Origin of the sequence: Halanaerobium congolense (assembly GCF_004366375.1) — a bacterium.
GTDB lineage: Bacteria > Bacillota > Halanaerobiia > Halanaerobiales > Halanaerobiaceae > Halanaerobium > Halanaerobium congolense.
In genome coordinates this window covers 1-57671 of the sequence record NZ_SOEF01000020.1, presented here as the reverse complement: position 1 = coordinate 57671, position 57671 = coordinate 1, and the positions used below count along the sequence as shown (strand labels likewise).

61 protein-coding genes are annotated in these 57671 nt (G+C 33.0%); 3 read left to right on the top strand and 58 right to left on the bottom strand.

The window, feature by feature from the left end:
* Positions 1 to 625: 625 nt before the first annotated feature.
* The 14 genes from C7954_RS08475 to ispE form a co-directional block, all read right to left on the bottom strand.
* Positions 626 to 1753, bottom strand: a complete 1128-nt coding sequence (locus C7954_RS08475; RefSeq protein WP_073160353.1) for a D-alanyl-D-alanine carboxypeptidase family protein — start codon at positions 1751 to 1753, stop codon at positions 626 to 628.
* A 26-nt stretch (positions 1754 to 1779) separates the two neighbouring features.
* A complete protein-coding gene (gene mazG / locus C7954_RS08470; RefSeq protein ID WP_073160355.1) occupies positions 1780 to 2625 on the bottom strand; it encodes a nucleoside triphosphate pyrophosphohydrolase in 846 nt (281 codons plus the stop codon).
* Positions 2626 to 2658: 33 nt separating this feature from the next.
* Positions 2659 to 4296, bottom strand: coding sequence for a putative polysaccharide biosynthesis protein (locus C7954_RS08465; protein WP_134059540.1), 1638 nt, complete (start codon positions 4294 to 4296; stop codon positions 2659 to 2661).
* A 69-nt stretch (positions 4297 to 4365) separates the two neighbouring features.
* Positions 4366 to 7848 (bottom strand): transcription-repair coupling factor, encoded by a 3483-nt coding sequence (mfd, locus tag C7954_RS08460; protein ID WP_134059536.1) that lies wholly within the window; start codon positions 7846 to 7848, stop codon positions 4366 to 4368.
* Between the two features lie 131 nt (positions 7849 to 7979).
* Entirely contained in the window at positions 7980 to 8537 is a 558-nt protein-coding gene (gene pth, locus C7954_RS08455) for an aminoacyl-tRNA hydrolase (protein ID WP_073160362.1), read from the bottom strand.
* Between the two features lie 66 nt (positions 8538 to 8603).
* Positions 8604 to 9296: a 50S ribosomal protein L25/general stress protein Ctc gene (locus C7954_RS08450; protein ID WP_073160364.1), complete on the bottom strand. Its 693-nt coding sequence runs from the start codon at positions 9294 to 9296 to the stop codon at positions 8604 to 8606.
* Positions 9297 to 9432: 136 nt separating this feature from the next.
* On the bottom strand, positions 9433 to 10374 hold the full coding sequence (locus tag C7954_RS08445) for a ribose-phosphate diphosphokinase (RefSeq protein ID WP_073160366.1): 942 nt from the start codon (positions 10372 to 10374) through the stop codon (positions 9433 to 9435).
* A 33-nt stretch (positions 10375 to 10407) separates the two neighbouring features.
* Positions 10408 to 11778: a bifunctional UDP-N-acetylglucosamine diphosphorylase/glucosamine-1-phosphate N-acetyltransferase GlmU gene (glmU, locus tag C7954_RS08440; protein ID WP_073160368.1), complete on the bottom strand. Its 1371-nt coding sequence runs from the start codon at positions 11776 to 11778 to the stop codon at positions 10408 to 10410.
* Between the two features lie 236 nt (positions 11779 to 12014).
* Positions 12015 to 12281, bottom strand: coding sequence for a SpoVG family protein (locus C7954_RS08435; RefSeq protein ID WP_073160370.1), 267 nt, complete (start codon positions 12279 to 12281; stop codon positions 12015 to 12017).
* A 59-nt stretch (positions 12282 to 12340) separates the two neighbouring features.
* A complete protein-coding gene (locus C7954_RS08430; RefSeq protein WP_073160408.1) occupies positions 12341 to 13342 on the bottom strand; it encodes an AIR synthase family protein in 1002 nt (333 codons plus the stop codon).
* 4 nt (positions 13343 to 13346) lie between these two features.
* Complete coding sequence (locus tag C7954_RS08425; protein WP_073160372.1) at positions 13347 to 13883, bottom strand: ECF transporter S component; 537 nt, start codon at positions 13881 to 13883, stop codon at positions 13347 to 13349.
* A gap of 24 nt (positions 13884 to 13907) precedes the next feature.
* Positions 13908 to 15239, bottom strand: coding sequence for a type I glutamate--ammonia ligase (gene glnA, locus C7954_RS08420; RefSeq protein WP_073160374.1), 1332 nt, complete (start codon positions 15237 to 15239; stop codon positions 13908 to 13910).
* Positions 15240 to 15623, bottom strand: a complete 384-nt coding sequence (locus C7954_RS08415) for a MerR family transcriptional regulator (RefSeq protein ID WP_073160376.1) — start codon at positions 15621 to 15623, stop codon at positions 15240 to 15242. It abuts the gene before it with no gap.
* A gap of 101 nt (positions 15624 to 15724) precedes the next feature.
* Positions 15725 to 16588, bottom strand: a complete 864-nt coding sequence (gene ispE / locus C7954_RS08410) for a 4-(cytidine 5'-diphospho)-2-C-methyl-D-erythritol kinase (protein WP_134059533.1) — start codon at positions 16586 to 16588, stop codon at positions 15725 to 15727.
* 174 nt (positions 16589 to 16762) lie between these two features.
* Here ispE and C7954_RS08405 point away from each other — a divergent pair, with 174 nt between their 5' ends.
* Complete coding sequence (locus tag C7954_RS08405) at positions 16763 to 17266, top strand: biotin transporter BioY (RefSeq protein WP_081374619.1); 504 nt, start codon at positions 16763 to 16765, stop codon at positions 17264 to 17266.
* Positions 17267 to 17352: 86 nt separating this feature from the next.
* Here the strand turns inward: C7954_RS08405 and C7954_RS08400 are convergent, their stop codons facing one another.
* The 19 genes from C7954_RS08400 to C7954_RS08315 form a co-directional block, all read right to left on the bottom strand.
* Complete coding sequence (locus tag C7954_RS08400; protein WP_243833662.1) at positions 17353 to 17667, bottom strand: LiaI-LiaF-like domain-containing protein; 315 nt, start codon at positions 17665 to 17667, stop codon at positions 17353 to 17355.
* Complete coding sequence (locus C7954_RS08395; protein WP_073160380.1) at positions 17654 to 18136, bottom strand: PspC domain-containing protein; 483 nt, start codon at positions 18134 to 18136, stop codon at positions 17654 to 17656. Before C7954_RS08395 ends, C7954_RS08400 begins: the two co-directional genes overlap by 14 nt.
* A 292-nt stretch (positions 18137 to 18428) precedes the next feature.
* Positions 18429 to 19088 carry a phosphate signaling complex protein PhoU gene (gene phoU / locus C7954_RS08390; protein WP_073160382.1) on the bottom strand — a complete coding sequence of 220 codons (660 nt, stop codon included), beginning with the start codon at positions 19086 to 19088 and terminating at the stop codon, positions 18429 to 18431.
* Positions 19089 to 19162: 74 nt separating this feature from the next.
* Positions 19163 to 19924, bottom strand: a complete 762-nt coding sequence (gene pstB / locus C7954_RS08385) for a phosphate ABC transporter ATP-binding protein PstB (protein ID WP_073160384.1) — start codon at positions 19922 to 19924, stop codon at positions 19163 to 19165.
* A 13-nt stretch (positions 19925 to 19937) separates the two neighbouring features.
* Positions 19938 to 20789: a phosphate ABC transporter permease PstA gene (gene pstA, locus C7954_RS08380; RefSeq protein WP_073160386.1), complete on the bottom strand. Its 852-nt coding sequence runs from the start codon at positions 20787 to 20789 to the stop codon at positions 19938 to 19940.
* A complete protein-coding gene (gene pstC / locus C7954_RS08375) occupies positions 20789 to 21748 on the bottom strand; it encodes a phosphate ABC transporter permease subunit PstC (RefSeq protein ID WP_073160388.1) in 960 nt (319 codons plus the stop codon). The genes pstA and pstC overlap by 1 nt, the downstream gene beginning before the upstream one ends.
* A gap of 102 nt (positions 21749 to 21850) precedes the next feature.
* Positions 21851 to 22756: a PstS family phosphate ABC transporter substrate-binding protein gene (locus C7954_RS08370; protein WP_073160390.1), complete on the bottom strand. Its 906-nt coding sequence runs from the start codon at positions 22754 to 22756 to the stop codon at positions 21851 to 21853.
* 222 nt (positions 22757 to 22978) lie between these two features.
* Positions 22979 to 23323, bottom strand: a complete 345-nt coding sequence (locus C7954_RS08365; RefSeq protein WP_073160392.1) for a YlbF/YmcA family competence regulator — start codon at positions 23321 to 23323, stop codon at positions 22979 to 22981.
* Between the two features lie 116 nt (positions 23324 to 23439).
* The gene (locus C7954_RS08360) at positions 23440 to 23670 is read right to left on the bottom strand and encodes a thioredoxin family protein (RefSeq protein ID WP_073160394.1); all 231 of its coding nucleotides are present in this window, start codon (positions 23668 to 23670) and stop codon (positions 23440 to 23442) included.
* Between the two features lie 84 nt (positions 23671 to 23754).
* Complete coding sequence (locus tag C7954_RS08355; protein WP_073160396.1) at positions 23755 to 24711, bottom strand: permease; 957 nt, start codon at positions 24709 to 24711, stop codon at positions 23755 to 23757.
* Positions 24711 to 25076 (bottom strand): ArsR/SmtB family transcription factor, encoded by a 366-nt coding sequence (locus C7954_RS08350; protein WP_133618250.1) that lies wholly within the window; start codon positions 25074 to 25076, stop codon positions 24711 to 24713. The genes C7954_RS08355 and C7954_RS08350 overlap by 1 nt, the downstream gene beginning before the upstream one ends.
* A gap of 220 nt (positions 25077 to 25296) precedes the next feature.
* On the bottom strand, positions 25297 to 27084 hold the full coding sequence (gene pnpS, locus C7954_RS08345) for a two-component system histidine kinase PnpS (RefSeq protein ID WP_134059530.1): 1788 nt from the start codon (positions 27082 to 27084) through the stop codon (positions 25297 to 25299).
* Entirely contained in the window at positions 27068 to 27757 is a 690-nt protein-coding gene (locus C7954_RS08340; protein ID WP_134059527.1) for a response regulator, read from the bottom strand. The genes pnpS and C7954_RS08340 overlap by 17 nt, the downstream gene beginning before the upstream one ends.
* Positions 27758 to 27884: 127 nt before the next feature.
* Positions 27885 to 29585: a Na/Pi cotransporter family protein gene (locus C7954_RS08335; protein ID WP_134059524.1), complete on the bottom strand. Its 1701-nt coding sequence runs from the start codon at positions 29583 to 29585 to the stop codon at positions 27885 to 27887.
* A 134-nt stretch (positions 29586 to 29719) separates the two neighbouring features.
* Positions 29720 to 29977 carry a Veg family protein gene (locus tag C7954_RS08330; protein ID WP_073161040.1) on the bottom strand — a complete coding sequence of 86 codons (258 nt, stop codon included), beginning with the start codon at positions 29975 to 29977 and terminating at the stop codon, positions 29720 to 29722.
* 176 nt (positions 29978 to 30153) lie between these two features.
* On the bottom strand, positions 30154 to 30318 hold the full coding sequence (locus C7954_RS13665) for a hypothetical protein (RefSeq protein WP_166667700.1): 165 nt from the start codon (positions 30316 to 30318) through the stop codon (positions 30154 to 30156).
* A 51-nt stretch (positions 30319 to 30369) separates the two neighbouring features.
* A complete protein-coding gene (gene rsmA / locus C7954_RS08325; RefSeq protein ID WP_134059521.1) occupies positions 30370 to 31257 on the bottom strand; it encodes a 16S rRNA (adenine(1518)-N(6)/adenine(1519)-N(6))-dimethyltransferase RsmA in 888 nt (295 codons plus the stop codon).
* Between the two features lie 73 nt (positions 31258 to 31330).
* On the bottom strand, positions 31331 to 32227 hold the full coding sequence (locus C7954_RS08320; protein WP_134059518.1) for a Gfo/Idh/MocA family protein: 897 nt from the start codon (positions 32225 to 32227) through the stop codon (positions 31331 to 31333).
* Between the two features lie 47 nt (positions 32228 to 32274).
* A complete protein-coding gene (locus C7954_RS08315; protein ID WP_089717693.1) occupies positions 32275 to 33042 on the bottom strand; it encodes a TatD family hydrolase in 768 nt (255 codons plus the stop codon).
* A 238-nt stretch (positions 33043 to 33280) separates the two neighbouring features.
* Between C7954_RS08315 and C7954_RS08310 the strand changes: the two genes are divergently transcribed.
* The gene (locus C7954_RS08310) at positions 33281 to 34429 is read left to right on the top strand and encodes a cysteine desulfurase family protein (protein WP_089717695.1); all 1149 of its coding nucleotides are present in this window, start codon (positions 33281 to 33283) and stop codon (positions 34427 to 34429) included.
* Between the two features lie 14 nt (positions 34430 to 34443).
* Complete coding sequence (gene thiI, locus C7954_RS08305; RefSeq protein WP_134059515.1) at positions 34444 to 35664, top strand: tRNA uracil 4-sulfurtransferase ThiI; 1221 nt, start codon at positions 34444 to 34446, stop codon at positions 35662 to 35664.
* Between the two features lie 148 nt (positions 35665 to 35812).
* On the opposite strand, the gene C7954_RS08300 is transcribed toward thiI, so the two are convergent.
* The 25 genes from C7954_RS08300 to C7954_RS08180 form a co-directional block, all read right to left on the bottom strand.
* The gene (locus C7954_RS08300) at positions 35813 to 36322 is read right to left on the bottom strand and encodes a KdsC family phosphatase (protein WP_073159983.1); all 510 of its coding nucleotides are present in this window, start codon (positions 36320 to 36322) and stop codon (positions 35813 to 35815) included.
* Positions 36323 to 36462: 140 nt separating this feature from the next.
* The gene (locus tag C7954_RS08295) at positions 36463 to 37365 is read right to left on the bottom strand and encodes a DMT family transporter (RefSeq protein ID WP_073159981.1); all 903 of its coding nucleotides are present in this window, start codon (positions 37363 to 37365) and stop codon (positions 36463 to 36465) included.
* A gap of 181 nt (positions 37366 to 37546) precedes the next feature.
* Positions 37547 to 37978 carry a Fe-S cluster assembly sulfur transfer protein SufU gene (gene sufU, locus C7954_RS08290; protein ID WP_073159980.1) on the bottom strand — a complete coding sequence of 144 codons (432 nt, stop codon included), beginning with the start codon at positions 37976 to 37978 and terminating at the stop codon, positions 37547 to 37549.
* Positions 37968 to 39242: a cysteine desulfurase gene (locus C7954_RS08285; RefSeq protein WP_089717700.1), complete on the bottom strand. Its 1275-nt coding sequence runs from the start codon at positions 39240 to 39242 to the stop codon at positions 37968 to 37970. Before C7954_RS08285 ends, sufU begins: the two co-directional genes overlap by 11 nt.
* Complete coding sequence (gene sufD, locus C7954_RS08280; RefSeq protein ID WP_089717702.1) at positions 39214 to 40404, bottom strand: Fe-S cluster assembly protein SufD; 1191 nt, start codon at positions 40402 to 40404, stop codon at positions 39214 to 39216. The genes C7954_RS08285 and sufD overlap by 29 nt, the downstream gene beginning before the upstream one ends.
* Positions 40405 to 40415: 11 nt before the next feature.
* Positions 40416 to 41819, bottom strand: a complete 1404-nt coding sequence (sufB, locus tag C7954_RS08275) for a Fe-S cluster assembly protein SufB (protein ID WP_073159977.1) — start codon at positions 41817 to 41819, stop codon at positions 40416 to 40418.
* 20 nt (positions 41820 to 41839) lie between these two features.
* Positions 41840 to 42616, bottom strand: a complete 777-nt coding sequence (gene sufC, locus C7954_RS08270) for a Fe-S cluster assembly ATPase SufC (RefSeq protein WP_073159976.1) — start codon at positions 42614 to 42616, stop codon at positions 41840 to 41842.
* A gap of 179 nt (positions 42617 to 42795) precedes the next feature.
* Entirely contained in the window at positions 42796 to 43869 is a 1074-nt protein-coding gene (locus C7954_RS08265; protein ID WP_133505782.1) for an AI-2E family transporter, read from the bottom strand.
* Between the two features lie 48 nt (positions 43870 to 43917).
* Positions 43918 to 44229, bottom strand: coding sequence for a late competence development ComFB family protein (locus C7954_RS08260; RefSeq protein ID WP_133505783.1), 312 nt, complete (start codon positions 44227 to 44229; stop codon positions 43918 to 43920).
* Positions 44230 to 44364: 135 nt separating this feature from the next.
* Positions 44365 to 46065 carry an acyl-CoA mutase large subunit family protein gene (locus C7954_RS08255; RefSeq protein WP_134059512.1) on the bottom strand — a complete coding sequence of 567 codons (1701 nt, stop codon included), beginning with the start codon at positions 46063 to 46065 and terminating at the stop codon, positions 44365 to 44367.
* Entirely contained in the window at positions 46052 to 46624 is a 573-nt protein-coding gene (locus C7954_RS08250; RefSeq protein ID WP_134059509.1) for a 2-oxoacid:acceptor oxidoreductase family protein, read from the bottom strand. Before C7954_RS08250 ends, C7954_RS08255 begins: the two co-directional genes overlap by 14 nt.
* A complete protein-coding gene (locus tag C7954_RS08245) occupies positions 46624 to 47448 on the bottom strand; it encodes a thiamine pyrophosphate-dependent enzyme (protein WP_134059506.1) in 825 nt (274 codons plus the stop codon). The genes C7954_RS08250 and C7954_RS08245 overlap by 1 nt, the downstream gene beginning before the upstream one ends.
* Positions 47448 to 48608 (bottom strand): 2-oxoacid:acceptor oxidoreductase subunit alpha, encoded by a 1161-nt coding sequence (locus tag C7954_RS08240; RefSeq protein ID WP_134059504.1) that lies wholly within the window; start codon positions 48606 to 48608, stop codon positions 47448 to 47450. The genes C7954_RS08245 and C7954_RS08240 overlap by 1 nt, the downstream gene beginning before the upstream one ends.
* The gene (locus C7954_RS08235; RefSeq protein ID WP_134059501.1) at positions 48598 to 48804 is read right to left on the bottom strand and encodes a 4Fe-4S binding protein; all 207 of its coding nucleotides are present in this window, start codon (positions 48802 to 48804) and stop codon (positions 48598 to 48600) included. The genes C7954_RS08240 and C7954_RS08235 overlap by 11 nt, the downstream gene beginning before the upstream one ends.
* Before the next feature lie 278 nt (positions 48805 to 49082).
* Positions 49083 to 50213 (bottom strand): sodium ion-translocating decarboxylase subunit beta, encoded by a 1131-nt coding sequence (locus C7954_RS08230; protein WP_134059498.1) that lies wholly within the window; start codon positions 50211 to 50213, stop codon positions 49083 to 49085.
* 11 nt (positions 50214 to 50224) lie between these two features.
* A complete protein-coding gene (locus C7954_RS08225; protein WP_134059495.1) occupies positions 50225 to 50653 on the bottom strand; it encodes a biotin/lipoyl-containing protein in 429 nt (142 codons plus the stop codon).
* Positions 50654 to 50667: 14 nt separating this feature from the next.
* Positions 50668 to 50991, bottom strand: coding sequence for an OadG family protein (locus tag C7954_RS08220; RefSeq protein WP_134059492.1), 324 nt, complete (start codon positions 50989 to 50991; stop codon positions 50668 to 50670).
* A gap of 102 nt (positions 50992 to 51093) precedes the next feature.
* On the bottom strand, positions 51094 to 52644 hold the full coding sequence (locus tag C7954_RS08215) for an acyl-CoA carboxylase subunit beta (protein WP_134059489.1): 1551 nt from the start codon (positions 52642 to 52644) through the stop codon (positions 51094 to 51096).
* Positions 52644 to 53063 (bottom strand): methylmalonyl-CoA epimerase, encoded by a 420-nt coding sequence (gene mce, locus C7954_RS08210; RefSeq protein WP_134059486.1) that lies wholly within the window; start codon positions 53061 to 53063, stop codon positions 52644 to 52646. Before mce ends, C7954_RS08215 begins: the two co-directional genes overlap by 1 nt.
* Positions 53064 to 53112: 49 nt before the next feature.
* Positions 53113 to 54141 carry a methylmalonyl Co-A mutase-associated GTPase MeaB gene (gene meaB / locus C7954_RS08205; protein ID WP_166667701.1) on the bottom strand — a complete coding sequence of 343 codons (1029 nt, stop codon included), beginning with the start codon at positions 54139 to 54141 and terminating at the stop codon, positions 53113 to 53115.
* A gap of 41 nt (positions 54142 to 54182) precedes the next feature.
* Positions 54183 to 54572, bottom strand: coding sequence for a cobalamin B12-binding domain-containing protein (locus C7954_RS08200; RefSeq protein WP_073159957.1), 390 nt, complete (start codon positions 54570 to 54572; stop codon positions 54183 to 54185).
* Positions 54573 to 54641: 69 nt separating this feature from the next.
* Entirely contained in the window at positions 54642 to 55427 is a 786-nt protein-coding gene (gene fdhD, locus C7954_RS08195) for a formate dehydrogenase accessory sulfurtransferase FdhD (RefSeq protein ID WP_073159955.1), read from the bottom strand.
* A 322-nt stretch (positions 55428 to 55749) separates the two neighbouring features.
* The gene (locus C7954_RS08190; protein WP_073159953.1) at positions 55750 to 56709 is read right to left on the bottom strand and encodes a D-2-hydroxyacid dehydrogenase; all 960 of its coding nucleotides are present in this window, start codon (positions 56707 to 56709) and stop codon (positions 55750 to 55752) included.
* A gap of 33 nt (positions 56710 to 56742) precedes the next feature.
* Positions 56743 to 57294 (bottom strand): AAA family ATPase, encoded by a 552-nt coding sequence (locus C7954_RS08185; RefSeq protein ID WP_073159951.1) that lies wholly within the window; start codon positions 57292 to 57294, stop codon positions 56743 to 56745.
* 23 nt (positions 57295 to 57317) lie between these two features.
* A complete protein-coding gene (locus C7954_RS08180; RefSeq protein WP_208320679.1) occupies positions 57318 to 57590 on the bottom strand; it encodes a hypothetical protein in 273 nt (90 codons plus the stop codon).
* Between the last annotated feature and the right edge of the window lie 81 nt (positions 57591 to 57671).

Here is a 57671-nt window from a genome sequence, read left to right as displayed (position 1 = left end):
TCTTCTTCTTTTGTTTTTGCCGCGTTTTTTTATCAGCGACATTTAATATCTTATCAACCGTGCCTCACTTTGTCAAGAACTTTTTAGAAAATATTTTAAAAAGATTTTCTGTATTTTAAAACCTCATATTTTCTCTTATATATAAAGAAGATAAATATTTAAATTTTAAAATTTTAGTTCTTTTCAACCTCCAATTTAAGATCAATTAAAAGCTTAAATTTTAACGGAGATTATTTGTGCGACGCTTATTATCTTATCAAGCTCTTTTTGCTTTGTCAAGAACTTTTTAAAATAATTTTATCGACCAAAAAATTAGTATCTATAACTTTTCAGCGACATACATTATCATAGCATCAATTCTTGTATTTGTCAAGAGTAAACAAGATTTTTTTAGAGGAATCACAAACGAAATTAATTTCGCTGCAACGTTTAATATAGTAACATTAAATTTAAATGTTGTCAAGAATTTAAAACAAAAAAATAAAAAAACACTCCATTGATTAATTTAAATTCAAGGGAGTGTTAAATTTTCTACTAATATTATATTATTTTAGTCATAATTTACTAGATTTCTATCTTATATATAGTTATTCTTGTATAGTTATTTGAATTATATATCCTGCTCTTAGTTAAAAATCTTTCTCCACATTCTAGTTATTATGTTAGCACGTTCTATTTCCGCTGCTGCAACTACATCTACAGTAGAAATTATTTTTTCTCCATTATATACAGTTAGTTCCCCAAGAACTCCTCCTTTTTCAATTGGAGCTGTAAGAGAATCCTTAACTTTAACTTCTTGAGAAATGTCTTTTTCTTGTCCTTTCTGCACCATAACATATAAATCTGATGCTACTTCACCCACAGCAACTTTATTTGCTGATTCAGCAATAGGTATATTTTGAATCTGATCACCTGCAGCTGCTATTTTTCTTTTAGAAAACGCATTAAAACCATAATCTAGAAGTCTTGTAGTTGATTCTTCTCTTTCTGTAAGAGTTTCTCCCTGTAAAACAACTGAAATTAAACGTGTATCTCCTTTTTTAGCGGTAGAAGCAAGACAGAAACCAGCTTCTTGTGTATGACCAGTTTTTAAACCATCCATACTGGGATATTTATTAATCAAACTATTTGTATTTACTAACATTGCTTTTCGATTTGGAAGTTGGATAGTTTCAGTCCATATAGAGGCCCATTCGAGAACTTGAGGATACTTAGATAATTCTTTTGCCATAATAGATATATCACGTGCTGTTGAATAATGGTTAGGATCCGGCAGCCCTGTTGAATTGACGAAATTAGTAGAATTCATTCCTAACTCTTGAGCTTTATCATTCATCATAGCAATAAAATTACTATATGTACCAGCAATATATTCTGCAATCGCTACACTTGCATCATTGCCAGAGGCAATTGTTACTGCTTTAAGCAATTTTTCTAACTCAACCTGAGTGTTAGCCTTTAAATAAATTTGTGAACCACCCATTGACTGAGCATATCGACTAATAGTTACCTTATCATCTAAAGAAATACTTCCTTCTTCTAATTTTTCCATAGTGATCAAAAGAGACATTATTTTAGTAATACTGGCCGGTGGTAATTTGCGGTCAGCATTTTTTTCAAATAAAACCTGTCCAGTTTCAACTTCTAATAATATGGCTGAATCAGTTGCAACATCAAAAGCTAAGACAGGAGTGACAAATACTAGGCTAAATAAAATACTAATTATTGAAATAGCAATAATACTTTTTTTCATTTGATGATCCTCCTCGTATAATATAATTATTCTTCTTTTTTAGCTTGATTCCAAAATTCGTCTAATTGTTCTAAGTTATAATCTTCAAAGTCATTATTATTTTTTTTCACTCTGTTTTCAATAAAAGCAAATCTATTTTTGAATTTAAGTATTGTCTTCAACAAAGCTATTTCTGGATTTATGTCATTAAACCGGGCAAAATTAACAACAGCAAAAAGCAGGTCTCCAATTTCAGATTCCAACTTATCCTTATCTTTTTTATCTAAATTTGACTGACTAAGCGTAGTGTTATCTGGATTTACAGCAATGATTTCTTTACATTCCGACAACTCTTCTTCAATCTTGTCTATAACTGGTCTTAAATCATTCCAATCAAAACCAACTTCAGCCGCAATTTTTTGAATATCATAAGCCTGATTCAAAGCACTTTGTCCCTGATTAAATTTATCAAGTAAAGAATTGAGTTGATTTTTTTTACCTTTTTCTTTTTGCTTGATTTTTTCCCAATTTTTTAATACTTCATCAGACCCACTAACATCTAGTTCTGCAAAAACATGAGGATGTCTTCTAATTAATTTCTCCCGCAGGACTTTTGCGACATCACCTAAATTAAAGTCATTTTTTTCATAAGCTATTTGAGATTCAAAAACAACCTGTAATAAAAGATCTCCTAATTCTTCTTTAAATGCAGGTATATCATTTTTTTCTAATGCCTCTACTACTTCATAAGCCTCTTCAATTATATTTTCCTTAATTGAATAGTAATCCTGTTTTTTATCCCAGGGACATCCACCAGGCCCTCTAAGTACCGCCATAACTTTTATTAATTGATCCAGTTCTTCTAAAATTTCATTTCTAATATCTTTTTCCAAAGCTATACCTCCTGCTTTTCTTTAAACAATCTATTAATTATCCTTTTTTAAAACACCAATTTTCACTAAACTGTCAGCTAACTTTTTCCCAAACATCGGCAGCATTGCTAAGTCATTATATTTTATTTCTTTAAATAAAAGTAATATTACAAAATAAAACAAAGCTGCAGCAGCTACAGTTACAAAAGTTGTAATTGAATAAGCAAAATCGACACTATTTTTTTCTAAAAAGACAAATAGATAATTGTAAAATATTTTAACAAAAACCCCCATTAAAAAAACCGAAGTAAATGGTTTTATAATCATTGCTTTAGCATCGATTCTAAATCCACTTTCTTTTCTTACATAATATAAGTTTAAAAAAGCTGCAATTGCAAAACCAGTACTTGTTCCTAAAGCAGCACCTCTAATTCCAAAAGATGGTATGGCTGTAAGTGTGTAGTTAATAACTGCATTAAAGACTGCTCCGACCATCAAGTTTTTAGCTGGAATAGAAGTCTTTCCAATTCCATTTAAAATACCAGTACTTGTTTGCTGTAAAGCAATGAAAAAAACCCCCCAGGAAACAAAACGCAGTGGTACTGCAGCTCCAGGTTCAGCAAAAATTATTTCTGTCAGAGGCTCAGCCAGCAAAAACAAGCCTGCTGCAGCTGGTAAAGAAATTAAAACTGTAAGTCTCAAAGCTGTTTGAGTGCGATACTGGATCAGTTTTTCCCTACCCAGAGTATAAGCTTCTGCAATTGCCGGAACAAGACTCGCTGATAAAGAGACTGTAATAATAGTTGGAAAGTTTACAAGCGGCATTGCTACAGCAGAAAACATGCCGTATAACTCAGTCGCTTCTCTGATCATGAAACCTGCATCCTGCAGACGATTAGGAACAAAAACTAAATCAACAAGACTCATTAAAGGCATTACTAATGCTCCAAGTGTGATTGGGACCCCTAATGAAACTATTTTTTGAACAACACTTTTTGAACTGAGTTCTACAGAATCATCCCCAGTCTCTAAAAAAGTAAATATTTTTTCTTTTCTCTTTGAATAAATAATTAATAAAATTATTAATCCACCAATGCCTCCACTCACAGCTCCAAAACTGGCTCCAGCAGCTGCAAAGTCTAAACCATAGGGTACTAATAATATAACTAATCCAATCATAGTAAACATCCGAATAAATTGCTCAAAAATCTGAGATTTTGCAGTTGGAACCATATCCTGCAGTCCTTGAAAAAAGCCACGATATGAAGCCATAATTGAAACTACAAAAATCGCAGGAGAAATTGCTAAAACTGCATAATATGATCTCGGATCAAGAGAAAGTAGTGAGATTAATGGTTTTGCTGATAAGGCCATGACAATCGAGATCAAAAGTCCAATAACAAAACTCATCTTTCTCGCTACTTTAAAGATTTTATATGCCTCTTTTTTTTTGCCAGCTGCAATTTTATCTGCAATTAACTTTGCCAGAGCCACAGGTATACCCGATCTAGAAACAACTAATAAAACAGTATAAATTGGATAGGCCATTTGATAAAGGCCCATCCCTTCAGCCCCAATAATTCTGGTTAAAATAACTCGATAACCAAAGCCCATTACTCTAGCTGCCAATCCTGCAGCTGTTAGAATGGCTGCTCCTTTAATAAAACTGCCTTTTTTTGTGTTTTCCGACATTTTTTCCACCCTTTAGTTCTTAAGTTTAAATAATGGCTAAGTTTAATATTGCTGATTTATATAATTGATTTATAGACTCTTTAAATATTTTAGCATTTTTAATAGTTGTTTATCAATATTTTCTGGGTCATCAATTTTAATTATAATTTGTGGTTTCTTGGCAGATTTAATTTTAATTTTCCTTTTATATTTTTGACTGAATTCTAAAAGCTTGCTGCCATCTACTACTTCAGCATTGATAAACTGACAAATAATTTTAGCATCTTTTTCTTTTATTAGATCAATGTTTAGTTCAAAAGCCAAAAACTTAAGTCTTGCAGCATTTATTAAACGCATAATTTCAATTGGTGGCTCCCCAAATCTATCTATCAATTCATCTACTGTATCTACTGCATCAGCTTCATTTTCTATTGATTTTATCTTTTTGTATATCTCAATTTTTCTAGCTTCATATTTAATATAATCATCAGGTATATAAGCATCTAAATTAAGATTAATTTCAACTTCAAATTCTTTTTGATCAGATTTACCTTTTAACTCTTCAATTGTGCCTTCTAATAATTTAGTATACAGGGAAAATCCAACTGCTGCAATATGCCCACTCTGTTCGGGGCCTAATAAATTTCCGGCCCCTCTAATTTCTAAATCTCGCATGGCAATTTTAAAACCTGAACCAAGAGTAGAAAACTCCTTAATTGCTTCCAATCTCTTTTCTGCGACTTCTGGTAAAACTCTATCTCTTTCATAAAGCAGATAGGCATAAGCAATCCTATTTGTTCGACCAACACGACCACGTAATTGATATAATTGTGATAGCCCCATTTTATCAGCATGGTTAATAATAATGGTATTAACATTTGGAATATCAAGACCTGTTTCAATTATCGTTGTACAAACTAAAATATCAAATTCATGATGATAAAAAGCATACATAACTTTTTCTAAACGATTTTCATTCATCTGCCCATGAGCAACAGCTATTTTTGCTTCAGGCATCAATTTTTGAAGCTTACCAGCCGTTTTTTCTATATCTTTAACCCGATTATGAACAAAATAGATCTGCCCTCTCCTAGCCAACTCTCTTCTAATAGCACTAGAGATCAACTCTTTATTATATTCCTTGATAAAAGTTCTGATTGGATATCTATTTTCAGGCGGTGTTTCGATTAAGCTCATATCCCTTACTCCAACTAAAGCCATATGAAGAGTTCGCGGAATAGGTGTCGCCGTTAAAGTTAAAACATCTACATTCTTTTTTAAATTTTTTAATTTTTCTTTGTGGGTAACTCCAAATCTTTGCTCTTCATCAATTATTAATAAACCTAAATCATCAAAAATAACATCTTTTGATAATATGCGATGAGTTCCAATCAAAATATCTATTTCACCTTTAATTAATTTTTTTAAAGTTTCCCTCTGTTCAGCTGCTGTATTAAATCTACTCAACATTCCAATTCTAACTGGAAATTCTTCAATTCTTTCAGAAAAAGTATTGAAATGTTGTTGGGCTAAGATTGTTGTTGGCACTAAAACAGCAGTCTGTTTACTATCTAATGCTGCTTTGAAAGCTGCTCTAATTGCTACTTCAGTTTTACCATATCCTACATCTCCACATAATAAACGGTCCATAGGTTCTTGGGATTCCATATCAGATTTCACTGCTTCAATAGCTTTTTTCTGATCAGGTGTTTCTTCAAATGGAAAAGCATCTTCAAACTCCTGCTGCCAGACATCATCTTCTGAAAACTGGTAGCCTTTTAAAGTTTCTCTTCTAGCATATAGTTCTAATAAACCAACAGCCATTTCTTCAACTGATTTCTGGACTTTTTCTTTTACTTTCTTCCAGTCGCTACTGCCTAATTTATATAATTTGGGTGATCCAGCATCTGAACCTATATATTTTTGGACCAAATCTATTTTTTCAGTTGGAACATAAAGTTTATCTTCTCCAGCATATTTTAAAACAAGGTAGTCTTTATGCTGGCCCTGAATTTCTAAGGTTTTAACTCCAAGATACTTTCCTATACCGTGATTTTCATGAACAACAAAGTCTCCGGCTTTTAAATCCTCAACACTATAAATTTCCACTCCATCTTCAAAATCTCCAATTTTTCTTTTTCTTTTCTGTTCATTACCAAAAACTTCTTTGTCACTAAAAACAGCAAGCTTTATGTCATCAAAAATAAAGCCCTCAGCTAAACTATCAGAAAAAATAACAATTCTACTTTCTTTAAAATTTTCACCAACAACCAGATTTTTTTCTTCTAAAAACATTTTTAATCTTCTTTTTTTACTGGCCGAATTTAAGGTGATAGCAATTTGATATTTTTTCTTTAATAATTCCACTAATTTTTCACTAAACAGTTCTAACTGCCCGTGAAAAGGTTCTAGAGGAGAGGTATTAAAATGAATATCATTCTCAATAACTTTATTGTGTTCAAATTCAGAATTAATATCTACTACCCTGTTTTTAGTGATTTCTCTTTTGAACTCTGATTCAGTAATAAAATTATCAAGATATTCTGGAAAAACCATTCCCTGCTCTAAAAGTCTGGTATGTGTCTCAACAATTTCTTGATAATGCGCATGAGTTAACTGCTTCATTTTTTGAGGTCGTACAGCAAAAATTATACTCTCTTCTAAATAATCAAAGAAATTAGCAGTCTTTTCATAGTAAAAAGGTAAAAATTGTTCAAAGCCTGGAAAGCGATGTTTTTCTTTCAAATTTTCCAACATTTTTTTAGCTTTTTCTTTTAAGTAAGCAGCTTCTTCTTGCTGATTATTTTCTACAAGTTCTGAAATTGCTTTTGAATAAGTATTTTCTAAGCTGGGATAAGCCCTTGCAACAACATCTTGGTCAATAACAATATTTGCAAAAGGAGGAACTGTGATCTGATTCACCCGCATTTTAGATCTTTGAGCAGTTAAATCAATTTTTCGAATTGAATCTATTTCATCTCCAAAAAGCTCAATTCTAAATGGTTGTTCATCAAGCAGTGTAAAAATATCAATAATTCCACCTCTAATGCTGTACTGACCTGGAGCTTCTACCATTTCTTCCCGTTTGTAACCAAGAGAAAAAAGTTTCTGCCTCAATTCTGGAATTGCAAGTTCTGTTCCTGTTTTAATATTTATGCTGCTATTTTTATAAATATCTTTAGGTGGAAGTTTTTTAAAGACTGCTGCTGGAGTAGTCAAGATAATTTTCTTTTTTTGATTGAGAGAAAAAACAAGTTCAGTTAAAACCTTAGTTCTTTCACTCATAGTTGTTAAATCGGGCATCAGCTGTTCATGAGGAAGTATTTCTTCTTCCGGAAAAACTAAAAAATTGTCTTTACCAATTAATCGAATTAAATCTTCCTGCATCTGCTGCAGATAATAATTATCTGGCAAAAAGAAAATTATATCTTTTTCCGTTTTCTTTAAAAAATTAACAGCAAAATAAGAAATCCTGCTGCCGCTTAAACCACTAATTGATTGTGCCGAAGCATTTATATTTTTCGCAATTTTTTTAAATTTTTGGTTTTCTAATAATAAATCTTTAAAATTCATCTTGATATTGCTCCTTAAAGCTGAGCTCTAAATACACTCATAATAAATTCAAATGACTACTATACCTATACACAATTATTTAAACTATTAAAAATGGCAAAATAGCCCCTACATAAGATGTACGGGCCTGTTTATCCATTATATTTGTTCATTGCTTTTGAAATGTTTTCTTTTAGCATTAACTCAACCGCTGAAGCGGCATCTTTAACAACTTTTTCTGAAACATCTTTTTCTTCTCCTTTAAAAGTTGTTAAAACAAAATCAGGAACTGGTATATTCTTTGGCGGTCTTCCAATTCCAATTTTTAATCTCTTAAAATTATCAGTACCTAAATTGTTAATAATGGACTTAATTCCATTATGACCACCACTGCCTCCACTTTGTTTGAATCTCATGCTTCCTAATTCAAGATCCAAATCATCATGAATAATCAGCAGATCTTCAGGTTCTATCCCAAAATAATCAAGAACTTTATAAATAGGTTGACCACTTTTGTTCATATATTTCATCGGCTGAAATATTATTATCTTTTCTCCACCAAAGAAAAAATCTCCAATTAAGCCGTCAAACTTATAACTGCTGTTAATTTTAAATCTGTCTGCCAATTCCGAAATAACCATAAATCCTATATTATGTCTGGTATAAGCATATTTCTCACCTGGATTACCAAGACCAGCAATTACTTTCAAGCTTCAAACCTCCATTAATGAATTGAAGCGCAGCCTAGCCGACCGCGCTCAACATCTTTTCTTTATTTATTCCCAATCCTTTGGTTCTTCCTCTTCTTCTTTTCCTTCTGTTCCTTCTTCGCCTTCTTCTTCTTCGCCAATTACTTCTGGCTCTAAGAATTCATCTTCCTCTTCTTCTACCTCTTCTTCAATAAGTTCAGTAGGTGTAACAACAGTTACAATAACTTCATCACTGTCAGTTACCAGATCAATTCCTTCGGGAAGATCAAGATCAACTACAGATAAAGATTGTCCAACTTCAAGTTCAGAAATATCAATTGTGATTTCTTCTGGAATTTCAGCAGGTAGTGCATCAATTTCAATTTCACGTAATAACTGCTGTAACACTCCACCATCTCTAACACCAACAGCATCTCCTTCTAAGTGCATTGGCACAGAAACAGTAATTTTTTCGTCCATAGAAATAAACTGAAAATCTACATGCAGTAGATTCTGCTTAATTACATCTTTCTGATAATCTTTAATAATTACAACTGCTTCATCATCTTCTCCTTCTCCATCTTCTCCGACAAAAGTCAGATCAAAGATAGCATTAGACTGGAGAAGCTTTTCAATATTTTGTGGATCCAACTTAATAGATCTTGGATCATTTCCTCTTCCATAAACAACACCAGGAATAAGTCCGTTTCTTCTTATTTTACGGGCTGCTCCCTTTCCAGTTTCAGTTCTTAGTTCAGCTTCAATAGAATGTCTCTCCATGACTATCCTCTCCTTGCATAAATTAAATTTTAAGCCAGATTTATTCATAATACTGGCAGGTCTGCTTTAAATAAGACATAACAAATTTTATTATAACATCAAAGCCCATTTTGAGCAAGTGTTTTAGAAAATTTATTTAAAATAATACGCTAACAGATAAATCTTTGAAAATTCTATCAATCGCTTCTCCAACTAAAGGAGCAACAGAAAGTACTTCAAGGTTATCAAGGTCGTGTTCTTTTTGAGCTATGGTATTAGTCACAATAATTTTACTAATTGGTGCATTTTTTAATCTTTCAACAGCCGGACCTGAAAATAGAGCATGAGTTCCACAAGCATATACATCTTTTGCCCCTTTTTCTTTCAAAACTTTGGCTGCTGCTGTAATAGTACCAGCAGTATCAACTATATCATCAAGTAAGATTACATTTTTTCCCTCTACCTCACCAATAACATTCATTACCTCTGCTACATTAGGTTTAGGCCGTCTCTTATCTATAATTGCCATTGGAATATCAAGGGTTTCAGCAAAAGAACGAACTCTTTTAACTGATCCAACGTCTGGGGCCACAGCAATTAAATTAGATTGGTCCATATTCTTAAAATAATCAACCATTATTGGAGAAGCATATAAATGATCAACAGGAATATCAAAAAACCCCTGTATCTGAGGTGCATGAAAATCAATGGATAAAACTCTGCGAGCACCTGCTTCTGTCAGCAAATTTGCAACTAGTTTTGATGTAATTGGGTCACGGGGACTGGCCTTTCTATCCTGACGAGCATAACCATAATATGGTATAACCGCTGTAATTCTTCTAGCAGAAGCTCGCCTCAGGGCATCTATAATTATCAACAGCTCCATTAAATTTTCATTAACAGGAGGTGAAGTCGGTTGAATCACAAAAACATCTGCCCCTCTAACAGTTTCATGAGTTCTAACCGCAATTTCTCCATCTTTAAACCTTGTCACATCAGCATTAACTAGCTCTGTACCTAGATAATCACATAAATCTTGAGCTAATTGCGGATGTGAATTACCAGCAAATATTTTTAATTGTTCACTATAACTGGACATTTTTTGCCCCCCCGGCTTATTTATTCTCATAATTTAAGTTTCCTTGTTCTTTGATTTATAGATACGAGCTGGAACTCCCATTACGGTATCTCCTGGATTTATATTTTTAGTTACGACTGAACCAGCTGCTGTTTTAGCTCCATCTCCAATAGTTAAAGGAGCAATCAAAATTGAATCACTACCAATAAAAGCATCTTTTCCAATAATAGTTCTAGATTTTTTTTGACCATCATAGTTAGCAAAAATTGTCCCAGCACCAATATTAGTACCCTCTCCTATTTCAGCATCACCTGCATAACAAAGATGTGGTACTTTTGCTCCACTTTTGACAGTTGTCTTTTTAAGTTCTACAAAATCACCAATTTTACAATTATCTTCTACTGCAGATCCCGGACGCAAATAAGCAAAAGGACCAACATTTGTATTTGATCCAACTTTACTGTCCTTAATTACAGTATTTGATCGTATATTAACATTATCTGCAATAACTGCATCTTTCAATTTGCAATTTTGATTAATTACCGTATTTGCTCCAATCTTAGTTCTTCCCTCTAAATAATTAAAAGGATAAATAGTAACATCCTGAGCAATTTCAACCTCAGAATCTATAAAAGTTGTATCAGGATCAATAATAGTTACTCCATTAGTTAAATGCTGATCAATAATTCTACTTCTTAATATTTTTTCTGCTTCAGCCTGCTGTTTCCTTGTATTAATACCTATTATTTCATTTGAATTTTCTACAACATATGTATTGATTTTTTTATTTTTTTTGACTGCATATTCTATAATATCTGTTAGATAATATTCTCCTTGAGCATTGTCATTATCCATATTACTTAAAAACTCTTTTAAGAGTTTGCTGTCAATACAGTTAACACCACTATTAATTTCTTTAATTTTTTTAGTTTCAAAGTCAGCATCTTTTTCTTCTACAATTGCTGATAAGTTTCCATCTTTATCCTTTACAATCCTACCATAACCTTCAGGATTATCAAAAACAGCAGTCATCACTGTTAAATCAGATCTGCTTTCTTCGTGTTCTTTTACAAATTCAGCAATACTTTCTTTTTTTAAAAGCGGAGTATCCCCATAAAGAATTAAAACCGGACCTTCATGTTTTTCAATATATTTTTCTGCCTGAAGTACAGCATGACCGGTACCTAACTGTTCAGATTGAATTACATAATTCAAATCCCATTTGTCTAAATCTTCTAATTCAGCCTGAACCTCATTTTTTTGGTATCCAATAACATTAACAATTTTACTATTTAAACCATCTAAAGTGTTAAGTACGTGTTTAATTATTGCTTTACCAGCAACTGGATGCAAAATTTTAATTTTATCTGACTTCATTCTAGTGCCTTCACCGGCTGCTAGAATAATGCTTAAAAGATCTGACATCTATAATATCCTCCTCATAATAGCAATCAATCTTTAACTTTATTCAATCACAAATCAACTCATAAAAAGACATAAAAAAACCATTTTGCCTCTTTAATCGCTTGAAGTATAACAGAGAAAATAACTTTTGTCAAGATATCAAATTTTTAAAAAAGATGAAGCAAATTAAATAAAAATAACACTACAGCAAATCTAAAGTAGTGTTATTTTTATAAAGTATTTGATATATTTTATAATTAAGCAGTTTCTAATAACTCATTAAACTTTTCTAAAACCTCGTTTTCTATTAGATCTCTTAACTTAGTGGAAATTGGGAAACAGATATCTTGATAGTTTCCATTCCTTTTTCTTCGTGCAGGCATAGACAGGAAAGTTCCGTTTTTTCCTTCAACCACCCGCATTTCACGAATCACAAAAGCATCATCAAAAGTCACCGTAGCATAAGCCTTGACCAAACTTCCATTAATATTGACTGGGAAAACTCTAACATCTGTAATTTCCATAAATACACCGCCTTTGGAATTTTTTGTTAATACCAGTATAATTCCAAATTTTGTAATTGTCAAGAGTTATTTGTGATTTTTTTAATAAATTTCCAAAGCTCATCCTCGGCTGGTAAAGAAAATTCTTCCATTGCTCTATTTTTCTCGATATAACTCCCTTTTTCAATAATTCTGCCAACTTCGATTAATTGAATTCCTTTTTCAGCAAATATTGATTCTAAATCATTGTCTGAAGCAGCTGCAATTAACATTGCACCTGAAGAAATTAAACCAGCTGGATCAATATTTAAATTTTTACAGATATCAGCTATTTCATCTTTCACCTGAAATTTATCTGCTTCAATTACATACCCAAGTCCAGAAGCTGATGCCATTTCAGCAACAGCACCATATACTCCACCTTCAGTCACATCATGCATAGCTTTAACTCCATTTTTTCTAGCTATCCTGCTTTCGGGAATAACACTTAAAAGATTTAAATAGTTAGATGCTTTACCTATAGAATCTTTACTCACACCATGGTCAAGCAAATAATCTTCATAATCATTAGCTAAAATATAACAGCCTTCGATCCCCATTCCTTTTGTAATATATAGACGATCACCAACTTCAGCAGATGCACTAGAAGTTAATTCCTCTTTGACTGCTTTCCCTAAGGCCGTCACTGTAATTATTGGTTTTTGAACAAGGTCAGTAATTTCAGTATGGCCGCCTAAAACTTCAATGTCCATTGCTTTAGCAGTTTCAACAATTTCCTGCATTAGCTTTTCTGCTTTGTCTTCACCTAAACTAGGAGGTAATAAAAAAACCACCTGAATACCAAAAGGCTCAGCTCCAGCTGCTGCTATATCATTACAAGATACATTAACTGCAATAAAACCAGCATTTTTTTCTGCACCTGTTATTGGATCAGATGATACAACTAACAATGAATCCCCTAAATCAACTACGGCACTGTCTTCTCCTTCACCTGCAGGTATTAAAACATCTGACCTAAAATGATCAATTTTATTTAATATTACTTTTTTTAAATTATTTCCTGCTAATTTACCAATTTCCAAAATATCACTTCCTAAAATAATTATCAAGGTGGTGAGATAGCGGAATCGCTAGAACTCCACCGATCAGCATTTGAGCAAAATCTATTCCAATTTCAGGCAGCACAACTGCCCAACTCAACAAAAACGCTTTTGCCAGAGCATAACCAATAATCATCACATTCCCACCAACAATTATTGCAAAAATCTTTCTATCAATTTTTTGTTCTTTATCTTGGCTTGCAATTTTACCAACCAGTAAACCCTCTAAGCCCTTGATTACAAAAGTGAAAGGAGCCCAGATTGAATAACCTAAAATTATATCCATTAATGCAGAACCAAATCCACCAGCAATCCCGCCAGCCTTAGCTCCAAAAGTTAAGGCGATTGTATAAATTGCCACCTCACCCAGGTTAAAATACGAACTGCTGGGGCTAGGAATATGTAGATATGTTGCTACAGCAGTAAAAGCAATAAACAGAGCTAAAAACGATAATGATCTGGTATCTAAACTTCGTAATTTAATTTTTTTTAAATGCTCTTGTATATTTTCTCTACCTTCCATGGTATTTATCCCTCCGGTTAAACTTTAATATGTACTTAAATACTGATCAATTTCCCAGTTGTGAACCTGTTTTTTATAAATTGACCACTCAATTCGCTTTGCTTTAACAAGATGATTAAAGATGTGCTTCCCAAGAGATTCCCTCATAAATTTACTTTCCTGGAAATATTTAAGAGCCTCTTCCATAGAAGCTGGAAGGCTATTAATTCCTCTTGCTTTTCTTTCTTTATAACTCATTTCATAAATATTATCAGTTGTCTGCTCGCCTGGGTCTATTTTGTTTTTAATTCCATCTAAACCAGCTCTAAGCATTACTGCAGTTGCCAAATACGGATTTGCTGCAGGATCAGGATTTCTAAGTTCTAGACGAGTTCCATTACCTCTAGCAGATGGCACTCTAACTAAAGCACTGCGGTTTTGAGTCGACCATGAAATATAAACAGGAGCCTCATAACCAGGAACTAACCTCTTATATGAATTAATAGTAGGATTTAAAATTGCTGTAGTTTCTTTAGCATGTTTTAATAATCCACCTATGTAATAATATGCAATTTCACTTAAACCAAATTCATCATTTGGATCATAAAAAGCATTTTTCCCATCTTTATATAATGATTGATGAACATGCATTCCAGAACCACTTTCACCATATATTGGCTTTGGCATAAAAGTAGCATGTAAATTATGCTGTAATGCTATAATTTTAGTTACAAATTTAAAAGTTGCTATATTATCAGCTGTTCTTAAGGCAGGAGTATATTTAAAATCAATTTCATGCTGCCCGGGTGCAACTTCATGATGAGCAGCCTCTACTTCAAAGCCCATTTTTTTGAGAGCTAAAACTGTATCACGACGTGCTTCACCACCTAAATCAACTGGAGAAAGATCAAAATATCCTCCTTTATCATGGGTATTAGTCGTAGGATCACCATCTTTATCTTTTTCAAATAAGAAAAATTCTGGCTCAGGGCCAGCAAACATATCATAACCGATTTCTTTAGCTTCTGCTATTGCTCTTTTCAAAGTACCTCTAGGACAACCAACAAAAGGTTCACCATTCGGTAAATAAATATCACACATCATTCTTGCAGTACAGCCCCCACTAGTTTCCCAGGGAAAAATTGCAAATGTATCATAATCTGGTTTAAGGTACATATCAGATTCATGAATACGTGTATACCCTTCAATAGAAGAACCATCAAACATAATCTTACCATCAAGTGCTTCCGGGAGCTGTTCAATTGTAATTGCAACATTCTTTATAATACCTAAAATATCCACAAACTGCAGCCTAATAAACTCAACATTTTTTTCATCAGCTAACTGCAAAATCTTCTCTCTACTATACTTTTCCACTTATTCTTCCTCCTCTTTAAATCCTTTACTGTTACTTCGGGAAAGCCTTTTAATTAGTTCAGAACGGTTTGAAACAGGAAAAAGAGAATCTAACTTCACATCTGAATAATCAAATTCATTTTCATAATCAAATTCATACTGCCCATTGGTTTGAGTTTCAGGAGCCCTTAATTTTGATCTAACTGTTTCAATACTATTTCCTGCAGTAATAAGGTCTTTGATTTTTAACAATCTTTCTATATCATTTTCAGAGAAAAGACGCTGATTACCCCTGCTGCGTCCGGGAAAAACCAAATCCTGCTGATCATAATAACGAATCTGTCGTGAACTCAATCCTGTTTTTTCTTTTGCTTCTTTCATGGTAATATTTTTTTTCGCTTTCATCCTAATCACTGCTCCCAAAGTCTAATAATTATTGGCAAAAGTATAACACGAAAAATATCTCATGTCAATCTCATGTTAGCTTTTATTGTGTGATATTTTATTTAATATTTATCAATTGTTTTTACAACTGTTACAAAATCATTCTTCCGCGGCCATTTTGCAGCAACTTTTTCTGCCTCTTTACGGGTACTATAAATTGAAAAAATCGTTGGTCCACTACCGGAAAGCATAGTAAATTTTGCCTTTGTATTTTTGAAAATATCTTTTATCTCAATAATTTCAGGACAAATTTTTTCAGCAGCTGCTTTTAAATCATTTTTAAAATCTAAATTCCAATTTATTTTATTATCATTTTTAAGATTATCTAAAATTGCTTCAAAGTCTGAGTCATATCTTTTCTCTAATTGATCATAAAGCTTATATACCTTTGGTGTAGAAATTTTAAATGAGGGTGTTACAACAACCAAATATTTTTCTCCAATAAAGGGTAGTTCTTCTATAATTTCGCCTTTACCAGAAGCATAAACTGTACCGCCTTCAAGACAGTAAGGTGCGTCAGACCCTATTATTTCTAACCTTTTTCTCATACTTTCATAATTCATCCTTTTTTTAAAAAGCTGATGTAACCCCTTTAAAACTGCAGCAGCATCTGTGCTGCCACCAGCCAGTCCAGCTGCTATCGGTATATTTTTTTCTATATAAATTTCTACTCCCTCACTAATTTCTGGATGATCTTCAAAAAATATTTCAGCTGCCTGATAAGCAAGATTTTCTTCATCAGTTGGTAGATCTACATGTGATGTTTTTACAACAATACCACCACTTTTTTTCTTTAATTTTATTCTATCTGCAAGACTTATACTCTGCATTATCATCTGCAGTTCATGATATCCATCCTCTCTTAATCCTTTAATATATAAAGCAAGATTTATTTTTGCAGGTGCTTTTAAATAAATTTCTCTCATTCTAATCCCCCAAATTTTATTTTATTAGATAAATTTATAGAATACTATTTAAATAGCTTCAAGATTATGATAACATTATAAATAGCTTCAAGATTATGATAACATTATTTGATATAATTTGACTCTAAGTCAAGTTTATTTTTATTGATTATATTTTGAAAGGAGTTTAAAAAATTGAAAATTAATCAAATGATCAAATCAGCTTTATTTGCTGCTCTAACAGCGATTTCTGCCTATCTGATAATTCCAATAGGCCCGGTTCCTATAACTTTACAAACTCTTTTTGTTTTACTTTCCGGTAAGCTGCTGGGTAAAAAATATGGTGTTCTTGCTCAAATTACATATCTATTATTGGGTGCTTTTGGATTACCAATATTTTCTGGAGGTCGAGGTGGACTTGGAGTTTTACTTGGTCCAACTGGTGGATTTTTAATTAGTTTCATACCCGCAGCTTGGATAGCTGCTCATTCTTTTGCTGATAAGAAAAAAAATTTTTTGATTTTAATAGCTGCTGTTCTAAGTAATTACATTATTGGTTCTTTCTATTTTTCTTTCATAACTTCAACACCCCTGATAGCCGCCTTTACTATGACTGTACTCCCCTTTATTCCAGGAGACTTATTCAAAATAATTGTTGTCTTAATTTTAGCTCCTGTAATCAAAAAAAGAATTAATTAGAAACAAAAGAATTTCCACCTTGATAATCAAGGTGGATTTTTAATCTCTTACAGATAACCAAAAAAGATTTTATTCTTTTAATAATATCATCTAAAAGGCAAATTTTTAAAATTAAAAATCCTCATTCTTATCTGCGGCATAAAATAAAATGACTGGTGATTAAGCAATAGATAAATCAAATATCCAGCTGCTAAAATAATTATTGTGGGTACAATAAACCAGAATTTAGTTTTCTGCAGTAAAATATGAAAACCAAAAATAATTAATAATACCGGCCAGTAGCTGCGTAAAAAGAAAAAAATATTGAAATTATATTTACCTAAACTGTCTCCTAAGAAAATTATCCCAGCAAAAATTAAAATTAAAGCAATCAAACTACGATCTCTATTATCTGTCATCATTATCACCCTTGAGCAATAAAAGACCTGCAGCAATTAAAATTAACGGCCAATATTTTTCCCAGTATAATTCTGGAATCCAAATATCTATAAGAAAAATTGAGCCAACTATAATCATTATGAAAGCAAATAATTTACGTCTGTTGCTATCTGACTTATTATTTTTTTGATATTTTTGATAGTATTCCTCTTCACTTTTCTTTTCAGAAGTTGAAGTGAAATTCTCCTGTTTTTCTTCCCTGGTATTTTCTATATAATAATCATCAGGCATTTTATATTCATTTTTAATAGGTTCTTCAGACATAATAAGCCAGGCAATAATATATGCAATTAAACCCACTCCCTGAAATAAAAATATAAATAAAACTGCTAGTCTAATAAGTGAAGAATCGACACCAAAATAATCAGCTAAGCCTCCACAAACACCCGCTATCATCCTATCATTTCTTGAGCGATATAATTTTTTACTCATAAGCAGTCATCCTTTCTAATTGCTTCATATCTTTAAACCTTTATTTTAGAATTATTGATTTTTAAATTTATTTATCACTGTTTATAGTATCGCAGATTTAAAGTCTGATGTCAAAGAAAAAAGTCGGGCAGGTCCCGACTTCTAGCAGTCTTTATTATATTTATTAACTGGAAATTTTATCACAGGCTCAGATCTAATTCAATTAAAATGAATTTCACATAAAAAAACACACCCATTTCAATGGGATACATCTTTTGGGTATTCTTGATAGAATTTTTCTACACTAAATGTATTATTCTAATTCAGTCCATTTCCCTGTTTTCATATAAACTGTACGTTCACAGATATTGGTTGAGTGATCTCCTATTCTTTCTAAAAAGCGGCTGATAAAAAGCAAGGAGGTCCCCTGTTTAATTGTTTCCCTATTTTTTTTCATAACTTCTAAAAGTTCAAAGTTAATTTGTTCATCTAAATTATCAATTTCTTCATCTCGAGCTGCTATTTCTTTTGCTTTAACAATATCCATATTGACAAAAGCCTCTAAACTATCTCTTAACATTTTTACGACTATATCTCTCATCTTTGGTAGATCCTGCATTTCTTTAATTAATGGTTGAGCACCAATTTCTTTTACCTTATAGGCAATATTGGAAGCATTATCACCAATTCTTTCTAAATCCGTTACCAATTTAGAAATAACAATAATTTTTCTTAAATCAATTGCTACCGGCTGCTGAAGGGCAATTAAACGAGTGCATTTTTCTTCTATATTAAGTTCATAGTTATCTATGATATCATCATTTTTTATAACTTCATCTGCTAGTTTAAGATCTTTATTAATCAGTGCCTCTATACTTTGACTAATGCTTTCTCCAACAAAACTACCCATTTTCAACATTTCTTTTTCCAAACTCTTTAATTCAGTATGAAAACTCTTACGAGAATCATTCATTTTTATTCCTCCTCAAAGCTGTCAATCTTAATTTTATAGACAGCTGTTATCATCATAATATTTTTTAGTTAATTTTAACCAAAACGTCCTGTTATATAATCTTCAGTTCTCTGATCAGATGGGTTTTCAAATATTTTATCTGTTTTATCATACTCTACCAGCTCACCCATCAAGAAAAATCCAGTCATATCAGAAACACGAGCAGCCTGCTGCATACTGTGAGTTACAATAACTATACTATATTCATTTTTTAATTCTCCTATTAAATCTTCAATCTTTGCTGTAGCAACAGGATCCAAGGCCGAAGCTGGCTCATCCATTAAAAGGACTTCTGGTTTAACAGCTAAAGCACGAGCAATACACAAACGCTGCTGCTGCCCCCCAGATAAACTGAGAGCAGATGAATCAAGTCGATTCTTTACTTCATCAAATAATGCTGCTTTCTTTAAACTTTCAATTACAATTTCCTCCAATTTTATCTTATCTGTTATTCCATGGATTTTAGGGCCATAGGCCACATTTTCAAATATTGATTTTGGAAAAGGATTAGGCTGCTGAAAAACCATTCCGATTCTTTTTCGTAAATTTACAACATCTATATTTTCCTGATAGATACTTTCTCCATCAAATAAGATATTCCCTTCAAGTCTTGTCCCCTCAATTAAATCATTCATTCTATTGATAGTCCTTAAAAAAGTTGACTTACCACAACCGGATGGTCCGATTAGGGCAGTAACCTTATTTTTTTCTATATTCATACTAATATTTTCTAAAGCCTGAAAATCATCATAGAAAAAATCTACATTTTTAACTTCTAACACATTTTGATTTGACATTAATTATCCTCCTCTATTTCCGGCTATATCTATAACGAATAAAAGTTGCCAGTCCGTTTAAAATAAATAATAAAATTAGTAAAAGCAAACTACCACTGGCAGCTACCAGTTCAAATTCAGCTTTCGGTAATGAAGTCCAGTTGAATATCTGAATTGGAATCACTGTAAAACTGTCCATAATTCCCTGGGGAGTAAACATTACAAAGGTTAAGGCCCCCATCATAATTAAAGGTGCAGTTTCACCAATTGCTCTCGAGATAGCCAGAATAAAACCGGTCAAAATTGACGGTAGCGCTGAAGGTAATACTACTTTATAAACTGTATGCCAGTGATTTGCTCCCAGGGCATAAGAAGCATTACGCAGTGAATTAGGTACACTTCTTAGGGCTTCCTGAGCAGATACAATCACTACTGGCAGCACCAACAAACTCAAAGTTAAAGCTCCAGCTAACACACTTCTACCCATATTTAAGTATCTCACAAAAACTCCAAGTCCCAGCATTCCATAAATGATCGAAGGAATTCCAGCCAGATTAGCTATATTTAACTTAATTAAATCTGTCAACTTATTTTTAGGGGCATATTCTTCTAAATAAATTGCTGTTGCAGTTCCTACAAAAAATGTAATCGGGATCATTAAACCTATTACATAAATAGTTCCGAATAAGCCGGCCTTAATTCCTGCTTTGGCAGGAAAGCGAGAATCAAAACGGGTAAAAAATTCCCAGTCCAGCATGATTATACCTTTAGAAACAATGTCGTAAATTAATGCAGCCAGAACAACCAGACCCAAAGAAATAAAGATTAAGAATATAACTTTAAAGATCTTATCAGTCAGCATTCTTTTTTTCTTAAGACTAATCATTATTGATATACCTCCCTATATTTCTTTAAAATTAGATGACTTATTATATTCAAGCTTAGGGTCATTAAAAATAGTAATAATCCAACTGCAAAGATTGTGTAATATGATAAAGATCCAACCGGGGTATCTCCCATACTAATCTGGACAATAAATCCGGTCATGGTCTGGATTGGTTTTAAAAAGCTTGAGGTAAGCTGCGGCCTCATACCGGCTGCTATAGCTACAATCATTGTCTCACCAATGGCTCTTGAAATAGCCAGAATAAAAGATGAGATTATTCCAGATAAAGCTGAAGGAACCATTACTCTGGATGCCACCTCAAAACGGGTTGAACCCATAGCATAAGCACCTTGTCTGATGCTTTCTGGCACAGCATTTAAAGCATCTTCACTTAAAGAAATTACCATTGGCAGTATCATAATACCTACTGCTATACTAGCACTTAAAGCATTAAAAGTTTGTATATTTGGGAAAATCGGTTTTAAAATATTTGGGGTAATAAAAGTTAAAGCAAAGTATCCATAAACAACTGTCGGAACACCTGCTAAAATCTCCATTATTGGCTTGATAATTTTACTAAATCTGCTAGAGGAATATTCAGTTAAATAAATTGCACTACCAAGACCAACTGGAATAGCGATTACAGCAGAACCTACAGTAATCATCATTGTACCTGCAACCAGCGGCAGCACTCCATAGGATTTGTTGGGTTCAATTAAGGGATTCCAGTTAGTTCCTGTTAAAAAATCAAAAATCTGTATCTCTTTAAAAAAGTGAAAAGAATCAGTCAGTAAAATTACTATAATACCGATAGTTGTAATTAAAGATACCAGTGTGGTTAAAATTAAAATATAATTAACCAGTCCATTTTTATTATTTTTAGAATTCATGTAGCGTATTTTAGGATCAAAAAACAAAGATGTCCAACTTTTTTTATTTTTGTTTTTCAAATCTGACATTTAAAAACCACCTTTCTATAAATTTATGAAAGTTTAAACTGCATAAAAAGGGGCATTTATAGCCCCTTTTGTCAGCAATCTATATTTAATTATATTAATTTTTTACTTTGCTAATTTTTCAACCTTAGCTAATGCTTCCTCATAAGATGGAAGTGGTGCATATCCAGTCTGAGGAACGATTTCAGGAGCATTCTCAAAATAGAACTTTAAGAAAGCCTCTACTTCTGGACGCTGAACAGCTGAATTTTTAGCGTACACAAATAATGGCCTGGCAAGTGGTGTATATTTATTTGATGCAATAGTTTCTCGATTTGGGAGAACTCCATTTACTGCAACAGCTTTCAGAGAATCACTATTTTCTTCATAGTAGGCATAACCAAAATATCCAAGTGCATATTTGTTGCCAGAAATACCTCTAACTAATACATTGTCATCTTCACTGGCTGTGAAATCTGAACGACTTGCTCCACTTTTACCATTAATTACTTCAGTAAAGTAATCAAAGGTACCTGAGTCTGCACCAGGACCATAAAGGTCTATTTCTTCATCTGGCCACTCATCTCTGATATCACTCCAAGTTTCAACACTGGAATTTGGTTCCCAGACCATCTTTAATTCTTCAACAGTCATGTCATTTGCCCAGTTATTTTCCGGATTAACTGCAACTGTAATTCCATCATAACCAACAATAAATTTAGTAAATTCAATTCCATTTTCAGCTGCTATTTCTGCTTCAGATTTTTTGATTTCACGAGATGCATCACTTAAATCTGTTTCACCAACATTAAACTTGGCAAAACCTCCACCTGTACCAGAAACACCAACAGTAACTCTTACCCGAGGATATTCGTATGAAAATTCTTCTGCCATTGCCTGAGTTATGGGGTAAACCGTACTGGAACCGTCAATTTTAATTGTTCCTTTCAGCTCCTGTGCAGCTGCACCTGCAGGAAATACTGCCATAACTAAAAGTGCAAAAACAAAAAATAGTGTTGTAACTTTTCTCATTAATTTTTCCCCCTTAAGGAATTTTTATTTTTTCTTTAATTTTTCTTTAACTTGACTCTGATTAAATAATAACAGGTGAATGTTACAGCAGTATGTCACTTATGTTAACAAAATGTAAACAAAGAAAAAACCGCCCCAAAAGAGCGGTTTAATTTGCATTAGTATTTTGTTTTAATTTAATATTAGCATCAGCATTCATTTAATTTAATTATAAACAATTCCTTATTTGTGTTCGTGATCATGATGGGAGTCTTGGGGATTAATTGCCTGGCTAATTTTTTTATTAACCTTTGACATTAATTTGCTGAAAGACTGCTGTTTCTGCATAAATGATTTTATTTTCTCGTTTTCCCACATTGTTTTCTGCAGAGATGACATTTCTTTTTTAAATTTCTCATCTTGTTTATTCTGATCAATTTTCTTTTGTAAAGCCTCAACTTTTTCAACTAATTCTGCAGCTCTTTTATCTGAATCCATTACTTTTTCGGCTTTTGCCATTCCTTCATATTCTTCTGATTCTAAAATTGCATCAGCCAGTTTTTCCGCTTTTCTTATTACTTTCGACATTAATAAAACCTCCATTTGATCATGCGACTTTATCTTAAAAGTTTTCATTTTTGTAGATTATAATCATGATTAGGTACACTAAATAATTTTTAAAATATATTCTATAATAACTTATACTAAGAAATCAATTTTTTTATTTCATCTACAGTAGCTACCCTACCTTTAATCTTAATCTCTCCATCAATTGCAATTGCAGGTGTACTCATTATACCTGCAATTGCAATTTCTTTCATGTCTTCGACTTTAACTATTTCCGCATCAACACCTGTTTCTGCCAAAGCTTTTTTAGCATTATCAGCTAAACTAACACAATTTTTGCATCCTGGTCCATAAATAGTAATTTCCATAATAACACTCCTCAAATTTTAATTTTTAATTTAATTGTTCTCTATCATATATAATATCTTTTTTGTATCTGATATTAATATATTTTAAACCAAACTCATAATAAAGTTAAACATATAGCCAACACCAATTATTGAAATTCCAACAACAGTTACAAAAACAGTAATTAATTTTGGTTTTATAACTTTACGTAAGATAATCAATGCTGGTAAAGATAAAGCTGTAGTTGCCATCATAAAACTTAAAGCAGTTCCCAGAGCAACTCCCTTACCCATCAAGGCTTCTACAATTGGAATTGTTCCAACAGCATTAGCATAAAGTGGTATTCCTACAATTACAGCGGCGATAACAGAGAGCGGGTTATTTGGTCCAGCATATTCTGCTAATAATTCTGCAGGTGCATAACCATGAATTGCAGCTCCAATTCCAATCCCAATTATAACATATTTCCAGACTCGGCTCACAATTTCTTTTACTTCTCCTTTAGCAAAATTAATTCTGTCACTCCATTCAAGTTCTTCAATTTCACTTTCTTCAGAGCTGATCTGATAAACATATTCTTCTACATGTTTTTCCATTCCTAAAGCTTCAATTACAAGTCCACCTATTATCCCAACTAAAATTCCGCTGACAAGATAGAGTGTTCCAATTTGCCAGCCAAAAATTGTATAAAGCATCACAAGCGCTACCTCATTTACAATTGGTGAAGTAATTAAAAATGAAAATGTAATTCCCAATGGAATACCTGATTCTACAAAACCAATAAAAATCGGTACAGAAGAACAAGAACAAAATGGTGTCACAACCCCAAGCAGTGAGGCCATTATATGTCCAGTTATTTTTCGATAATTACTTAATAATTTTTTTGTTTTTTCTGGTGGAAAATAACTTCTGATAATTGAAATAAAAAAGATCATTATAGATAATAAAAAAATAATCTTTGTTGTATCATAGAAGAAAAAGTGAACTGATTCTCCAAGTCTTGTCTCTGCTTCCAGCCCAAATAAATTATATGCTACTAAATCAGCAAATTTTGCAAACATTAGCAACATCCCCTCTCTTTATTTTCAGTTCTAATTTCCGCTGCAGTATCTAAATTATTTATTTTATTTTCGAGATCCTCTAATTCTAATTCAGATAATGAACTAGCTTTTAAAGATATTAAGTTCGCTAAAAAACTATCATATACACTTCTATCGATAGAGTAATAAATCAATTTTCCACTTTTATCTTCATTTAAGAGATTCAATTCTTTAAAATAACTTAAGTGTTGGGATACACTAGATTGAGATTTATCTAATAATTCCTGCAGCTGACACACACAAAACTGACTATCTAATAACAATTTTAAGATTTTTAAACGATTCTCATCAGCTATACATTTTAAAAAGTTAAGTAATTTTTTCATAAGCACTTCCTTTGATTCATATTAATATTAACTAATGTGATTATATAGTAATATTTTTCTCGTGTCAAATTTTAATTTTAATTTTTATCAGTTATTTTAATCTTTAATGACGAACACAAGTTAATTTTTATTTTTAAAATAATTTATTTTAAAGAAAAAAATATCTACTCACATTAATATAAGTAGATATAAATGAGATGTTTTGTTTTTTAGCTGTTAATTATTGAGATTCAACGGTATTTAAATAAAAATAAAATTCACTACCTTCTCCTTCTCTACTTTTAACCTGAATTTCACTGCCATGCTGTTTTATAATATTTCGCACAATAGAAAGTCCAATTCCTGTTCCGCCAAAAGCTCGGCTGCGGGCTTTGTCAACTCGATAAAACCTTTCAAATATTCTTTCCTGATCAGCCTGTGGTATTCCCATACCATTATCTTTAATAGAAAAATAAACTTTATCATCTACTTGCCTTACTGTAATCTTTATTTTGCCTGCTCTAGGAGTATATTTAATAGCATTGTCAAATAAATTTATTAATACCTGCTTGATCTGCTCTCGCACCATATAAACAGGAGATAAATCATCTGCTATTTCAAATTGAAGTTCAATTTCTTTTTTTTCAGCATTTTTTTCCATTAACTTTATAACTTTATTTAATACATTTTTAAAGCTGCCTGGTTTCAAATCAAATGTGTGGGATTCTATTTCTGATAAATTTAACAAATCTTTAATTAAAATTGAAAGTCTATCAGCTTCTTCTTTAATAATTTTCAAGAATTTATTTCTTATTTCTGGATCTTCAACATCACTTTCTAAAAGTGTATCTAAATATCCTACAATTGATGTTAAAGGAGTTCTCAACTCATGAGATACATTTGCAACAAAATCATTACGAACTGTTTCTAATTTTCTTAATTCAGTTATATCTGTAAGTACAATTACTCCTCCAGTTATTTTATCTTCTTCATCTAACAAAGGGATAAATGTAGCTTGGATAATTTTTTGTTCAGGATTTTTATATTTGATTTCCCGCTTAATACTTTTTTTTGTATCAAAAGCTCTTTGTAAATACATCTCTATTCTATGACTAAAAAGTGTGGTGAGTAAGTCTTTACCTTCAATTTTTTCAGCTTCGATATTAAAGATCCTACTGGCAGCGGGATTAATTAAGGTTATTTCACCATCTTTATCAACAGCAATCACACCATCTACCATACTTTCTAATATTGCTTCTATTCTGTTTTTTTCCTGTGATATTTCAGTAACCTTATCTTCAAGCTCATCAGCCATATAATTAAACATCCGTGCCAATTTTTCAATCTCACTGTTATATTTTCTAACTGGTATCCGTTGTGTTAAATCACCTTCAGAAATTTTTTCTGCAGTTTCTGTTACTGTTTCCAGTGGTTTTACAATACTATAAGTTAACCGCCACCCCAAAATAATTGTTATAAATGCAAGAATCACAAAAAAGAATAAATAACTTTTAATATCCTCAACTAATACACCTCTAATAAATGAAAGTGGGCGAGCAGTTCTTAAAATGCCAATTATTTCTCCATCAGAATTAATTGGAACTGCATAATAGAGCATTTTTTCGCCAATTGTTTCACTATAACGGATTTCATTACCAAAATCATTACTCCTAACAGCCTGAACAACCTCAGGCCGATTACGGTGATTATCCATTTCAGATATTTCATAATGTGAATCTGCCAGTACTCGTCCATCTGCAGCAATAATAGTAATTCTAGTTTCGGAATCATCTGACCAATCAGCTGCTTTTTCTTCTAAATTTGGGCTAAAATTTTTTATTTCACTTTCTTCTATATTATTTAACATTAGCTGAGAGTAATGTTCTAAACTAATTTTTTCCTGTTCTAAATAAAATTCTCTATGATTAATACTAAAATAATAAAAACTTAGACCAATTATTAAAAGTTGAATAACAATAAAGATAACACTTAAGCGATTTTTAATTCCAATCTTATTCCATTTTAACAAATTTATATCCCACCCCTCTAACAGTAGCAATATAATCAGAATTTAATTTTTTCCTAATTCTTCTAATGTGAACATCTACTGTCCTGGTATCTCCAGCATATTCATAGCCCCATATTTTTTCTAAAAGCAAATCGCGACTTAACACTCTCCCCTGATTAATAATTAAATATCTAAGCAGTTCAAATTCTTTCGGAGTTAAAATTATTTTTTGGCCTTCATAAATAACCTCATGTCTTGAAATATCAATTTTAATTTTATCGACTTCAATTATCTCATCTTTAATCTTTTCGTCATCTACTCTATATTCTTTAATTCTTCTGAAAATAGCCTTAATTCGCGCTACTAGTTCTCGCGGGCTGAACGGTTTTGTCATATAATCATCTGCCCCCATCTCCAGACCAAGAATTCTTTCAACTTCTTCTCCTTTGGCAGTCAGCATTATTATTGGGATCTGGCGCAATTCTTCACTACTTCTCATTCTCCTGCAGACTTCCATTCCATCAATTTCAGGTAACATTAAATCTAAAACTACCAGATCAATTTCTTCAGAAAGTTTTGCCATCGCCTCTTTACCATCTGCTGCAGTTTCAACTTCATATCCTGCATTTTCAACATTAAATTTAATTAATTCCCTAATATTTTTTTCATCTTCAACTACAAGAATTTTATCCATTATAAATCCTCCTGGATTGTTGTGGTTAATTTAGTTAAGTCACTATCTCCATTATAGCAAAAAGAGCCTCTCATAAAAAGGAGGCTCTAATCAAATAAGTCTATTTAAATGTTAAATCTTTGTAAATTTATACTACTTTTACATCATCTTCATAACTTTTTAGTTCTCTTTCTTCATATATTTCAATAATACTATGAGCGATATCAGCCATCTGATCACTAATATGTTCCATGCTATCCAATATTTCTAATAATAAAATTCCCGAATTAGGATCACAAGCCTTTTTATCTGCTCTTTTTATTCTACTGATATTTTCATTTCTAAATTGGATCTGCATTTCATCTAATCTCTCTTCAACCTCTAGAATCTCAGCTGCAATTTCTAAATCGTGAGTTTCAATTAATTCAACTGATTTATCTAATACATCACAAATGATCTCATAAACCTCTTCAATTGTATCCTGAGCATCTTTAGAAAACTCTAACCTATTATCTAAACGCTCTTCAATAAAATCAGTAATGTCATTTGCATCATCAGCAATACTTTCAATATCATCAACTACAGCAAAATATTTATCCAGAGTTCTAATATCAATATCATTTAACTGAGCCTGAGGAATTTTTTGAATAAAATACAATAATTCTTCTTCAACTTCGTTTACTATATCCTCATGTCTTTTAATCTTTTTGATGACATCTCCGTCACTATCTAGAAAACCTTTAACAGAATCACAAACCATATCAGATGCTATGCCGTGCATATACACAATTTCTTTTTTAACCTGATCAATAGCCACATAAGGAGTGCTCAGCATTCTATCATCAATAAAGGTAGTTCCTCTAGTTAAAGTCAAATCTTCCCCTGGAATTATTTTCTTAACTAAATAGACCATAAAACCTGTAAATGGAAGCCAAACTAAAGTATTTATTACATTAAAGAAGGTATGAGTATTAGCAAGAAGCCTTTCTTCAGAAGGGTTCATCTGACCAAAAAGACCACTAATATCTCTAAGCAGGTTTTCTAACAACCCCCCAAAATTAGGAATAATATAAAGAAAAGCAATCATTATTGCTGCCCCTAAAACATTAAACAAAAAATGCGCTGCTGCTGCTCTTTTAGCAGTCAAACTAGCTCCGATTGCTGATAAAATTGCAGTCACAGTTGTACCAATGTTACTACCTAAAAGAATTGGAATTGCAGCTTCATAATGAATTACTCCTGCTGTAACTAAACCTAACAAAATACCAAATGAAGCTGAACTACTTTGAATTGCAACTGTGACAATAATACCAGTTAAGATACCTAGAATTGGATATTTCGAAAAGTTTTCCATCCAATCAATAAAAACTGGGGAATTCTCTAGAGGGGCCATAGTATCTCCCATCGTTTCCAAACCTAAAAATAGTAGTCCAAAGCCAAGTAAAATTTGGCCAATATACTGAAACTTTTTGCTTTTAGAAAATAAATATGTAAAAGCACCTATTGCAATAGCATGGAAGGCGTAATCACCTAATTTAAAAGCAATTAACTGAGCAGTTACTGTAGTACCAATGTTGGCACCCATAATTACTCCAATTGACTGAAATAAAGTCATTAAACCAGCATTAACAAAACCAACAACCATTACTGTAGTAGCACTACTACTTTGAATAATTGAAGTAACTAAAGCCCCTACACCAACTCCCATTATAGGCTTTGAAGTCATGGCTGCTAAAAAATGACGTAGTCTTTTACCAGCTGTTTTTTGTAGACCCTCACTCATCTGTTTCATTCCATAAATAAAGAGTCCTAAACCACCCAGTAATCCTATAGCCATATCAAATCCCAAACCTATCTCTCCTTTCAAAATTTCAGATTATATTATTATTGTCTTACTAAATTATAGAATAATTGAATTAAATAATAACAGAAAAAAAGCAGCCAAATCAGGCTGCATATTAAATTCATCTACTCTATTTTAAATCAAAATCCAATCTTAACCTCATCGTCTTTAGATTTAATTATTACATTATCTGTCAGAAGATCTGAATAAGTATAAGATAAACGTCTGATTTGGTTGTGATCATTTATTCTCACTACAAAAACATTTTCATGAGTTTTTTCTAAAACACCTTCTTTTTCTACTGCTTTCCTTCTACCTCGATTTGCTTTAACACTAACTCGATGCCCAACATAAGATTTTACTTCTTTTTTTATTTTATCTAGAACATTTTCTTCCATTAAGAATCACCTCATTTTCAAAATAATTCAGATTTAGTATATCATAAGATTCTTAATTTAGCAAAGAGCTTAATCTAAAATTATAATTTCTAACCTGCTCTAACTAATAAACTTTAGCTGTTTTTTTACATTCTGCCAGCCCATCTGCTTTTATAACTGGAGGATCCAGCAGATAGTTACTGATTATCATTCTTAAGAAAATTTCTAATTCCTTCTGAAAGAAGTTTATGTTCCTGATTTGTTTCATAATTCATTCCCAAGCCCATTCGAACTCGGGCAGCAACAATGGCTCTTTCTTTAAAAATACTTGATCTATATGCAGCTTCCAGCACATATTTCAACTTTAACCAATCTCTCTCCTCCTCCCAAAAATTTTCTTGATTTTTAATGAATTACTTTGTCATTTTATAAATTCTATTGCTGATAGAAATCATCTCAAAAATCGAGAGCTTCTCCCCTCTCTTTTTGAGCCCGATACCTTCATCTTCTAAAGCTTTAGTTACAAGATCACGGTCAAGATTTATAACAGCAGATTTACTAAGGCTGTTGCGCAGAGTTTTTCGTCGCTGCTGAAATATTGATTTAACAATTTGAAAAAAAAACTCTTTATTTACTATCTCTTCCTGATAAATATTTTCCGCATAAGGTGATAAGCTGACAATAACTGAGTCAACATCAGGCTGGGGAATAAAAACAGATGAAGGGACCTGATGCACAATTTCAGGCTGCATATGATATTGGACTGCCACACTTAGAGAACCAAATTTTTTAGTTTCTGGACCAGCACAGATTCTTTCTCCTACTTCTTTCTGTACCATAAAAACCAGCTGTTCCAGTTCGATTTCACTTTCTAAAACTCCCATAATAATTGGAGTGGTCACATAATAAGGAAGGTTAGCAATCAGCTTTATTTTTCTATTTTCTGAATTATATTCAGCTGCTATTTCTTTCCAGTTAATCTTTAGTGCATCCTGATTAAGCAGAGTTAACTTTTTCTCCTCAGCAAAAATATCTTTTAATACTTCAACCATGGCAGCATCTTTTTCAACTGCTAATAATTTACCGCTAGTTAGTTTTTCTAAAACTGCCTGAGTTAAAGAACCAATACCAGGCCCAATTTCGATAATAAATTCATCACCATCTATAGCTGAGGCAGATGTAATAATATCAATAATATTTGAATCAACCAGAAAATTTTGCCCTAAACTTTTTTTTAAACTTAAATTATGTTCTCTAAGAATCTTTTTTGTTGCCGAAGGTGTTGCAATTTTATTTTCCATATTAATTTCAATCATCCTCAATTAATTATATATTTGTTATAATTTTATTATACTACTTCAATCCAGGCAAAAATTATAGATTAATAACTTTTTCTGCTAACCGATGGGTTAAAAGGTCAGCTGCCACTTCTTTCTTGTTATTTTCACACACCTTTACTCGCTTTAAAAATTCGTTAATCATATCTACAAAGCCACGATCATAACCCATTTTATTCCAGCCTGCAGTCTGCGAAAGTTTTTGCCCTCCATCAGAATAATCAATAATCTGAGTTATATTTTTAATTCTCTTTTTTTGCTTAAAACCCATTACCTCAACTGTTTCTTCTGTAATTGCATTATCACGGTTCATAATTCCAACAGCAGTATTTTCTTTATTTTTTAAAGTCAAAATAGACTGGATCAGTTTATCATCTCTCATTATTTTATCAACATTAATATTATCTAAATCTACTTCCCCAAGCAAATAAGATATTGTATCAATTACATGAATAAAATCATCCATAATAAATTTTCGTACTTCACCCGGTTGATAGGTGCGATTTTTTTCCATTATTATTGTTTTGGGAGCTTCAATTTCTACAAGCGAACGATAAGTTGGTACATAGCGCCTATTAAAACCTGTCATTAGAATTACTCCATTTTTTTCAGCAAGTTTAATAAGTTCTTCAGTTTGCTCTAAATGATAGGTCATAGGTTTATCTACAAAAGTAGAAATTTTTTCCTGTAGTAGTTTTTTTGCTATTTCATAATGAGCCTGAGTTGCTGTGTGGACAAATGCTGCATCTAAATCCTCTTTTAACAAATCATCTACTGAACTATACAATTTACTGACTCTATATTTTTTGCCAAGCTGTTTAAGAGTACTTTCTGTTCTAGTACAAAAATATGGTTCAACTTTTTCCATCTGAGTAATTAAAGGCAGATATGCTTTTTGAGCTATATCTCCCAGTCCAATAATCCCAATTTTCATTTTAAATTCCTCCCAAATTAACTTTTTAGAATTCATTCTAAATCAAATTAAAAATTATAAATTCGTTCAGCATTTTCAGTTGTTATTTCTCCCATTTTTTCAGCACTAATCTGCTTAATCTCTGCAGCTTTGTTGACAATATGCTCTAAATATGCAGGTTCATTTCTTTTTCCCCTATGAGGTGCCGGGGTTAAGTAAGGAGCATCAGTCTCCAGCAAAATTCTATTCAGCGGCATTTTTTTCAAAGCATCTCTGATCGGCTGAGCACTATTAAAAGTTATTAAACCACCAAAAGCTACATAATAATCTCTTTTTATTATTTCTTCAATTTCCTCCAGGCCATAAGCATAACAGTGAAAAATTAGATTCTGAGCAAAGTCAGCCGTCTGATCTAAAATTTCTAAAGTCTCTGCTGCTGCCTCACGTGAATGAATTACTACTGGCAGCTTTAGTTCTAAAGCTAGATTAAGCTGTTTTTTAAAAGCTTCTTTTTGAATTTTCCGCGGAGAATTATCATAATAAAAATCTAATCCACACTCCCCAATTGCTTTGACTTTTGGAGAAGAAGCTAAAATTTTGAGTTCAGCTAGACTCTTTTCATTGACTGTATCTGCTTCATGAGGATGAATCCCGACTGAGGCATAAACATCACCATATTTCTCGGCCAGTTTCACTGCCCTCCTGCTTCCTTCTAAATCTGCACCAATATTAACTATTTTATCTACTCCAATTTTCCTTGCTCTATTAAAAACTTCTTCTCGATCCTGATTATAGTCATCAAAATCAAGATGAGCATGGGTATCTATTAAACGCAAGTTTTTTCCTCCTAGTTAATTTTTAAGTTTTAGTTATATTCTAAGTTATAATTAATCATCTTTATTATATCACTAGAACTTAAAAAATAAAATAATATCAGAAAAAACTTAATTTACTTATCAAGAGGTATAAAAGCTAATTAAATTGTTTTTAGCTAATTTCTCGGCTTTAACTGTTTATTTCTCTACCCTTTGGTGGTATAATAAAAGTCAGTGTTTTAAAATAGGAGTGAAATTAATGGAAAGAGAAATATATTTAGATAATGCTGCAACTACTAAGGCTCTGCCAGAAGTAACTGCAGCTGTTGTTGATGCTTTAGAAAATACTTATGCTAACCCATCTTCACTACACCGCTTTGGTTTAAAATCAGAGAAAATTTTAAATAACAGCAGAAAAATAATAACTGATTATTTGGGTGTCAAAACTAAAGAAATCATCTTTACTTCAGGTGGTACTGAGAGCAATAATCTTGCCATCAGAGGAATTACTAATTCTTATAAAAATAGAGGTAAACATTTAATCACCTCTCCTATCGAACATTCTTCTGTAGCTGAACTTTTTAATGTTCTCGCAACTGAAGGCTGGCAGATAGATACAGTTAATGTTGATCATGGTGGACATGTTGACCTTGACCACTTAAGATCATTAATTACTGATAAAACACTTTTGGTCAGTATTATGCAGGTTAATAATGAGTTGGGAACTATCCAGCCAATCAAAGAAATTGCTGAACTGATTGAAAGTATAAATCCCCTTATTTTTTTTCATGTTGATGGTGTTCAGGCTTTTGGAAAGATTTATAGTAATTTGAGCCAGTGGCCGGTAGATCTTTATTCAATCAGCGGCCACAAAATCCATGGTCCAAAAGGTATTGGCGCTCTCTATGTTAAAGAGGGGACAAACTTAAAACCACTAATTTATGGCGGTGGTCAGGAAAGCAAATTGCGTTCAGGCACAGAAAACGTTCCTGGAATTGCTGGTTTAGGAGAAGCTGTTAAAAAACTAACTCGTTTTTCAAAAGAAATTACAGCTGATAGATATTTAGCTCAGCAAAAAGAATATTTACTGGAATCTTTACAGCAAATTGAAGAGGTAGTAATCAACTCGCCTACTGCTGGAGCTCCCCATATTATTAACTTTTCAATACCTGGTATTAAAGGAGAAACTATGCTGCATGCATTAGAAAGACAGGGTATTTATATTTCAACCGGTTCAGCCTGCTCATCTAAGAAAAAAGGCAGTCGGATTATTAATGCCTGTGGTCTATCTCAGGCTAGAAGTGAAAGTGCCCTGAGGGTAAGTTTAAATAAAAATATTACAGATTCTGATCTAGACTATTTTATAAAAACTTTAAAAAAACAGATTGACTTTCTTAAACTTTTTTAATGAGGTGAAAAATTTTGTATGATTTAATAATTATTCGTTACGGAGAAATTGGCCTAAAAGGAGATAATATCAATGATTTTATCTCACAGCTGGTCTCAAATATTAAAAGAGCAACAGCCGATTTAGGAGATTTTGAAATCAGTACGGTCTATGGTCGAATTTTTCTTTATGCTGAAAGTGATAAAATCGAAAAAATTGTTGGGAGGCTGGCCAATGTTCCAGGAATTATATCATTAAGTCCAGCTCAAAGATTTAGAATTGGAAAAAAAGTAGCTAAATTTAATGAACAGGACTTTGAAAAATTGAAAGACAGCGTAGTTGAGCTTTTTAAAGCTGAAGTTAAGAATTATCCAACTACTTTCAAAGTAAAAACTACCAGAGCAGATAAGTCTTTCCCAATGGAAAGTCCAGAAATCAATCGCGAGCTGGGAGCAGAAATTTTAAGAAAAATAGAAAGTGACAGTGTTTCACTCAGTGTTGATGTTCATCAGCCTGAGCACCTGGTCGAAGTTGAAATTAGACGGGGAAAGGTTTATCTTTTTCTAAGGCGAGAAGCTGGCCCGGGTGGATTACCGGTTAAATCATCCGGAAAAGCATTACTTCTTCTCTCAGGTGGGATTGACAGTCCTGTTGCCGGTTGGCTTGGTTTAAAAAGAGGTTTATCTTTAAGTGCAGTCTACTTTGATTCTCCTCCCTATACATCAGAAAGAGCCAAAGAAAAGGTAATTGATCTAGCAAAGGTTTTAAGCCGTTATGGAGGAGAAATTAAACTTCATATTCCTTACTTTACAGAAGTTCAACAGGAAATATTAAAAAACTGCCCCAGTCGATATACTGTCACTATTATGAGGCGAATGATGATCAGGATTGCCAACAGACTGGCAGAGCTGAATAATGAGTTAGCTTTAGTGACCGGAGAAAGTCTGGGCCAGGTAGCAAGCCAGACTTTAGAAGGTCTGCGTTCATCTGATGAAGTAGCAGAGTTTCCGGTTTTACGTCCCTTAATTACCATGGATAAAAATGATATTATTGCTTCAGCCAAAAGAATCGGAACTTATGAAATTTCAATCAGGCCTCACGAAGACTGCTGTACAATTTTTGTGCCTGATAATCCTGCAACTCAGCCCAAACTTGATACTATTCACTATGGAGAAGAGGATTTAGAAATTGAAGAATTAATAAATCGAGCTGTAGAAAAAATGGAAGTTATTACAATCAACGAAGATGCAAAATAAGTCTGTTAACCACATTTCTTTCGCGGTCAAGAACGATATTTTTCAACTAATCCCTATTTAACAAGTTTTTTGACCGCCGGTGACAGAGTCCCTATTTTGCTCAACTTAATTTTTTGTATACTTACACTTAACTGATTGTCAATACTTTTTAACTGCTTTCTGAAAAACTTTCTATTACTTTATTATATTCTCCTTTAGCTTTGAGAATATGGCTTAAGATCTCTCTGACTGCCCCATCTCCACCCTTAAATTCAGATACTAGATCAGAAACTTCTTTAACCTCTGCAGCTGCATCTGCCGGACAGCCTGCAAATCTAGCCTCTTTCATTACTGATAAGTCATTTAAATCATCACCAAGATAGGCTAAATTCCCATAGCCAAAGTCGTTTTCTTTCATTAATTTTTCTAAAGCCGCTTTTTTATCCCTAACTCCCTGATAACATTCTTCTATCCCCAGCTCGGCCGCTCGACGGGCCACAACTTCAGAGTTTCTTCCGGTCATAATAATTACATCATATCCCATTTTAATCATTTGTACTATCATTAAGCCATCTTTAACATTAAATGCTTTAAATTCATTTTTACCATTATCTAAATAAATTTTACCATCTGTAAGAGTTCCATCAACATCTAAAAATATAGTATTAATATTCTTCACTCCTATCCCTCCATTTGTAAGCAAAATATTTGCAGACCAATTTAATTATATTTTTTTAGAAAGCATTCTGCAATGTTTAAAGCTATAACTATAACAACCCCCAGCCTTAAATTGAGGGTTATCTTAACAAAACGATTCTTTTAGATTATGTTTTTATTTTTTTCTTTTTTTAATTTCAAATTTGCTGCTTTTTCTGCCTGTTCTTTTTCTTTGGCTCGATAATTTAAATAGCCGGCTGAAATTATTAAAATTCCACCGAGTACTGAAAAAAGATCCGGAATTTCTTGAAATAAAAACAGACCAAAAATTGAAGAAAAAATAATATTAGCATAAGTATATATTGAAAGCTCTCCAGCTTCTGCATGACGATAAGCGTTTGTCATAAAAAGCTGGGCTGCTGCTGCAAATAAGCCTAAAGCAAGTAAAGCAACTGCCTGAACAGGACTTGGAATTACAAAACTACCACTAACCATAAATGGTATCATCGCCAAAGTTGAAAAAAAACTAAAATAAAATACCACTGTAGCTGCTGAATCAGTTTTACGCAGCTGCCTAACCACAGTATAGGCAATTCCTGCAAAAACACTTGACATTAAAGCAATCAAAGAAGGAATTAAATTTGAATCAAAACCGGGACGAATTACTAGAACAGCACCCATCACAGCAGTTATTAAAGCAGTAATCTGCTTTTTATTAATCTTCTCATTTAAAAATACAGCCGCAAAAACAACTACAAAAAATGGAGACATTTTATTTAAAATTACAGCATCTGAAAGCTTCATATTTGCCAGCGCATAAAAATAAGCTGCAATACCTAAAAGACCAAAAATACTCCTTAAAATTAAAAGCTTCTTATTATTACCAGTCAAAGAGCTTCCACTCTTTTTGACAAGACCAAAAGCTACAAAAATCCCAACCAGATTTCTAAAAAATATTTTTTCTGTTGTTGGCATATCACCTAAATATTTAACCGTGGCTGCCATTAGAGCAAAAAATAAAGATGATAAAAGTATATATGTTATCCCTTTTTTCCTATTTTCCATTTTTTTCACCTCTTATTATGATATTATAAACTTATAGAGTTATCAAAAATTACCAGAATAAAAACAACTATTTAATCCTATATAATAATGATATTCATTATCATTATTATATAGGTAATTATTTCTTATGTAAAGTAAAAACTTCACCAAATGGTGAAGTTTTTAAAAATAATTTTCAAATTTAATTTCTTTCATTTAAAGCTTCTTTCAATGTATACCAGGATAAAACCGCACATTTAACTCGAGCTGGCATGTTTGAAATATTCTTTAAAGCCATAGCATCTTTAAGCTTCCTTAACTCCTGAGGATCTTTTATATCTTTTTTGATCATAGCAATAAAAGTCTCCACAAGTTCCAATGCTTCCTCAATACTTTTACCTTTAATTAAATCAATCATTATTGAAGTTGAAGCCTGAGATATTGCACAGCCGCTACCTGTAAAAGCTGCATCACTAATTATATCTTCATCAAACTTCAATTCTAATGTTATATCATCTCCACAACTTGGATTATGACCATGTTCACTAAGATCTGCACCTTCTAAAGAATGTTTGTTGCGGCTATTTTTATTATGCTCCATTATTAATTCTGTATAGACTGAATTAAGATCCATATCCAAAAACCTCCCTTACTTTATCCAGGGATTCTATGAATTTATCCACTTCTGCTTTAGTATTGTAGAGATAAAAGCTGATACGGCCTGTAGAATTAAGCTGATAAAATTTCATTAAAGGTTGAGCACAGTGATGACCTGAACGGATAGCAATTCCTTCACTATCAACTATGGTAGCCAGGTCATGAGAATGAATATCCCTTAAATTGAATGAAATAATTCCTCCACGATCTTCTAAGTCAGTAGGACCTGCTATTTCAACATAATCAAGCTCCCCCATTTTCTCAAGAGCGTATTCAGTTAGCTCAAGCTCGTGTTCTTTTATTTTATCAAGTCCTATATCTTCTAAATATTCTATTGCCGCTTGAAGCCCGACCGCTCCTTCAACATTAGGCGTTCCTGCTTCAAATTTTTCTGGAAGTGGTGCATAGGTAGAATCCTGTTCTTTTACATATTCTATCATACCTCCACCTTTTAGAAAAGGAGGTAATTCTTCTAAAAGAGCCTTTTTACCATAGAGAACTCCAATCCCCATTGGTGCCAACATCTTATGACCTGAAAAAGCATAAAAATCAGCATCTAAAGCTCTAACATCGGTTTTAAGGTGAGGAGCACCCTGAGCACCATCCACAACAACTAAGGCATCATTTTGGTGTGCTAATTCTATCATCTCTTTTACAGGATTAATAACCCCACTCACATTTGACATCTGAGAAATACTTAAAATTTTTGTTTTTTCATTTAATTTTTCTCTAAGTTCTGACAGCTGAATTCTATAATTTTGGTCAGGATATAAATATTTTAGTTTTAGATTTTTTCTCTCTGCCAGCTGCTGCCAAGGAAGAATATTACTGTGATGTTCTAAAACAGAAATTAAAATTTCATCTCCCTCTTCAACCAATGCCTCCATACTATTTGCTAATAAATTTAAAGACTCAGTTGTATTTCTAGTAAAAATAATTTCCTCTGATTTTTCTGCATTAATAAAATCTTTAACTTTTTCTCTAGCATTTTCATAGGCTTCGGTAGCACGAATGCTTAAAGTATGGGCGCCACGGTGAGGATTGGCATTAATTGTCCGGTTATAATTATCTACTGCATCCAAAACTGATTCCGGCTTTTGAGTTGTAGCAGCATTATCAAAATAAATTAAGTCTTTACCATTTATCTGCTGGTTTAAGATAGGAAAATCATCCTTATATTTTGGGGCAAATTTATCACTTAAACTATTTTCTTTAACTGCGTATTCTTGTTTTGACTTCATTAATAACACTTCCTTTAAGGTCATTAAGAGGTATCTTATCAAAAACAGGATTAAAAGCAGCCTCCACCATTAACTGTTTTGCTTCTGCTTTACTCATACCTCTACTCATCAAATAAAAGAGACGCTGTTCATCAATTTGACCTGCACTGACCGCGTGCTCACCTTCAACATTATCTTCTTCAGAAAACAAAGCCGGAATAGAATCAGAATCAACTGTTTTATCCAAAAGTAACACTTCTTCTTTTTCAGTGCCTTTGGCCTGACCTGCACCTTTTTGGAAATATAAATCTCCTCTGAATACTTTCTGAGCCCTATCTTTTAAAACACCCCTACTTTCAATCTCACTGCTGCTGTGGCGGCCCTGGTGATTCATCTTAAATCCTAAATCCAGTTTACGATCTCCATCAGCAAAATATACTGAACTGATGCTGGCTCTACTGCCATCATCAATTAAGGTGTTCTCATTATTTGTAACAGAATTTCTAGCTCCAAGTTCAATTGGAATCCAATTTAGTTCTCCCTGATTGGACACAAGAGAAATATTACTGTCAAAATTATCACTTTGATCATTAAAACGCTGAACCTTTATAATATTTAAAACAGCATTTTCTTTAACAATTACTCTAGTTAAACCATTATGGAAAGCAGCTAATTCCTGATCCTTCATTCGATAATCAATAACAATAGTTAATTTAGAGTTTTCTTCAGCTACAATTAAATTGTTATCAATTAAAACAGGATTTTCTTTGTCTAATTCATAAAATATTTCTACAGGTAATTTTAGTTCTGTATTTCTAGGAACTTTAATAAATAAGCCTGTATTATAAAAGGCATCAACCATAGATAAATATTTCTCATCAAGACCCTGATTACCTTTTTTAACTTTTTTACCTTTAAATTCCTCTAAATAGTTTAAAATTTCTTCTTCATTATTTAGATTATCTGTCATTTTTTTAAGCACAATTTGACTTTGCCACTTTTTTTCTTTAAGATATTCTTTATTATAAGGGCTGTATTCAGGAAATTGATAGTTAAACAAATTTATTCTATTAAAATCACTTTTAGTCAATTTTTCAAAAACTTTAAAACTATCTCTTCTTTTACTGCTGAGTAGTTTTGATTGACCAGTGGTTAAGTTATCAACTAATTTTTTATTATACATCTTATTATCACCTATCCTATAGTTCCTTCAAGTTCAAGGTTAATTAGATTGTTTAATTCAACTGCATATTCTAACGGCAGTTCACTAGCAATTGGTTCCACAAATCCACGCACAATCATTGCTTTTGCCTCTTCTTCACTTATTCCTCTGCTCATCAGATAGAAGATAGCTTCTTCACTTATTCGACCAACTTTTGCTTCATGACCAATATCAATATCATCAGTCTGCAATTTCATAATCGGTAAAGTATCTGATTTAGATTCATTATCCAGCATCAGTGACTCACAGGCAACTGATGCTTTAGCACCATGAGCATTCTCAGTTACTTTAAGCAGACCTCTATAGTATGCATGTCCCCCATCTTTAGCAATTGAGCGAGAATTAACAGTTGAAGTTGTGTTAGGAGCCGCATGTATAACCTGAGCTCCAGTATCTAAATACTGTCCTTCAGCAGCAAATGTAACTCCGGTAAATTCAGCTCTTGCTCTTGCTCCTTTTAAAATACTCATTGGATAAAGCATTGAAACCTTAGAACCAAATGATCCAGAAACCCATTCAATTACTCCATCTTCTTCAACTAAAGCCCTTTTTGTATTTAGATTATACATATTCCTCGACCAATTCTCAATAGTACTGTATCTTAATTTAGCACCTTTATTTATAAATAATTCTACAGCACCTGCATGAAGATTATTAACAGAATATTTTGGGGCTGAGCAGCCTTCAATAAAGTGAGCATTTGCTCCTTCTTCTAAAATTATAAGAGTATGCTCAAACTGTCCAGATCCTGGTGCATTCTGGCGGAAATAGGACTGCAGAGGAATATCCACATCTACTCCAGCCGGAACATAAACAAATGAACCACCTGACCAGACAGCTCCATGCAGAGCTGAAAATTTATGATCGTTTGGTGTGATTAATTTCATAAAGTGGTCCTTAACTAAATCTTCATGTTTTTTAACAGCGTTTTCCATATCCATATAAATGACACCCTGTTCAACCATCTCTTCTTTTAAGTTGTGGTATACAACCTCAGAATCATATTGAGCCCCGACTCCGGCTAAAGACTCTTTTTCTGCCTCTGGAATTCCCAAAGCATCAAATGTATCTTTAATCTCATCCGGAACCTGATCCCAATCACTCTGAAGATCTGCATCAGGTCGAACATAGGTAATTATATTTTCCATATCTAAATCTGAAATATCCGCTCCCCAGGTAGGAATTTCTTTTTTCTTATATATTTCTAAAGCCTTAAGTCTAAATTCGAGCATCCATTTTGGCTCTTTTTTTTCTCGTGAGATTTCCTTAATTACCTCAGGAGTTAAACCCTTAGCTGATTGATAACGGTGTTTTGATTCGTTTTTTTTATCATGAAGACTGCGGTCAATATCTTTGACTTCTGTCTTTTCGTTCATCTAAAAAACCTCCTAATAAACTAACAATTAGTTTTAGAATTACTTTCATCTAAGATTTCTTCCTTATATTCTGAATAACCTTCTTTTTCAATTAATCTAGCCAATTCCATATCCCCTGATTTAGCAATCTTTCCATCAACTAAAACATGAACATAATCCGGTTTTATATAATCTAAAATTTGATTATGGTGAGTTATTATTATCATTGCATTATCTTCAGAAGCTAGTTTCTTAATTCCTTCAGCAACTGTTTTGGTAGCGTCTACATCAAGGCCAGAGTCTGTTTCATCTAAAATAGCCAACTTTGGCTCCAGAACTGCCATCTGTAAAATTTCATTCTTCTTCTTCTCTCCACCAGAAAAACCTTTGTTTAAATAACGGTCTGCATAAGACAGGTCAATATCAAGCAGGTTCATCTTTTCTTCTAATAAAAATTTAAAATCAAAAATACTCTGCTGTTCACCGCTTACTGCAGTTTTGGCTGTGCGAAGGAAATTTTCTACAGTTACTCCCGGGATTTCCTGAGGATACTGAAATGATAAGAAAATACCCTTTTTCGCTCTTTTATCTACTGCTAGATCATTAATTTTTTCACCTTCAAATTCAATTTCTCCATTTATAATTTCATGTTCTGGATGACCCATTAAAACATTTGCCAAAGTTGATTTTCCAGCCCCATTAGGGCCCATAATTACATGTATTTCACCTTTATTAACCTCTAAATCAATTCCATTTAAAATGTTTTGGTCTTCAACTTTAGATTTCAAATCAGATATTTTTAGCAGTTTTTTATCCATAATCTATGTCATCTCCTTTATTAAAGTAATCTGCTCAGCATTGTGCTATTTATATCCTACAACATTACTCAACTTTAGTCAAGGATTTTGTTAAAAAAGTAATTAAATTTACAAAAAAAGTGATGACACTGGTCATCAGGAAAAAAATTCCATAAATTCAAGCATCATCACGATTAATTTTAGATTTCTTTTTCAATATACTTTTTTCGAAAGAGCAGTCTTAAAACCACATATAAAGGAACAGCTGTTAAGGCCCCAATAAAACCAAATAAATAGACACCAGATAATACTACAAATAATACTACTATTGGATGGATTTCCAGTCTTCTCCCCTGTACCAGAGGCCTAATGACATTTCCTTCAAGATACTGTGCTATTAAAATAATTGCTAAAACTCCTAAAAATAAAAACCAACTATTCGTAACAGCTACAAAAACCGCAGGTAGACTACCAAAAAATGGTCCAATAATCGGAATTAAAGAAGTAATCATTGCAATTACCGCTAAGGCCACAGCATTTGGCAAACCAATTATTAAAAATCCGATAAACATTACTAAACCCAAAAAGAAAGCAACAACCAGCTGAGAACTAATAAAAGTTTCTAATAAATGATCAACTTCTTCCGCCAATTTTTCTATCTTTCTTTTTTTAGATTCTGGAACAACTTTCATAAAATTATTAAATATTTTTTGATCATCTTTTAGCAAATAAAAGACAATGAAAGGAATCAATACAATTATCAGGCCAAAGTTAGTGATTGAACTAAAAATCCCCATATAATTATAGGAAGAAATTTTCTGAGCTAAGTTATTAGCATAGGAAAATATTCTATCCCGTAAATTTAATTCTTCTAAAAAAGCATTATCAAAATTTATATATTCTTTTAAACGTTCTATTATAGTTAAAATAAAATTGTAAATATAATTATAATTACCACTTAAGCTCTGACTTACTTCTTTACCCTGTTCATAAATAATGCTTCCTCCAAAATAAAAAACAATAGTTAAAATAGCAAGAACAATAATTAATGAGATTACTATTGATAAAGATTTACTTTTTATCCATTTATTTAAAAATCTAACAAGCGGCCTCATTAAATAATAAAAAAAAGAACTAAATAACAAAGGCAGCAAAATGAAACTCATTACTGAAGTTAAAGGTACAGTAAAATATGGTATTTGACCTAAAAGAAATATTATAACTAGTATTATAATTACAGCATGTCCTGTTTTAAAAAAATACTCATTTAACATATGGATCTCCCCTAATATTATTTTATAAATATAAAATTATACAAAAATTTAATGATTATTGGGATGAGCATTCTCAGATACAATTTTAATTGATTTAGTAACTACAGAAAGCACATCAACTAAATGCTGCTGTTCGAGTTCTTCTATTTTTGAAAAAACTTTTCCTTTTGATGTTGCTACATATTTTGCAGGCAGACGATTAAGAGCATATGTCGCCATATCTAGCAAACAATCTTCATCTTTACAAACATTTTTAAATTCTTCTCTCTTCAACATATCATCCAACATTTTTAAAACTATTTCTTCAGTTAAATTGTTTAATCTTCCTTTTAAATGTTTAAGTCTTTCATCTTTAAACATAATATTCCCCCCCCATTAGTAATAAATCTAATTTTATTTTACAGCTTTAAGATTCTTAAAAAATGCTCTTAAAACTATAATTCTTTATAAAAGCGAAAAACCCTGCCTCAAATATGGCAGGGTCCTTAAGAATAATTAAATATTCCTATTCTGATATTCTCCAAAAACTTCACGCATCTGATCACTAATTTCATTTAGGGTTGCTTTTGCCCTTACAGCTTCAATAATTGGAGGCATCAAATTGTTTCCATCTTTAGCTGCATTTTTGATCTTCAACAATTTTTTTTCCACAAGCAGCTGATCTCTTTCTTTTTTTAACTTTTTAAGCTTTTTTTTCTGTGCCTTTTCCAAATTTGGATCAACTTTAAGTAAGTCCATCTCTTCGTTATGATGACCCCACCTGTATTTATTTATCCCAACAACTATCTTCTTATCTTCATCAATTTCCTTTTGCTTCTGATAAGCACTATCCTGTATTTCTTTCTGCACATATCCAACTTTAATAGCTTCAACCATACCTCCAAGTTTATCAATTTTTTCTAGATACTCTTTAGTACTTTCTACAAATGAAGCTGTCAGTTCTTCTAAATAATAGGAGCCTCCCAAAGGATCAATTACATCAGCAATCCCACTTTCTTCTGCAATTATCTGCTGAGTTCTTAAAGCAATTTCAACCGCTTCTTCAGACGGTAGGGAAAGGGCCTCATCATAAGAGTTTGTGTGCAGTGACTGAGTTCCTCCTAAAACTGCTGCTAATGATTGAATTGTAACTCGAATTATGTTATTTAAGGGTTGTTCAGCAGTTAATGCTGTACCTGCAGTTTGAGTATGAAATCGTAAAAGTTTAGATTTTTCTTTTTTAGCATCAAAATATTCTTCCATTATTTCAGCCCATAGTTTTCGAGCAGCCCTGAATTTTGCTGCTTCTTCCATAATATTCATTTGAGAAGCAAAGAAAAAAGACAGCCTAGGTGCAAAATCATCAATATCCAGTCCAATTTTTAAAGCTGCTTTTACATATTCTACTGCATCTGCTATAGTAAATGCAAGCTCTTGAAGTGCTGTAGCACCTGCTTCTCGTATATGATAACCACTAATACTAATAGTATTAAATGCAGGCATTTCTTCTGAACAGTACTCGAATATATCAGTTATTAATCTTAAAGACTCTTCTGGCGGATAAACATAAGTACCTCTGGCTATATATTCTTTTAAAATATCATTTTGGATAGTTCCAGTAAGGTTTTTAGGATCAACCCCCTGTTCTTCTGCAGTAACAATATACATCGCTAGAATAACAGCAGCAGGGGAATTAATAGTCATTGAGGTGCTAACCTTATCTAAAGGAATATCTGCAAATAACCTCTTCATATCTTCAACACTATCAATCGCTACCCCTACTCTACCGACTTCTCCTTCAGCTAAAGGATGATCAGAATCATAAGCAATTTGGGTTGGGAGATCAAAAGCCACGCTCAGTCCTGTTTGTCCTTGATCTAAAAGATATTTAAAACGCTGATTTGTTTCTTCAGCTGTTCCATAACCCGAATACTGCCTCATTGTCCAAAGACGAGAGCGATACATTGTTGGATAAACTCCTCGAGTATAAGGAAATTCACCCGGAAATGAAATATCTTTTTGATAATCAATATTTTTTAAATCTAAAGGAGTATATAATGCTTTTACTTCTTTATCTGAATCAAATGAAAATTTATCTTTTCTTAAACCAAAACGGTCAACAGTTTTTTGATATTTGTTTTCTTTCCAATTTTTTTCTGCTTTTTTTAAGTCAGATAACTTATTCTGGTTCTGTTTATCATTTTTATATTCTCCCATAAGCATAACTCCTTTTATCTAGTTTTAATTGAAAACCAAGTTCAAAGGCCTCCATATTATCATCAACTGTTTGTGGTGGAACTTTCTCTATGATTGCTTTTTTGATAAATTCTACAGGTATTTTTTTTTGAATTATTTTAGCAATTATTCCTAATACAACCATATTAGCTGAAATTTCTTTTCCAATTTTATTTGCTGCCAGATCTAAAATATTAAGCTGATAAAGATTATTTTTTAGTTTATCTTTTAATTTTGTTGTATCAATTCTGCTGTCAGCAATTATAACACCATAATTTTTTAAATCTTCTCCATACTGATTAAAAGCTTCCTGAGTTAAGCAAACTAAAAGATCAGGTTTTATAACTTTAGGGAAATCAATCTGATCTTCATCAAAAACAACTTCAGCTCTGCTTGCACCTCCACGTGATTCAGGTCCATAGGATTGGCTCTGGCTTACATTTAAATCATCAACCATAACACCTGATTCTGCTAGAATTATTCCAGCTAAAATCATTCCCTGACCACCGGCGCCGCTTAATCTGATTTCATATCTGCTCATTAGAAAGCCTCCTCTTTTTTTAATTTCTTTATAATTTTTTGATAAGACTCTGTATATTCGCTTTCAGGATTTTCAACTTCTTTTAAAATTCCAAGAGGATATTTCCCCTGTTTTTCTTCAAAGCTAAGTTCCTGCCACTTTTTAAAGCTAACTGTATCTTCCTGCTGTTTTTTAAGCATTTCTACAGCATCACCAGCCTTATTCTGGCGGCCATAGCTGACTGGACATTGAGAAAAGCTTTCTACAAAAGAAAACCCCTTGTGTTTTAAGGCAGCTAGATATATTTTTTTTAGCTGTCTTGGATCATGTGTTGCTCCTCTCGCTATAAACCCCCCTCCCGCTCCTTCTACCAATTTTGCCAGATCAAAATTTTGATCTATATTACCATAAGGGGCTGTAGTGGCTTGGTCACCGGTAGGAGTCATCGGAGAAAACTGTCCTCCTGTCATACCATAGATTTGATTATTAAATAAAATTACAGTCAGATCAATGTTTCGACGGGCAGCATGAATCAGGTGATTTCCCCCAATCGCTGAGCCATCTCCATCTCCAGTCATCACAACTACATTTAATCCTGGATTTGCCATTTTTACACCTGCAGCAAAAGCAATTGCTCTACCGTGTGTCGTGTGCAGTGTATCAAAATTTAGATACCCGGTTGCCCTACCTGAACAGCCAATACCTGAAATTACAACTGTTTTATCCTGATCTAAACCACTTTCAGCAAAAGCTCTAATAAATGAGTTTAAAATCGTTCCATGACCACAACCAGGACACCAGATATGGGGAAGTTTATCGATTCTTAAATATTTTTCAAAATCCATTATAATACCTCCTCCAGCAGTGCCCTAATTTCTTCAGGTCTAATTAAATCTCCCGCATAAGAGTTTATTCCAATAACTTTAGCTCTGCCGGCAGCAGCTTTTTTAACTTCTCTAATCAGCTGTCCCTGATTAAGCTCAGGAACAATAATTGTATCTACCTGAGCTGCAAGCTCTGCAACCGCTTCTTCTGCAAAGGGCCAGATAGTCTGAAGTTTAAACCAACCGGCTTTAAGATTATCTTTGCGGGCTGTATTAACCGTACTTATTGCAGCCCTGGCAGCTGAACCATAACTTAAAACAGCGGCATTGTCATCACTTCTAATATTTTTTTCATAAAAAATTATTTGATCTAGATTATTATGGAGCTTATTATGCAAACGGTCCTGCATGAATTTAGCAGTTTCTTTTTTACCATCTGGAAAACCACTTTGATCATGAAAAAGTCCACTGGTATGGTACTTGAAACCACTACCATAATCAGCCATTGGAGGTATTAAATCATCTGTTAATTGATAGGGTAAAAATTGATCTGAATTTTGATTTGATTCGGGCTTTTTTCGATTATATATTTCAATTTCTTCTTTACTTTTTAAATGAATTTTCTCTCTTAAATGTCCAATTACTTCATCCAAAAGCAAAACTACCGGCTGCCTAAATTTTTCACTTAAATTTACGGCTTTAATTGTTAATTCATAACTTTCTGCAACCGAAGATGGAGCAAGTGCAATTATTTCTTGATCACCATTTCTTCCCCAACGAGTCTGCATTACATCACCTTGAGAAGGAGCTGTTGGCAGTCCAGTTGAGGGTCCAACCCGCTGCACATTTACCACAACTACTGGCACTTCAATCATCGTTGCAAAACCCAAGTTTTCTTGTTTTAAAGCAAAACCAGGTCCACTGGTAGCAGTAATAGCCTTTTTGCCAGCCAACGAAGCGCCAATTACCGCTGCCATACCAGCTATTTCATCTTCCATCTGCAAGAATTTCCCACCAATTTGGGGAAGCTCTCTAGCAAATCCTTCTGCTATTTCAGAGGCAGGAGTAATTGGATAACCAGCAAAAAATTCAACTCCTGCTGCCAGAGCTCCTTCCACAACAGCTTGATTTCCTTGGGTAAGTACAGCACTTTTTTTAGGTTTAAATATTTTAGTTTTCATCTTGAGTCACCACCTTCAGTACAAAGTCAGGACAAATTAACTCACAGTTTTGACAGCCAATACACTTCTCTAAGTCATCAATTTTTACTCTATCCCTGCCTTTAATCAAAACATTGGTCGGGCAGACAGAAATACAAATTCCACAATTTTTACACCAGTCAGCATTTTCTAACTTTACCCTATCACCTCTGGCCATATTTTCACTCCTCAAAATTAGTTTTTTATTATCTTGATGCCTAATTACAGGTAGAAATGAAAATGGCTGCTCTCTACTCTCTTCTTCTTAAATTAATTTAAAAACTTATTTAAAATTGTATAAAATATAAACCATTAGCTGATGGGCAGTTAAAGTTCTAAAAATAGTTTATTTAATTTTCTGATGATTTATCCTTAAAATTAAGCCGGCATTTTACTGCTGGCTTAATCGTATTAATTCGTTATTTTTAATTTTTATTCATTTGGCTAAAATTAATTTTAGCCGAGAATTGATAGTAAAGTACCGGCTGCAATTGCAGATCCAATTACTCCAGCAAAGTTTGGTCCCATAGCATGCATTAAAAGATGATTAGAAGGATTTTCTTCCTGACCAACTTTCTGTACAACTCTGGCTGCCATTGGAACTGCAGAAACCCCAGCTGCTCCAATCAGCGGATTGACCTTACCTCCACTCATCTTATACATTAGTTTACCAAACAATACTCCAACTGCTGTACCAAAACTAAAGGCTATTAGTCCTAAAACCAGGATTCCGATAGTTTGTGCATTCAAAAATGCTTCGGCACTTGCTGTAGCTCCAACAGTTAATCCTAAAAAGAGGGTTACTATGTTCATTAAAGAATTCTGAGTAGTTCTAAGTAAACGATCAACTACCCCTACTTCCCGCATTAAATTTCCAAACATCAGACTTCCTAATAGTGGTAAAGCTGAAGGTACTAATAAACCACCAAGTAAGGTAACAGCTATTGGGAAAATTATCTTTTCCTTTTTTGTTACCTGTCTTAACTGCTCCATTTTTACCTGGCGCTCTTCTTTTGTTGTTAAGGCCCTCATTATTGGTGGCTGAATAATCGGCACTAAGGCCATATAAGAATAGGCTGCTACTGCAATCGGACCTAATAAATGTGGTGCCAGCTGGCTGGCAGCAAAAATAGCTGTTGGTCCATCAGCTCCACCAATGATTCCAACGGCCCCTGCTTCTGCCGGGGAAAACCCAAGAGCAATTGCTCCAAAAATTGTAGCAAAAATACCAAACTGTGCTGCTGCACCTAAAAGAGCTGTTTTGGGCTGAGCAATCATTGGGCCAAAATCAGTCCAGGCTCCAACTCCCATGAAAATAATGGGAGGATAAATTCCTAATTTAACTCCTTGATATAGATAATATAATAAACCTCCAACCTGTCCATCTTTTCCAGCTGCCATCAATCCACCTAAGGGTAAATTCACTAAAAGCATTCCAAAACTAATTGGCACCAAAAGTAGAGGCTCATATTCTTTGACTACTGCCAGATATAAAAGTATGGAGGCAATGATAATCATAATAAATTGTCCTAAACCCAGGTTTAAATAACCTGTTGACTGGACAAATAGTAAAATCTTATCTAACATGATCTAACCCCCTACTCAATTACCAGCAGTATATCTTCTGCATCAACACTATCTCCGACTCTTACTTTGATATCTTTAACAGTTCCTGCCTGAGCTGCAGTAATTTCATTTTCCATTTTCATTGCTTCTAACACTATTAGAACATCACCTTTGCTGACACTATCACCTTTTTTAACATTAATTTCTAAAATACTGCCCGGCATTGGAGCTACAATATCTCCTTCACCAATATCAGCAGGTGCTGATATTTCTTTTTGAGCATTACTTTTAGGTTTTGGAGCAGCTTTTTTCGACTTTGCTTTTGGAGCAGCTGCAGAGCTTCTGCTGCCTGCACTACCACTACTTGTGCTGGCAGCTGTTTGACTGCTGCTTTCACTTCCAATTTCCTCAACATTTACAATAAATTCTTCACCATCTACCTCAACTCTAAATTTTTTCATTCTATATTCAGCTCCTATCTTTTCCAGTTTTGATTACTTTTTTGAATAGAGATTATCCGATAATTATTCTGGTCATTTAAGCTCTCATAAATAGCTGCAGTAACTGCTGCTATTTTTTTAGGGGAAATTTCTTTCTCTACCGCATCTGTTTTTTTTATTTCTTTTTCTGCTGCAGCTTCTAGTATTTCAGCTTTCTTTTTGCTTTTATTTTTATCTTTACTCTCTGGTCCAAAAAGTTTTCCGCTAAAATGAAGGAAAACTGAAAGTAAATAAAGGGAAAGAAAAACTGTTCCCATTCCAATTATTAATAATTCCAGACCAAGAACATAATTATTCATACTTTCACCTACTTAATTACAATTTTATAGTTGAACAATCTTATTATATAATTTTTGATAATCTTAAAATCTCCAATATAAATTAAAGTTCGTTTTAAAGATTTAAAGAGGAATATTGCCGTGTTTTTTATCCTGTCCATCCTGACGCTTATTGCTCATCATCTCTAAGCCATTAATCAGTTTGGCTCTGGTTTCATCCATTTTTATCACATCATTGACCATCCCTCTTTTAGCTGCTATATATGGATTGGCAAAATTATCCTTATAGTCATCTATCTTTTCCTGACGCAGCTGATCAGGATCAGCTGCTGCTTTAATCTCCTTACGGTAGATTACATTGGCTGCACCTTCTGGGCCCATAACTGCAATTTCGGCTATCGGCCAAGCATAAACAAGGTCTGCTCTAACTGAGCGGCTGCCCATTGCAATATAGGCTCCACCATAAGCTTTACGCATAATTAAAGTAATTTTAGGTACAGTTGCTTCCGAGTAAGCATATAATACTTTAGCACCATGACGAATTACTCCACCATATTCCTGTTCTGTACCCGGCATATAACCTGGAACATCAACTAAGGAAATAATCGGGATATTAAAGCTGTCTAAAAAGCGGATAAAGCGTGCAATCTTAGTGGAAGCATCAATATTTAAACAGCCTGCAAGATGCTGCGGCTGATTGGCAACAATACCAACACTGCGTCCATTTAATCTGGCAAAGCCAACTACTGCATTCTGAGCAAAATAAGGTTGAACTTCCATAAAGCTGTCTTTATCTGCCAGAACATCTATTACATCTCTAACATCATAAGCTTTCTGTGGATTTTCCTTAACAATCTTTTTCAGCTCTTTAGTGCTGCGGCCCGGATCATCCTGAACCTCAAGCGTTGCTGGCTCTTCTTTGTAATTATCAGGTATGTAAGAAAGTAGCCTTCTGATATTGTCTAAAGCAGCCTCTTCACTGTCTTCCATAAAGTGAGCAACACCGCTGACCTGATTGTGGGTCATCGCCCCACCCAATTCCTCAGCTGAAACTTCTTCTCCCGTAACAGATTTAATTACACTCGGGCCGGTGATAAACATCTTTGATGTGTGGTCAACCATAAAAATAAAATCTGTAATTGCTGGAGAATAAACTGCTCCACCTGCACAGGGACCTAAGATTGCTGTAATCTGTGGTACTACTCCTGATGCCTTTGTATTGCGGTAGAAAATTTCACCATATCCATTTAGTGAGTCTATTCCCTCATTGATTCTGGCTCCACCCGAGTCATTAAGACCGATTATTGGAGCTCCATTTTTCACTGCTAAATCCATTACTTCAGAAATCTTATTGGCATGTGCTTCACCAACTGAACCGCCCATGACTGTAAAATCTTGAGCATAAACATAGACCAGGCGACCTTCTATTGTACCATAACCAACTACAACTCCTTCACCTGGAACTTCCTTTTCATCCATTCCTAAAGATGTGCTGCGGTTTTCTACAAACATATTCAATTCATTAAAAGTACCATCATCTAATAAATATTCAATTCTTTCTCTGGCAGTTTTTTTATTTTTTTTATGCTGTTTTTCAATTCTTGCCTGGCCGCCACCCTGGCGAATCTTTTCCTTTTTATTTTCTAATGACTTTTCCCTATCTTCTACTGACATTATTTTTCCTCCTTAGCAAGTGGTTCACATAATTCTAATAAGACTCCATTTGTTGTTTTAGGATGGACAAAAATAATTTTCATTCCATCTGCTCCTTCTGAAGGCTTATCTCCAATCATTTTCGCTCCCTGAGCCTGCATTACTCTAACCTTATCCTCAATACTGTCGACTAAAACTGCAAAGTGATGAATCCCTTCCCCATTCTTCTCAATAAATTTGGCAATAGTACTATCTGCATTTAACGGCTCAAGCAGCTCAATTTTACTTTCTCCAACTTTCAAAAAAGCAATTTTAACTCCCTGAGACTCAACTATTTCTTGTTTAAGAAATTCTAAACCTAGAACATTTTGATAAAAATTGAGTGATTTTTCCAAGTTCCGTACAGCAATACCAATATGTTCTACTCTTTTGGGATTCACATTGACCTCCTTTATTTAATCGACACAATTAAGGATAGCAAAAAACTGACTACAAGTCAACTTGGATCGTTAAATTCTTATCGATAAATTCTTCAATTAACTGATATGGAGATGCTTCTCCACTTAAAATATCTCTTAAATATTTATCTAATTTATCTTCCTGATCAAATTCCAAAATGATCTTTTCTAAAATTTCTGACTGCAGTAAATTTAATAAATGTTTTTTTAACTGCAGTTTTTTATTTTGCTCCAAAATATTATTATTTCTTAAATAATTATAATGATTTTCTACAGCTTTAACTAAATCTTTTATCCCATGATTATTCAGAACAGAAGTTTTTAATAAAACACTCTGCCAGCTGCCTTTCGATTCATACTCATTTTTTCTATTTAACTTTTCTGTTTCAATTAGAGAAAAATTTGATTTAAGCAGCACCTCCATTTTAGCTGCCCGAGGCAGATCATCTTTATTTAAGATAAAAATATCTCCTACTTCCATTAATTCTGATTTAAAAATTTGAATTTCATCTCCGGCTTCAGGCACAGTAACAACTAAAGTAGTATCAGCCAAACTAACTACATCAATTTCTGTCTGCCCAACTCCAACTGTTTCAATGACAATCATTTCATAACCGGCAGCTGCCATAATTACTGCAGTGTCATAAACAGCAGAGTTAACTCCACCCATCTTCCCGCGGCTGGCCATACTTCGAATGAATATACGCTGATCATTATTAATATCTTTCATTCTTATTCTGTCACCTAAAAAAGCTCCTCCACTCCGCTGACTTGTAGGATCAACTGCAATTACTGCAATTTTTAATTCTGGTTCTTTTAACCACTCTTTAAGCATTAGATTGAGCAGAGAACTTTTCCCAGAACCCGCTGGACCTGTAATTCCAATGATATATGGTTTATTAAAATTTTGATAAAGCTGCTTCATGATTTCTCTGCTTAACGGAGACTTATCTTCTAGAAGTGAAATAGATCTTGCTATTTCTTGTTCTCTGCCATCCCTAACTGCAGCAATAAACTCATTTTGAGACTGCTGAAACAGTTCATTTATTTGCTCGGACAATCCTTTTCCTCCTTTCACCTTTTAAACTTAATTACTATAATTCACCTTAATTCTTCCACATAATTCAGTATTTCTTTAATTGAACTACCGCTGCCAAATATTTTAGTAACACCCAATTTTTTTAAATAATTGTAATCGTCTTTAGGAATAATTCCTCCAACAACAACTGGGATAGTTCTATTATTTTCAGCTTCCATATTCTCAAATAATTTTTTAACAAGAGTTTTGTGCGCGCCTGATAAAATACTAACTCCAATTAAGTCTACATCTTCCTGCACAGCAGTCCTTACAACTTCTTCAGCTGTGTTGCGGAGACCTGTATATATAACCTCCATTCCGGCTTCTTTTAAAGCTCGAGCTACAATTTTTGCCCCTCTATCATGTCCATCAAGCCCTAATTTAGCTATTAAAACCCTCTTTTTTGCTGACATAAGCCAACTCCTTTCAGCTTCTAATTCTTAATTCTAATTCTTAATTGAGGTTAAATATTTGATTGAACTTTAAACAAGCATTATTCGTTCTTCACCACTGTAAATATTAAAGCGCTGACCTCTACAAAATCCAATTAAAGTAATATTTCTATCTCTGGCAATTTTAACTGCAGCATTTGTTGGTGCTGATCTTGACACTAAAAATGGTATTCCCTGCTTTAGTACTTTGATAATCATTTCTGAAGAAATTCTGCCGCTGGTGAGCATAATTTTATCTTTTAAATTAATGTTTTCTATTAGAGCTCTGCCAATTATTTTATCCAGAGCATTATGACGTCCGATGTCTTCAAGCTGATAAATAATTTTTTCAGCATTAGCTAGAGCAGCAGTGTGTGTACCACCAGTTTTTTGAAAATAATTAGTGTTCTGCTGCATTTTTTGCATTAGGACTGTAAATTTCTCAGCCGGATATTGCTGGCTGCTTTTAATTTCCTGAGCCTCAGCACTGTCTTTAAGATTAATGAAGGTTTTACCTCCTCCACAACCAGAAGTTAATGTTCTTTTTTTATAATCATTGGGATGAAAGTCTTCTTCTATTTCTATTAGAGCAACTGTTTTATTATTTTTGAAGATAATATTTTTGATATCCTGCCTTTTTTCTATAAGTCCCTCACTAGCAAGAAAACCGGTGATAAGTTCTTCCAAATTTTCCTTTAAAATCATCAAAGTTAAAAATTGATATCCATTGATAAAAAGTGTCAAAGGATTTTCATTAATAACTACATCTTCTGCTTCAATAAATTCGTTTATTTTAAATTTTCTAATTTTTTCAGTTATTAAAATTTCTTTTTTCATTATACTGCTCCTTTATTACTTAGTTTCAATTAATTCCTGATTAAGCCTGATTAAGATAGTTTGGATTCTTTAAAAACCATATCTTTTCTTATATTTAAATATTTCTCTAACAATTATTATTAACCTTTATTTTTCTAAGCAAATTTAACTAAAAGCCAAAATAAATTTGAACAAAATGTCCTTCGGACAATCTGTAATATAGTAAGGTTAAATTTTGTTGATAGCGGAAATTATGAAACTATAAATATTATCCACAACAAACCATCAGGTATAATTTCCTAGCTAATAAAAAAGCTGCTCAATTAAGAGCAGCTAATAATAATCAGTATTTTAATTCAAAATCAACTTGATTTAATAGTTTTTCCTTATTTAAATATCTCTTCAAATTATCTTTAAAAATTTCGAAACGTCTTTGATCATTTGTTGGTGAAAATCCAGAGGTGTGTGGTGTCAAAATAACATTATCCATTTCCCAAAGTTTACTGGCTTCTGGTAGTGGTTCTGGCTCTGTCACATCAAGACCTGCTCCAGCTATCCAATTTTCTTCTAAAGCTTCAATTAAATCCTTCTGATTAATTAGTGAGCCTCGGCCAATGTTAATTATAAAAGCTGATTTTTTCATGGTTTTTAATTCTTTTCTACCAATTATCCCCTCCGTTTCTGGTGTTCCAGGAAGAGTTAAGATCACATAATCAGATTTTCGAAGCAGCTTATCTAAATCTTGATTTAAGTATATTTGATCAACATAGTCGGGAAGCTTGATCATTGTTCTTTTTAAGGCCAAAACTTCAGCTCCCCAGGCCTTTGCTCTTTTAGCAATTGTGCTGCCAATATCTCCAAACCCTAAAATTCCTACCGTTGAATTGAAAAAATCCTTGATTTCATTTTTGCGCTGCCACTTTTTTTCTTTCTTATTATAAGCATAGTCAATCAAATTACGGTTATGAGCCATAATCATTGCAAATACATGTTCTGCTATTGGTTTGCCGTAGACCCCACTCGAATTTGTCAGCTTAATATCCTGATTTTGGTAAATATCTTTATTAGCATATCGATCAACGCCAGCGCTAGGGAGATGCAGCCATTTTAATTTTTCAGCTTTTTTAACTAAATCTGTTTTCGGCCAACCAAAAACTATTTCTGCCTCTTTTAATAAAGGTAGATAATTTTTTTGGGAGTCAATTAGCTTTAATTCAAATACTGAATCCAACTTATTTATTTTTTCTTCTGCTCCTGCTGGCAGATCAAATATTTTATTTTTAATTACTAAAATTTTGTTCAATTTAATTCGCCTCCTATTATTTCAGCCTATCTCTTAATTCTCCAATTCATCAATTTTTTCTTCTATTATTGATATAATTTCTTTTATAGTTTGTTCACCTTCAATTTTTAAAATTGGACAGTCTAATTTCTGCATCCACTCTTCATGAGTTCTCTTATTTCTAAATTCTGTTTGATCATAATCATATCTGGCTGCTGAATCTAAAAACTTCTGGTGACGCTCAAACATTTTCCCTCCGGGAAGTACGGCACTTCCAAAACGCTTCTGTTCACGAGTTTTTAATCTTCTTAACCTAACATTAATCGGGGTCCAGAGATAAATTACCAGGTCGAACTCATCCATAAAAATATCCCCCCACCCACAAAAAGAACCGCTAATTATCCAGCGGGTTTCATTTTTAAGGTCTTCTTTAAGCAAACGCCTACGCTCTTCAATTGAACGCAGATGTTGATAAGGTGGATTAGTTGATTTCCAAAAATAGTTGTCTGCATCAAAATGAGCAAAATTATGTTTTTCACTCAGTTTCTCTGCAATTGTTGTAGTACCAGAACCGGATGGCCCCAGAATATGTATATGATTTATCATTTATCTGCTCCTTATAAAGAATATTATCTCTTTTCAGCGGTCATAATTAAAGGAATTGACTTTAACTCTCTATACTGATCTCCATTTGGGCTCCCATAGATATTTTTTATTTCAAATCCTGCCTCGGTTAAATATTCTTCTAACTCATCCTTACAGAGAGGATATAATTCTATTTTATTTTCTGATAAAATCTTGTCTTCAAAATGATCAATCAATCTAGTTATAAAATAAATTATATTTTCCTGTTCCTGATACCTATAATCTCTTTCAAAACGAACTAAACCTGAATTATTCATAGCAACCACGAAATAAATTATCAGTCCTAATATAGCAACATTCTATCAAAATATTATTTTCACCCGGTGGGTGAAAGATTT

Excerpts from the sequence above, each read along its gene's own strand:
- C7954_RS08475 (WP_073160353.1), bottom strand. The coding sequence starts at position 1,753 with ATGAAAAAAAGTATTATTGCTATTTCAATAATTAGTATTTTATTTAGC.
- C7954_RS08465 (WP_134059540.1), bottom strand. The coding sequence starts at position 4,296 with ATGTCGGAAAACACAAAAAAAGGCAGTTTTATTAAAGGAGCAGCCATT.
- mfd (WP_134059536.1), bottom strand. The coding sequence starts at position 7,848 with ATGAATTTTAAAGATTTATTATTAGAAAACCAAAAATTTAAAAAAATT.
- C7954_RS08450 (WP_073160364.1), bottom strand. The coding sequence starts at position 9,296 with ATGGAGAGACATTCTATTGAAGCTGAACTAAGAACTGAAACTGGAAAG.
- C7954_RS08445 (WP_073160366.1), bottom strand. The coding sequence starts at position 10,374 with ATGTCCAGTTATAGTGAACAATTAAAAATATTTGCTGGTAATTCACAT.
- glmU (WP_073160368.1), bottom strand. The coding sequence starts at position 11,778 with ATGTCAGATCTTTTAAGCATTATTCTAGCAGCCGGTGAAGGCACTAGA.
- C7954_RS08435 (WP_073160370.1), bottom strand. The coding sequence starts at position 12,281 with ATGGAAATTACAGATGTTAGAGTTTTCCCAGTCAATATTAATGGAAGT.
- C7954_RS08425 (WP_073160372.1), bottom strand. The coding sequence starts at position 13,883 with ATGGAAGGTAGAGAAAATATACAAGAGCATTTAAAAAAAATTAAATTA.
- C7954_RS08415 (WP_073160376.1), bottom strand. The coding sequence starts at position 15,623 with ATGAAAGCGAAAAAAAATATTACCATGAAAGAAGCAAAAGAAAAAACA.
- ispE (WP_134059533.1), bottom strand. The coding sequence starts at position 16,588 with ATGAGAGAAATTTATTTAAAAGCACCTGCAAAAATAAATCTTGCTTTA.
- C7954_RS08400 (WP_243833662.1), bottom strand. The coding sequence starts at position 17,667 with ATGATGACAGATAATAGAGATCGTAGTTTGATTGCTTTAATTTTAATT.
- C7954_RS08395 (WP_073160380.1), bottom strand. The coding sequence starts at position 18,136 with ATGAGTAAAAAATTATATCGCTCAAGAAATGATAGGATGATAGCGGGT.
- phoU (WP_073160382.1), bottom strand. The coding sequence starts at position 19,088 with ATGAATGATTCTCGTAAGAGTTTTCATACTGAATTAAAGAGTTTGGAA.
- pstB (WP_073160384.1), bottom strand. The coding sequence starts at position 19,924 with ATGTCAAATCAAAATGTGTTAGAAGTTAAAAATGTAGATTTTTTCTAT.
- pstA (WP_073160386.1), bottom strand. The coding sequence starts at position 20,789 with ATGATTAGTCTTAAGAAAAAAAGAATGCTGACTGATAAGATCTTTAAA.
- pstC (WP_073160388.1), bottom strand. The coding sequence starts at position 21,748 with ATGTCAGATTTGAAAAACAAAAATAAAAAAAGTTGGACATCTTTGTTT.
- C7954_RS08370 (WP_073160390.1), bottom strand. The coding sequence starts at position 22,756 with ATGAGAAAAGTTACAACACTATTTTTTGTTTTTGCACTTTTAGTTATG.
- C7954_RS08365 (WP_073160392.1), bottom strand. The coding sequence starts at position 23,323 with ATGTCGAAAGTAATAAGAAAAGCGGAAAAACTGGCTGATGCAATTTTA.
- C7954_RS08360 (WP_073160394.1), bottom strand. The coding sequence starts at position 23,670 with ATGGAAATTACTATTTATGGACCAGGATGCAAAAATTGTGTTAGTTTA.
- C7954_RS08355 (WP_073160396.1), bottom strand. The coding sequence starts at position 24,711 with ATGTTTGCAAAATTTGCTGATTTAGTAGCATATAATTTATTTGGGCTG.
- C7954_RS08350 (WP_133618250.1), bottom strand. The coding sequence starts at position 25,076 with ATGAAAAAATTACTTAACTTTTTAAAATGTATAGCTGATGAGAATCGT.
- C7954_RS08340 (WP_134059527.1), bottom strand. The coding sequence starts at position 27,757 with ATGGATAAAATTCTTGTAGTTGAAGATGAAAAAAATATTAGGGAATTA.
- C7954_RS08330 (WP_073161040.1), bottom strand. The coding sequence starts at position 29,977 with ATGGAAGAAAATGTTCTAGATAAAATAAAAAAAGAAGTAAAATCTTAT.
- rsmA (WP_134059521.1), bottom strand. The coding sequence starts at position 31,257 with ATGGAAAATAAAATTGCAACACCTTCGGCAACAAAAAAGATTCTTAGA.
- C7954_RS08320 (WP_134059518.1), bottom strand. The coding sequence starts at position 32,227 with ATGAAAATTGGGATTATTGGACTGGGAGATATAGCTCAAAAAGCATAT.
- C7954_RS08310 (WP_089717695.1), top strand. The coding sequence starts at position 33,281 with ATGGAAAGAGAAATATATTTAGATAATGCTGCAACTACTAAGGCTCTG.
- C7954_RS08295 (WP_073159981.1), bottom strand. The coding sequence starts at position 37,365 with ATGGAAAATAGGAAAAAAGGGATAACATATATACTTTTATCATCTTTA.
- sufU (WP_073159980.1), bottom strand. The coding sequence starts at position 37,978 with ATGGATCTTAATTCAGTCTATACAGAATTAATAATGGAGCATAATAAA.
- C7954_RS08285 (WP_089717700.1), bottom strand. The coding sequence starts at position 39,242 with ATGAAGTCAAAACAAGAATACGCAGTTAAAGAAAATAGTTTAAGTGAT.
- sufD (WP_089717702.1), bottom strand. The coding sequence starts at position 40,404 with ATGTATAATAAAAAATTAGTTGATAACTTAACCACTGGTCAATCAAAA.
- sufB (WP_073159977.1), bottom strand. The coding sequence starts at position 41,819 with ATGAACGAAAAGACAGAAGTCAAAGATATTGACCGCAGTCTTCATGAT.
- sufC (WP_073159976.1), bottom strand. The coding sequence starts at position 42,616 with ATGGATAAAAAACTGCTAAAAATATCTGATTTGAAATCTAAAGTTGAA.
- C7954_RS08265 (WP_133505782.1), bottom strand. The coding sequence starts at position 43,869 with ATGTTAAATGAGTATTTTTTTAAAACAGGACATGCTGTAATTATAATA.
- C7954_RS08260 (WP_133505783.1), bottom strand. The coding sequence starts at position 44,229 with ATGTTTAAAGATGAAAGACTTAAACATTTAAAAGGAAGATTAAACAAT.
- C7954_RS08255 (WP_134059512.1), bottom strand. The coding sequence starts at position 46,065 with ATGGGAGAATATAAAAATGATAAACAGAACCAGAATAAGTTATCTGAC.
- C7954_RS08250 (WP_134059509.1), bottom strand. The coding sequence starts at position 46,624 with ATGAGCAGATATGAAATCAGATTAAGCGGCGCCGGTGGTCAGGGAATG.
- C7954_RS08245 (WP_134059506.1), bottom strand. The coding sequence starts at position 47,448 with ATGGATTTTGAAAAATATTTAAGAATCGATAAACTTCCCCATATCTGG.
- C7954_RS08240 (WP_134059504.1), bottom strand. The coding sequence starts at position 48,608 with ATGAAAACTAAAATATTTAAACCTAAAAAAAGTGCTGTACTTACCCAA.
- C7954_RS08235 (WP_134059501.1), bottom strand. The coding sequence starts at position 48,804 with ATGGCCAGAGGTGATAGGGTAAAGTTAGAAAATGCTGACTGGTGTAAA.
- C7954_RS08230 (WP_134059498.1), bottom strand. The coding sequence starts at position 50,213 with ATGTTAGATAAGATTTTACTATTTGTCCAGTCAACAGGTTATTTAAAC.
- C7954_RS08225 (WP_134059495.1), bottom strand. The coding sequence starts at position 50,653 with ATGAAAAAATTTAGAGTTGAGGTAGATGGTGAAGAATTTATTGTAAAT.
- C7954_RS08220 (WP_134059492.1), bottom strand. The coding sequence starts at position 50,991 with ATGAATAATTATGTTCTTGGTCTGGAATTATTAATAATTGGAATGGGA.
- C7954_RS08215 (WP_134059489.1), bottom strand. The coding sequence starts at position 52,644 with ATGTCAGTAGAAGATAGGGAAAAGTCATTAGAAAATAAAAAGGAAAAG.
- C7954_RS08200 (WP_073159957.1), bottom strand. The coding sequence starts at position 54,572 with ATGTCAGCAAAAAAGAGGGTTTTAATAGCTAAATTAGGGCTTGATGGA.
- fdhD (WP_073159955.1), bottom strand. The coding sequence starts at position 55,427 with ATGAAAAAAGAAATTTTAATAACTGAAAAAATTAGAAAATTTAAAATA.
- C7954_RS08185 (WP_073159951.1), bottom strand. The coding sequence starts at position 57,294 with ATGATAAATCATATACATATTCTGGGGCCATCCGGTTCTGGTACTACA.
- C7954_RS08180 (WP_208320679.1), bottom strand. The coding sequence starts at position 57,590 with ATGAATAATTCAGGTTTAGTTCGTTTTGAAAGAGATTATAGGTATCAG.